This is a genomic window from Ruminococcus champanellensis 18P13 = JCM 17042, from assembly GCF_000210095.1.
In the GTDB taxonomy this organism is placed as follows: Bacteria; Bacillota; Clostridia; order Oscillospirales; family Ruminococcaceae; genus Ruminococcus_F; species Ruminococcus_F champanellensis.
The window spans coordinates 404,297-461,967 of sequence record NC_021039.1 but is presented as its reverse complement, the minus strand read 5'-3'; the positions used below and the strand labels follow the sequence as shown (position 1 = coordinate 461,967).

Genomic DNA, 57,671 nt, shown 5'->3' with positions numbered 1-57,671 from the left:
GCACATTGCAGGGAACGGGGGATCAGGAAGCCCATCGCCCCATCAAACATGACGCACATCAATGCCTCTAATACCAGTTCCATTTTACAGACCCGCTTTCTTCCTGGGCAACGTCCGCCGCATGAGCTTTGTGCGGCATTGCCCTTGACTTTCTGAATTGTATTTATTATAATACAGGAAGACATATATGTAAAATGTATGTTAGATATGATCGTGATATCATTCAGATATAAAAAGGAGCTGCACAGATGTACATCAGCTATGACTACTACCGGGTATTCTACTACGTTGCCCGATACGGAAACGTTTCACAGGCGGCAAGGCTGCTGCTGAACAACCAACCCAATTTGACGAGAACCATAAAAAAGCTGGAGGCTGAGCTGGGGTGCCCTCTGTTTTCCCGTTCCCGAAAGGGAATGAAGCTGACGCCGGAGGGGGAGCATCTGTTCGAGCATATCCGCATAGCCATGGAGCATATCAGCGCCGGAGAAGCGGAGATCACTGAGCAGCGCAGCCTGCAAAGCGGCACGGTCTACATTGCGGCAAGCGAGGTGGCGCTGCGGTGCATGCTGCTGCCGGTGCTGAAAAAATACCGGCTGCTGTACCCTGGCATTCACATCCGCATCAGCAACCATTCCACGCCCCAGGCGATCAGCGCCCTGAAGGAGGGTACTGCGGACATTGCCGTGGTCACCACCCCCACCGTGCAGGCGGCTTCTCTGACGGAGACTCTTGTAAAGCCCATCACCGAGGTTGCCGTCTGCTCCCCGTACTTTACCGCTCTGACGGGCAGACAGGTCAGTCTGGCGGATCTGGTGCATTTCCCCCTGATCTCCCTGGGGAAGGATACCAAGTCCTTTGCGTTTTTCTCCGGGCTTTTCACGGAGCATGGACTACCCTATCAGCCGGATATTGAAGCCTTCACCGCCGATCAGATCCTCCCCATGGTACAGGCGGATCTGGGCGTGGGCTTTGTGCCGGAGGAATTTTTACAGGACAGCAGCGGCGTCTGCAAGATCGATCTGAAGGAATCGATCCCCAAACGGCACATTGCCCTCATCAAGCGAAAGGAGCAGCCTCTGAGCGTGGCAGCCAGGGAGCTTGTCCATATGATCCTGGAGCAGTCAGAATCAGATGCCCTTGCAGTCTGAGACAGGTTTGTGCTATAATGAACCCAAACAAAAAAGGGGCAGCCTGTGGGCTTGCAGGACTGCTCCGGAACATGGAGTGTTATGATATGAAGAAAGTCTGCGCATTGCTGCTGGGCGTGCTGGTGTTTGCCGGATGCTCCGGCTGCGGACAGACCGCCTCCTCTCAGGCGGAATCCGCTGCCCCTGCCCGGCAGCCCACAAAATTCGACCAGTATGTTTCCAACACGGTAATCGCCACCGGCAACAACAAATGCATCGATGAGGCAGATGGCGTCACCTACCGGGGATACTTTCCTCTGGAGGCATACGGCACCTTTGACTACAGCTTTTACTTCTCCAACACGGTGGATTCCACCTGGGACGACGGCAGGCTGGGCTATGGCGGTCAGCCCGGCGGCGCCTACAGCATTGCCGGAGCGGCAGTGTATGACGGCGGACAGATCCAGCCGGACGGCAGTGCTCTGATGACCGGAGAAGTGCTGCTGGCGGAGATCACCTTTGACGGCAGCAAGTCCAGACAGGTAGCGCCCGGAGAGACATTCTGGAGCGACCCGGTGTCCCTCACCCTGCCGGAGGATCACTATCTGATCTGGGAGTGGACCATTACCGGCAAGGAAATCCCCTGTATCTGCATGTCCGGTCTGACCCCCGCCTTCTACAGCACCGGCGGACAGTTCATTTACGCCAACGAGGTGCCCATGCCGGTGCTGATCGGCTGTGACCGGAAGGTGGGCACCAAAATTGCCGCCTTCGGGGATTCCATCACCCAGGGCTGTCAGACCACTGCCAACGGCCGGAAATTCTGGGCGGCACAGATTGCCGCCACCCTGGGAGAAGACTACGCCCTATGGAACCTGGGGCTTGGCTATGCCCGGGCAAGCGATGCCGCACGGGGCGGCGACTGGCTGGAGCGTGCCAAGGCGTATGAGATGGTGCTGGTGGCATTCGGCACCAACGACATCATCAGCGGCAGGTACGGGGGCACGGGAGCGGATTCCCCGGAGCAGATCGAAGCCTCTGTCCGCAGCATCGTATCCGCCCTGCGGGAGGCAGGCTGCCGGGTGGTGCTGTTCAATGCGCCGCCCTTTGATCTGAAGCCGGAAGCAGAAGCCATCCGCACCGCATACAATGCCGCCGTGCCGAAGATCGCAGAGGAGCTGGGGGCAGAATACTTTGACTTTGCCGCATGCCTGGCGGATCCGGCGGATCCTGCCAAAGCCCTTTACGGCGGACACCCCAATGATACGGGCTGTGCCAAGGCGGCGGACGCATTCCTGAACCAGTACCGGACGCTGATCGACAGCACCATACAAAAGCCGTGAACCAAGCGCAAAGCCCGTCTGCACCAAAGGGTACAGACGGGCTCTTTTTATGCGCCGCCGATTTCCAGCCACACATATTCCGAGTGCGCCTCCGTGCGGATGGGATAGCCCCAGCCACAGATACCGGAGGTGACCACCGCATACATGCCGTTCTGCTCCCGGCAGCCGTAGTTCATCTCATTGAACTGCACCAGCCGATCCAGCAGGCCGATGGGGAAAATCTGCCCGGCGTGGGTATGACCGGACACGGTCAGATCCACCCCGGCAGCCGCATTTTTGGCAAGCCCCAGGGGCTGATGATCCTCCACCAGCCAGAAGGTGTCCGGATCCGCATGGGTTTTCTCCAGAAGCTCCCGGATCTCCGTCCGGTTCTCCGGCCAGAAGCCCGGATCCGATCTGCCGATGAGGGTAATGTCCCCGTTGATGACCGCCGTATCCTCCGACAGCACCCGGATTCCCTGACCGGTCAGGGTTTCATACAGTTCCTGGGAGGTATAAGCCGGATCGCTGCTGTAGTTGTTCTGATCGTGGTTGCCGTAGACGTAATAAATACCGTACCGGGTCCGGATGCCTCCCAGCAGGGCGCATGCCTCCTGCATACCCGTCCGGCTGGTGTTCTCGTCCACGATGTCCCCGTCCAGCAGGACAAAATCCGGATTCTGGGCGGAGATCCGGTCACACTGCTCCGCCAGCTTTTCCCCGGTGATGCCGTTGCCGTAGTGAAGATCTGCGATCAGCACTGCCCGGTAGGGCTGGGACAGTTGCTTGTCAGTGGGGATCTGATACGTTGTTTCCACGACGTGGTTCATGTTCCAGTAGCCGTAGCTGAGGACGCATGCCACAAGCGCCAAAGGCACCAGTCCGCAGGCGAGGATCCGGTTGGGTCGCTCCGGGGCGGAGCTGCGGCGGATCCGCCGATACAGATGCGCCAGAAGATCCGTGACAGCGGAAAATACCGTAAAATGCAGCATCAGCAGGCCAAAGGTGGAGAACACCATCAGACTGCATCCGGTGAGCGCCACCATCAGCAGACACCGAACCCACTTTGCCTTTTCCGGCAGGGAGAATGCCCGGAACAGCCGCCCCAGGAAGAAGTGATAATACACGCCGATCAGCCCGGCAAGCAGCAAAATCAGCAGGATCATTGCAGGGATCATAACAGTGCGCCTCCGGGATTATGCTTCATAGTCGATGCAGGCTCTGGAGGCACGCACCTGGCTGATGAATGCGCCAAAATTTTTATGGGTGGGGTGGATCTGGTAGGCGTTCAGCCCTTCCATATCCTCAAAGGTACAGATCAGCGCCAGCTCGCAGTTGTCCGCCGGAGCATCCGGGGCGTTGACCACTGCCCGGAACTCCCGGAGAGTGGGGATCTGCGCCGGGAACTGCTCCAGCATGGAAAGCGCCAGTGCGGCATTTTCTGCGGCGGTGCGGCTCTGTGCCTGGGGTAGCAGCTTGAACATGACAATGTGCTTGATCATCACAATCGCTCCTTTTATTCGGACAGCACTCCGCAAAGCCTGTGGGGTGCTGCCGCAGTATGTATGTAGTATACCACCCTACCGGAAAAAATGCAAGGCGCAGTTCATCTTGCCAGGGACTGTCCGGACAGCCCCTGATACAGCAGCACCAATCCGGCGCTGAGCAGTACGCCCCCGATGATATCCGTCAGCCAGTGCGCCCCGGACAGCAGCCTGCCGATCACCATGAATCCGGTGAAGGCACCCAGCAGCACCAGCAGGCTCCGCCGGAGCATCCGGCTTTGCAATCGTGCATGTAGCTGGAGCATGCCGGTGGGGATCACGCACAGCGCCAGCAGGGTGGTGGAGGAGGGGTAGGATGCCTCCAGGTATCCGTCGATCAGGATCGGGCGGTAGTTGACCGCCAGTGCCTCAAACAGCAGGTACGCCCCCAGCACCAGAATGTAGAACCCGCCCAGAAGCAGAATGTCCGGATCCACCTTCCGAAGGCTCCGGCGGCGGATCAGCTGCACCAGTCCCAGAAGCCCGAAGCCAAGCACAAAGCAGACCGGCACCAGCCCCAGCCAGTCCGTCACCGTATACAGACCCATATGCACCCCGGTCAGCTGATGAAACCAGTGGTTCATTTCCCCAAAGCCCACCCGGGAGCCGTTGGGGCCGATGGGCTGCACGCCGATCCGGCACACCGCCCAGGTCCACAGGGCAAAGGCAGCCAGACTGCCCAGACCTGCCCAAATCGTAATCCTTCTTCTTTTTCCCATGCTTCATCCATCCTTTCCAATGTATCGGCTTTCGCCTGGATTCATTCTAAAGGAAGGCCGGAAAAAAGCCAAGAATCCGCCTGTCACATGGGGGATACGATCCGTGTCACCGGCATTTTATCAGCATGACACCCTTGATGACCAGAAAAAGAAAGGCAAATATTGCCGGATATGGCTGGAGACTTGCCATAAAAATCAAGGTGGCAGCAGCGCTGAGACCCAGGGATACCCGGTGCCGCAGCCGGAGCCACAGGGGATGGGTTCCGGTCTGGAACGCCAGGGTCAGCATGCCCCACAGCACCAGAGCGGCAAGGATGCCCAGGTATGCACCCTTCATATAAGGGGCGACTCCGGTCAGGGACAGCAGGGACACCTGCCGGATTGGTTCCCTGTCCCGCTGCCCGAACAGGGGCAGAAACAGGAGCATGCCGGTGCAGCAATCCAACGCCCCGAACACCAGGCTCCGGGTGCGGCTTTCCTGTTTCTTGCTGTCCTCCTCCACCAGGGTCAGCACCGCCTCGCTGGACAGCAACTGATCCAGGGACACACCGAAAAAACCGGAAATGGCTTTCAGAGAATCAATGCTGGGGTATCCCCTGCCGGATTCCCACTTGGACACCGCCGTCCGGGATACATACAGGGCAGTCGCCAGCTCCTCCTGGGTCATGCCCCGCTGCTTTCGCAGCTCCTGTAATTTTTCGTGAAATTCCATCCTGCACCTACTTTGAAAATACGTCCGTAAAATACCCGGAAGGGGAAACCGGTTCTCCGGCAGCGGTAAGATGCTGGGTATCCCCCATAACCTGACAGCGGAAGTATGCCTCGTCCCCATGCCGCTCCTCCGATGCCAGAATGGTGACCCCGGTGGGCGCCATAAACATCCCATGCCACAGGGGTACCGGAGACAGGTTCAGCAGATGCCCCATCAGGGTCATGGTGATGCCGAAATGGCAGAAGAATACCAGAGTATCCCCATTGGGGCGCACTGCCCGGTAAAAGCCCCCGTCCCGCACATAGCCATGCGCCGCCAGCAGCCCGTCCAGCCCGGCGCATACGGCTGCGTATGCCTGGGGCAGAGGGCTGGATGCATACTGGGGCGCCTCCGTGAACCGGTTCCGGTCGAACATTTGTTCCTCCCTTGTCCATTCGGAGGGGAACAGATCCCAGGGGATCCGGGTACCTCCTGCCGGATCCGGCACCGGAAGGGAGAATTCCTCCAACCAGGGCAGGATCTCCGCCTCCATCCCCAGCTTTTCCAGGCTCCGGGAGGCAGTGTCCCTTGCACGTCCCAGGGGAGAGCAATACACCCTGGTCACATCCCAGCGGGCTACCCGCTCCGCCAGGCAGTCCGCTTCACGCCAGCCCTTTTCCGTCAGAGAATCCCGGACGTAATCCGGATCCCCATGTCTGATAAAGATCAGCCGCATGCTGACCACTCCTTTTCATGTAATGTCCTTAGTGTACCACATTCCCCACCCGGATGCAAGCCGCATGCCCTTGACAATCCTGCGGTTTTGTGATATGATAATCCATGCGATGTTTGGCACAGTCCCCCCGTATTATAGGCAACACCGCACAAAGCACGCCCGGCGGCTTTGCACTGCATCTGCTGCACAATCTTTGTGCGGTATTGCCTATAGAAAAACGCATCCGCTTACGCAGGCGGCATGGAGACGGGCTGTGCTTCCGGAGGCTTCTTATGACCGAATCCAGATTACAGAAGTGCATTGTCACCGTGTACTGCGTGCTGATGATGTTCGTTCTGGGCGCCAGCGACGCCCTGCGGGGCGTGTTCCTGCCGGTGTTCCGGGACAGCTTTTCCCTCTCCCAATCCCAGTCCTCTGCCATCATCATGTGCAGCTACATCGGCAACCTGCTGTTTCTGTGCATCGGCGGCAGGCTGGTTGACCGGATCAGCCGGAAAAAATTCATGTACGGGGTCATGCTCCTGTGGATGGGGGCGCTGACCGCCTATCTGCTCACCGCCAATTACTACGCTCTGCTGGTGTTCATGATCTTCAGCCTTGGGGCGTCCACCATGCTTTCCACCACCGTAAATCTCCTGACTCCCCTGGTGTACGCCGCCCCAGCCTTTTTCGTGAACTTCTTCAACTTCCTCCAGGGTGCCGGCATCAGCACCGCCCAGAACGTGGGAGGGCGGTTCGCCTCCTCCCTGTCTGCCTGGAAGGGAGCGAATCTGATCCTGCTGGCATGCGGCTGTTTGGGACTGGTACTGCTGTGGTTCGTGAAGCTGCCCCAGCCCAAGCCGGATGCAGGCTCCGCAGGAGGATACGGCGCAGTGATCCGGAACCCGGCATGCAAATACCTGTTCCTGCTGTGCGGCTTTTACTGCATCACCGAACACGGGCTGCAAAACTGGCTGGTGACCTACGGCAGCGATTATCTGGGCTATACGGTGCCCCAGGCTGCCCGGTATCTGTCCTTTTTCTTCGGCGGCATCATGGCAGGGCGGCTGCTGTTCGCCCCCCTGGTGCAGAAATGCGGCATTATGCGCAGCATGCGGGTGTTCGTGGCTGCCGCCGGGGTGCTGTACGTTTCCGGCATGCTGCTGGAGCGCCGGGGCATGCTGCTGCTGTGCGGCTCGGGACTGGCGTTCTCCATTCTCTGGCCCACCATCGTGCTGCTGATCGGCAGATACTATGACCCGGGGCTTGCCGGCACCGCCACCGGCTTTATCACTGGTTTCGCCACCCTGTTTGACGTGGCGTTCAACGCCTGCTTCGGCAAGATCATCGACTGGCTGGGCTTCGGCACCGCCATTCAGATTCTGCCGGTTTCCATGTTCCTGCTGTGCCTGAGCTTCTTCCTGCTCCGGATCCGGGTGCCAAAATCCAAGGAGATTTTGTAGAAATTGCACAAATCGAAGTCCCGTATTCATTGGATATGGGGCATTTTATACAAACTTATATAATTTGCGCTTAAAATTATATAATCCGCTTGACAAGTTATGAATTCAGTGCTACAATGATAATCACAGAAAGGAGGTGCAACAGAATATGAGCAAGCATGTATACAGCCTGGTGCTGATGGACGAGGTGGTGGAAGCCATCGACCGGCTGGCATATCAGCAGAACACCAGCCGCTCCAATCTTATCAACCAGATCCTGGCGGAAAAGGTCTGCTGCACCACCCCGCAAATGCGGATGAACGACATTTTCAACACCATTTCCAGCCGGATGACCGGGGATTGCTTTCAGGTACAGCCCCAGCCCTCCGACGCCATGCTGTCCATCCGCTCCGCACTGAAATACAAGTACAAGCCCACCATCCGCTACAGCCTGGAGCTGGTGCATTCCCCGGGGCGGACGCTGGGGGTACTGAAGGTGTCCTTCCGAACCCAGTCCGCACAGTTGCTGTCGGAGCTGACGGTATTTTACAAGCTGTGGGCGGCACTGGAGCATCAGTTTCTGCTGCCGGGCATGCCGGAGGGAATCCACTACCAGATCGAGGCGGGCAGATTTATCCGCACCTTCCAGCTGCCTCCAGATCAGGCGGAGCTTTCCACCGACCAGATCGGCGAGTACATTGCCGGATATATTCGCCTGTTCGATCACATCCTAAAGGTGTATTTCGCCGCCCTGCCCCAGGGACAGGATGCAGCCCTGGAAGCAGCCACGGCGGCATACCGGAAGCTGCTGCCGAAAAAAATCGTGCATATCTAGGGAGTGTTGACACTAAGATACTATGCAGATTTTCGAGCATAAATTTTATGTAGACAAGGCAAAAAACCGCAGGCAGGCTGTCGCCTGTCAAGACTTTTTAACGCAGGATGCGTGAAATTTTGCCGAAAAGATGCGTTGTTAGGCTTCGTGTCAACACGACCTGGGGTAACACCATGCTATGATTACACCCAAGCAGAAAGGAAGATGGCTTTATGAATACAGAGAAACTGACCCAAAAATCCATGGAAGCGATTCGCAGCGCCAACAGTCTGGCGGTGGAATACGGCAATCAGCAGATTGACCAGGCGCATCTGTTCCTGGCACTGCTGTCCCAGCAGGACGGACTGATCCCCCAGATCATTCCCCAGATGGGCACGGATCTGCAAATGCTCCAGACCGAGGCACAGCGCCTGGTGGATCAGCTACCGAAGGTATCCGGCAGCGGCAGAGAGCCGGACAAGGTGTATGTAACACCGGGTACGGACAAGGCGCTGAACGCAGCGGAAAAGGCTGCCCAGCGGATGCAGGATGAATATGTGTCTGTGGAACATTTGTTCTTGGGATTGATCCAGACCGCAGAGGGCAAGCTGGCACAACTGCTGAAAAGCCACGATCTGACGGAGCAGAAGCTGCTGACCGTATTGCAGACCGTCCGGGGCAGCACCAAGGTCACCAGTGACAACCCGGAGGGTACCTATAACGTGCTGAAAAAATACGGGCAGGATCTGGTGGAGCTTGCAAAAAACAACAAGCTGGATCCGGTCATCGGCAGAGACGAGGAGATCCGGAACGTGATCCGGATCCTGTCCAGAAAGACCAAGAACAACCCGGTTCTGATCGGTGAGCCCGGCGTGGGCAAAACCGCCATTGCAGAGGGGCTTGCCCTCCGGATCGTCCGGGGAGATGTGCCCGGTTCTCTGAAGGATCACCGGATCTTCAGTCTGGATATGGGCGCACTGGTGGCAGGTGCCAAGTACCGGGGCGAATTTGAGGAGCGTCTGAAGGCGGTATTGCAGGAGATCCGCAAGACCGAAGGCAAGACCATCCTGTTCATCGATGAGCTGCATCTGATCGTTGGCGCAGGCAAGACCGACGGTGCCATGGACGCAGGCAATATCTTAAAGCCCATGCTTGCCCGGGGCGAGCTGCACTGTATCGGTGCCACCACCCTGAACGAATACCGGCAGTACATTGAGAAGGATGCCGCTCTGGAGCGTCGGTTCCAGCCGGTTATGGTAAATGAGCCAACTGTAGAGGACACCATTTCCATTCTCCGTGGCTTGAAGGAGCGGTACGAGGTATTCCACGGCGTCAAGATCCAGGATCAGGCGCTGATCGCAGCGGCAACCCTGTCCAACCGGTACATTACCGACCGGTTCCTGCCGGATAAGGCCATTGACCTGGTGGACGAGGCATGCGCTATGATCAAAACCGAGATGGAGTCCATGCCCACGGAAATGGACGAGCTGTCCCGGCGGATCATGCAGCACGAAATCGAGGAAACCGCTCTGAAAAAGGAGACGGATAACCTGTCCAAGGAGCACCTGGAACAGATCCAGAAGGAACTGGCGGAGATGCGTTCCAGGTTCGACGAAATGAAGGCAAAGTGGCAGAACGAAAAGAATGCCATTACCAAGGTGCAGAGCCTGCGGGCGGAGGTGGAATCCGTCAAGGGCGAGATTGAGCAGGCGACCCGGAATGCGGATTACAACAAGGCGGCGGAATTGCAGTACTCCAAGCTGCCCCAGCTGCAAAAGGAGCTGGAGGAGGAAGAAAAGATCGCCAACGCCAAGAAGGATGCAAGCCTGCTGCGGGATAAGGTCACGGAGCAGGAGATCGCCCGGATCATCTGTCGGTGGACGGGCATCCCGGTGGCAAAGCTGATGGAGGGCGAACGGCAGAAGCTGCTTGGCATGGAATCCATCCTGCACCAGAGAGTCATCGGTCAGGACGAGGCTGTGGAGAAGGTCAGCGAAGCCATTCTCCGTTCCCGTGCAGGCATCCAGGATCCGGACCGGCCCATTGGTTCCTTCCTGTTCCTTGGCCCCACCGGCGTGGGCAAGACGGAGCTTGCCAAGGCGTTGGCAGAGGCGCTGTTTGACGATGAACGGAACATTGTGCGGATCGATATGAGTGAATATATGGAGAAGTACAGCGTGTCCCGTCTGATCGGTGCGCCTCCCGGATATGTGGGCTATGACGAAGGCGGTCAGCTGACCGAGGCGGTACGCCGGAAGCCCTATTCCGTTGTGCTGTTCGATGAGATCGAAAAGGCGCACCCGGATGTGTTCAACATTCTGCTGCAGGTTCTGGACGACGGACGGATCACGGACAGCCAGGGCAGAACCGTGGACTTCAAGAACACCATCATCATTCTGACCTCCAACCTGGGGTCGGATGCGATCCTGAACGGCATCACCGCCGACAACCAGATCTCCCCGGAGGCACGGGAACAGGTGGAAGCGCTGCTGAAGCGGCAGTTCCGCCCGGAATTTCTGAACCGTCTGGACGAGATCGTGTTCTACAAGCCTCTGGCAAAGGCGGAGATCGGTGCCATTGTGGATCTGATGCTGAAGGATCTGGAGAAGCGTCTGGCAGACAAGCAGATCACCCTGCGTGTCACCGACAAGGCAAAGGATCACATCATCGAATGCGGCTACGATCCGCTGTACGGTGCCCGTCCTCTGAAGCGGTATATTCAGCAGAAGCTGGAGACCCTCATTGCCCGTGCCATTATCGGCGACCAGCTGCGCACCTCCGGCGTGGCAGTGGTGGACTATGACGGCAATCAGCTGACCCTGACCCAGCAGGAGGCGTAATTGCATCAATTCCACACCGCACCAGATCTGTGCGGTGTCACATAAAAAGAGCGCATGCGAACCCCATCGCATGCGCTCTTTGTTTTGGCTTACTGAAGCTCGGAACCGTCCGCAGCCTTCAGAGACCCGGTGCAGATCCTGATCAGGTCGATCAGAGTCCAGATGCCGAGACCGCCACAGGTCAGCAACTTCAGGATGCCCAGACCAGTATAGCCAAGGTAGAAACGGTCAACCCCCAAACTGCCCACCAATACAGAGAGAATGATTGCAGTTGTTTTGCTTTTCATGTGGAAAACCCCTTTCCTATATGATGGATTTATCATAACAGAAAGGCTTGCATTTGTCAACACATCTGACGCAATTTCGACATAGTTTACAAATCAAGCATGAACTTTTTCAACAAAAAAGCAAAATCATTGATGTATGAAACACATCCAAGGAAGAACTTACCCGGTTTCCTTGATGCATGCCCTCGCCTTGGTGACGATGGTCTTGTCGTTTTCATAGGTCAGCACATGACCGGCGTGGACGATATCCACCCAGCGGATCTCGGCAATCTCCTCCTCCTGGGGAACAAAGTTAAAGGTCTTTGCCTTTGCCAGAAAGTACACCACAACCTTCTGGGTGTCCCGTTTGGGGGAGTAAGAAACCGTCTCCCGGAAAGTGGGGTCAATGTTGACCTCAATGCCGGTTTCTTCCCGGATCTCACGCTCCGCCGTCTCCACCTCGGTCTCGTTCCCCTCCACATGGCCCTTGGGGAACGACCAGTGACCGCTGTTGACATGCTTGATCAGCAGGATCTCAATGTTGCCGTGGGACTTGCGGTAAACAATGGCGCCACAGGATTTCTCATGCAGCATATCAGACGTCCTTTCCATGAAAAAATGCCTGCATACAGGATGCAGAAAAAACTGTATTCAGTATAGCATATTTCCGTGAAATTGTCCAGTGCTTTGCAAAAGAAATCGCACCTGCGTTTTCACGCAGATGCGACAGAATTACTCCACAGTGGCGTACAGGTTGGTTTCCCACGCCGGGATATACAGCTGGTGCCGGATGTAGAGCTTATACTTGGGGTTGATCCGCTGGATCAGCAGAGGCAGCTCGAAAATATCCTCGTTCCGGTGGTAGAGGGATACCATCAGCCGGGGCGAATACCGGGCGATGGTGCGGCTTGCGCCCCAGATGGCTTCCCGCTCGGCACCCTCCACGTCCATTTTGATGATGGTGGCACGCTCTCCGTCCAGAATGCTGTCCACGCTGCGTGCCTGGGTCATATTCCCGTCACTGGAGATGGCGGACTGACGTCCTGCCTTGGTAGCAAAGGGCAGCTCCGTGTCCACACACCATGCCACACAGTTGTAGGCGTCAATGGCGGGGGTGTGACCGATGAACTTGGTGAGCTTCTTGAAATTCTTCTTGTCCGGCTCAAAAGCAATGATCCGATTGAACTTCCCCCGTGAAAACTCCAGCAGCTCCCGGATGGAATCCCCGTTGTAGGCACCCAGATCCACGAAGATCTCGTTGGTGGTGGGGCGGATCAGCTCCTTGTAGATCTCCGCCTTGGGGGTGGTGGCAGGGGTCAGATAGTCGATGTTGCCGCTAATCTTGAAATTGAGGATCCCGGCGTACACCCTTCTGGAGGCATCGTCCGCCAGCAGGTCATATACCTGCTGCAGCTCCTCCGCATGCTCCAGGCAGTACTCGTAGGTAAACAGACCGCCCCCGGTCACCGGCACGTCCGGCACGATGAGGGTATGCTCCTGGGACAGGGCAACGATCTTGTCCACCAGGGACTGGAATCCGGCAGCAAAGGCAAGGACGATGACGAAATCCTCCACCGCCTCCTCTACCTCGGACAGCTTATGCACCCGGTACCCCTCGAAGGAATGTCCCCGGACGAATTCATCGCTGGCGAAGATCCCGGCAAGGGGAATGCCGTAGGACTTCATGGCGGTCATGATCTTGATGGCACCGTCCCCCATGCCGTAAATAAAGATGGGCCGCTGTTCTTCCTTGAGCTTGTCCCAGCTGCTGCGGGTTTCCTGAATGAAGGGCAGCACTGCTCCCGTCTGTTGGTTATTCTGCATCGTCATACTCCACTTCATCTTCCATATCATCAGATTCATCCAGGTAATCCCGATGGGTTGCGCCCATCATATCCCGTCCCCGGATGTGGAACCGGTCACGCTGCTGATCCACATATTTATCGATCAGCTGCGCCACCCGGCGGGGGGCTTTGACGGACAGAACCTCCTTCACCGGCGTGTCCGTATCCTTCACATACAGCACGATGGTGCCGCAGCCAAACAGCCGCTGACCAAAGGGCAGCTGCATTTTCTTGTCCACCACCTTGTACAGCTCCAGCTCATCCTCCTCCAGGCTTAAAAAGCCCTTCCGGGTGATGAACTTGGTTTCCGTCAGAAAGTAGCGGGTAAAGGACAGGGGCAGACCGAACAGCGTTCGCTTCTTGTCGCTCCAGACGTACTGGATCTCTTCTTTTGCCATCAGTAAAGCTCCTTTGCTGCGTGGGACATTCTGCTGGGGCAGGGATCAGAGGGTGATCGTCACACTGCCGGAGCCGTCAGCGGTCACGCACTTGTCCGTGCCGGCAACAGCAATTTTGAATGTCTGGGTTGTCTTGGTATATGTGACAGTGATGGTGCTGCCCGCACGCTCTGCGGTCAGATCCATCAGCTTGTTTGCCTCCTTGTCGTAAACGGAGGTCTGTGCGGATGCCCCGTCGGAAAGTTGGTAAATGGTGACAGTAGCATCGGTCAGGTAGTCGTATTCAAAATCAGACTGGAATGCGCCGTAGGTGATGATGGAGTTGGGTCTTGCCAGCACCGGCATCTCCAGATAAGAGCATGTACGGCGGACGTATCTGCCGCCCTGGATCTCCTCTCCGGTGATGATATCCGTCCAGACGCCCTCCGGCAGGTAGAATTCTGCCGTGCCTTCCTCGTTGAGCACCGGTGCACACAGCAGGTTGTCGCCCAGCATGTACTGGCGATCCAGATACAGGCAGGCAGGATCCTCTGCATAGTCGATGACCATGGCACGCATCATGGGCACACCCACCGCAGCGGTCTTGACCGCCTGTGCATACAGATAGGGCATGAGCCGACCCTTCAGCTTGGTAAAGAACCGGAGCACATCCACGGATTCCTCGTCAAAGAGCCAGGGCACCCGATAGGAGGTGGAGCCGTGAAGCCGGCTGTGGGTGGACATGAGTCCAAAGGCGCACCAGCGCTTGTACACATCCGGAGAGGCAGTTGCCTCAAAGCCGCCGATGTCATGACTGAAGAAGCCGAAGCCGGAGGCGCACAGGGACAGACCGCCCCGGATGGTCTCCGCCATGGAGGAATACTCTGCGGAGCAGTCGCCGCCCCAGTGTACCGGGAACTGCTGTCCCCCGGCGGTGGCGCTTCTTGCAAACAGGCATGCCTTGTTTTCCCCGTAGTAATCCTTCAGCACGTTGAACACGGTCTTGTTGTACAGATAGGTGTAGTAGTTGTGCATGGGGATGGGGGCGGAGCCGTCGTAATACACCACGTTGGTGGGGATCCGCTCGCCGAAGTCGGTCTTGATGGCGGTCACGCCCATTTCACACAGGCTCCGGATGCCGGCAGCGAACCAGTCGCATGCGGCAGGGTTGGTAAAGTCCACGATTGCCATGCCCGGCTGCCACATATCCGTCTGGAACACGCTTCCATCCGGGTTCTTGATGAAGTAGCCCTTCTCCACGCCCTCGTCAAACAGGCAGGAGCGCTGTGCAATGTAGGGGTTGATCCACACGCAGATGCCCAGACCCCGATCCTTGAGCCGCTTGAGCATTGCCGGCGGATCCGGGAACTGGGTGGTATCCCACCGGAAGCTTGTCCACTCGTATTCCTTCATCCAGAAGCAGTCAAAGTGGAACATTTGCAGGGGGATATCCCGCTGCGCCATGCCGTCAATAAAGGAGGTGACGGTTTCCTCGTCATAGGTAGTGGTAAAGGAGGTGGACAGCCACAGCCCGAAGGTGTTTGCCGGCGGCAGGGCGGGCTTGCCGGTGAGGGTGGTGTAGTTGGACAGCACCTGCTGCAGATTCTCACCGCCGATGAGGAAATACTCTAAAAATTCCCCGGGCTTGGTGATGGACACCTTGGACACCGTGTCGGACGCAACCTCGTAGCTGATCCGATCCGGGCTGTTGACGAATACGCCGTAGCCCCGGGAGGAAATGTAGAAGGGGATGGATTTATAGCTCTGCTCACTGCAGGTGCCTCCGTCCGCATTCCAGATATCCACGGTCTGCCCGTTCTTCACAAAGGTGGTGAACTTTTCACCAAAGCCGTAGATGCATTCTCCCACGCTGAGGGTCAACTGCTCCCGGATGTAGGTGCTGCGGGGATCCGCCGGATCGCTCCAGAAGGTATCGTCGCACTTGGCGTGGCATCGGTTCTCCGCCCGGAACCGGTTTTCCTGGATGTAGGAGGTGGAGCGCCATGCGCCGCCGGTGAGCCGCTTGCCCTTGTAGGTATAGGAAACGTCCCAGCTCTGTCCCTTGCTGATCCGCAGAACCGTATCCCCGGAGATCAGCTCCGCATAGTCCTGTTCGTTGGTGATCTTCGGGGTGTAGCCCTGATCCGCATGCAGTTCAAACTTGGGCTCATTGTGCAGCGCCCCTTTGAAGTGCTGGATGGATACCCGGATCACGTTTTCCTGGGTGGAGGAATAGGTGATCTCCAGGGTCACGCCCCCCAGGGTCATGGCACGGTTATAAATGGTCTGGGGAGTCACCAGCAACGTAATGGAATGGTCTGTAGTGGTTACCTCGTAAGCCTGTACGGCGTAATCCACCTCGTAGCCTCTCTGGTTGAGCCAGAATCCGTCAGAAAATTTCATAGAAATACTCCGTTTCTCCGCCGTCAGACTGAGAGGATGCACCGGGATCCGCTGCGCTTGGGAGACCGGTGTGAACACACTGGCTGCACGGCGGGGCAGGCAGGGTTCTGATGACAGCACCGCACAGCTCTGCACAGTGCCGCCCTGTTTTTTCTGTCCGGCAGCCGGAAAAGCCCTGCCGTATCGCTTACCATTGTAGCATAATTCCCGGCAGGTGTCAACGGATGGGAGGGGGAAATCTATGACCGAATGTCACATTTACTGCGGAAAAATTCCCGCCGGATGACATAAGCCCCAACACGTCCGAATATATATGCTCCGTAAGCGAAAAAGCAGAAGGAGGTACCCAGATGGAATTGAAGGTGAACAGGGAAGTCATTACGGTGTGTGAGGAGCTGTACAGCGGCGTGCAGGAGCAGAGCACGGAGCTTGATTATATTCTGCCGGATTACTTCCCGGAGATCTTCCGGATCATCCAGGCACGGATGGAGCCCCGGATCGAAAGCTACGCCATCAGCGACGGCGTGCTGACCTACGAGCTGTGCGTGGAGATCTGTGTGCTGTACTGCGCCCAGGACAGCCCGGCGGTACACTGTGTGCGGCAGAAGCTGTGCTACACCCGGACGGTGGAGCTGGGCAGACAGTGCGAGGGCATCGCCGCAGAGCTGATCCCCAAGCCGGACTATGTGAACTGCCGGGCAGTGAACCAGCGGCGCATCGACCTGCGGGGAGTGGTGTCCGTCCGGATCCGTGCCACCTGCGGCAGTCAGCAGGAGGTGATCGGGGACATCTTCGGACTCCACGCCCAGACCCGGAAGGAGCCTGTAACCTACACCGCCCGGCGGCTCCACGGGGTACGCACCTTCACCCTCAGCGAGGTGGCGGAGCTGGGGGAGGCAAAGCCGGCGGCATTGCAGATCCTCCGGACGGATGTGCAGCTGCTGGGAGGAGACGCCCGGATCATCGCCGGAAAGCTGGCGGCAAAGGGGGACGCAGTGGTGCGGCTGCTGTACAGCTGCGAGGGGGGCATGGAATCCATGCAGTTTACCCTGCCCTACAGCCAGATCGTGGATCTGGAGGGCATCGACGACGCCTTTTCCTGCACTGTCCGGCCGGAGCTTGCAGGCTGTGAGATCACCCCGGCGGCGAAAAATGACGGGGAGGCACGGAGCATCCAGTGCGAGCTGCGGATCCGTCTGGTATGCACGGCGGTAAAAACCGCAGTCACGGAGCTGGTCACGGACGTATTCTCCACCCTGCATCCCTGCAGCTATACCGCCGCTCCCGTGCGGCTTTCCGGCTGCGGCGCACCCGTATCCGACAGCGGTGCGGAGCGATGCACCCTGGTCAGCAAGGAGGGGGAGATCCGCCGGGTATATGACGTATGGTGTACCCCCCGGAACATGGGCGCAAGAGTCCTGCCGGAAAGCGGCAGCATCGAGGTCAGCGGCATGCTGGCGTGCAGCGTGCTTGCCCAGAGCGACAGCACCGCCCCGGTGATGCTGGAACAGGAATTCCCCTTTACCCGGATGCTGCCTGCTCCGGAGGACTGTACCGCCGCCCAGGTGCAGGTACAGATCCCTGCCTGCTCCTACACCCTCACCGGCTCGGATACAGTGGTGTTGCAGCCGGAGCTGCGGATCCTGGCGGATACCCAGGTGCTGCGCTCCATGCCCCTGCTGACGGAGGTGCATATCGACCAGGAGGAGCGGATCGCCCCGAAGGACAACTGCGCACTGCTGCTGTATTACGGCACCGCAGGAGAGACAGTGTGGGACATTGCCAAAAAGTACAGCACCTCCATCCAGGCGATTGTGGAGGAGAACGATCTGACCCAGGAGCGGCTGACGGAAAACGGCATGCTCCTCATTCCCTTGGTGGACAGGAGGTAACCGAATGGCACAGGATATTTACGCAGACATTGCGGGCCGCACGGACGGCGACATTTACATCGGAGTGGTGGGGCCGGTGCGCACCGGCAAATCCACCTTTATCAAGCGGTTCATGGAGACCCTGGTGATCCCCAACATCCAGGGGGAATATAAACGGGAGCGGGCGATGGATGAGCTGCCCCAGTCCGCCGCCGGAAAAACCATTATGACCACCGAGCCCAAGTTCATCCCGGAGGATGCGGTGGAGATCACCCCGGAGGAGGGTGCACGGCTCCGGGTACGGCTCATTGACTGCGTGGGGTACATCGTGCCCAGCAGCCTGGGATACATCGAAAACGAGAACCCCCGCATGGTCGCCACCCCCTGGTTCGAGGAGGAGGTACCCTTCAACATGGCGGCGGAGGTGGGCACCCGGAAGGTGATCTCGGAGCATTCCACCATCGGACTGGTGGTCACCACGGACGGCTCCATTTCGGATATCCCCCGCAGCGAGTACGCCGAGTGTGAGCAGCGGGTGATCCGGGAGCTGCAGGAGCTGGGGAAGCCCTTTGTGGTGCTGCTGAACTGTACGGATCCGGAAAGCGAGGACGCCCTGGCGCTGTGCGAGCAGATGCGGCAGGCATACGGAGCGGCGGTGATCCCGGTCAGCTGTCTGGAGCTGACGGAAACGGATATCCGCAGCATCATCACCCAGATCCTCTACGCCTTCCCGGTCAAGGAGATCCGGGTGGAGATGCCCGGCTGGATCACGGAGCTGGCACCGGATCACTGGCTCCGGGAGTCCGTATTCGGCGCCATCCGGACGGCAGCATCGGAGCTGGTCACCGTCCGGGACGCACGGGGGCTGTGCGAGCGCATCAGCTGTCCCCAGATCACCGACGCAAAAGTCCGGGACATTGACCTGGGCTGCGGCTCCGTCACCGTGGGGGTGCGCCTGGAGCCGGGACTGTTCTATCAGATTCTGGGGGAGACAACCGGACTGGACATCGGCTCGGAAAGTGACCTGCTGCCGGTGCTGCTGGAGTTGAGCCGGGTGAAGAAGGCATACGGCAGGCTGGAAAGCGCCCTGGCGGAGGTGGAAGCCACCGGCTACGGCATTGTGATGCCGGATATTACGGAGCTGTCCCTGGAGGAGCCCAAGATCATCCGGCAGGGGGGCAAATACGGGGTGCGCCTGAAGGCATCCGCCCCCTCCCTGCATCTGATGCGGGCGGACATCAATACCACCATCAGCCCCATCGTAGGCTCCGAGGCCCAGAGCAAGGAGCTGGTGGATTATCTGCTGCAGGAATTCGAGGAGAATCCTACAAAGCTGTGGGAATCCAACATTTTCGGCAAGTCCCTCCACGATCTGATGAACGAGGGGCTGCAAAACAAGCTGTACAAAATGCCGGTGGAGGCCCGGATGAAGCTGCAGGAGGCACTGGAGCGGGTCATCAACGAGGGCTGCAACGGTCTGATCTGCTTTATTCTCTGAACGAATACCGGACAGCGCATGCTGTCCGGCTTTTTGTGTATCTGCCGCCTTGACGAACGGGATAAAAAAGTATATACTAGAAGTATCACAAGCTATGCAAGGAGGGCATTATGCAGGAACCACAAACCACATCCCCTTCCGGGCTCGATCCCAGAAATCCCTTTGACAATCCCACGGAAAACCGTGATTATAATCTGGACTATTCGGATATCCTCCCCCCCATCACAGCCCCCGGATATGAACTGCCGGTGCTGCCTGCCAAGCTGGAGCGTGCGAACATCCGCCGGTTCTACAACCTGGGAGGCGGCATCCTGCTGCTGCACCTGGTCGCCACCAATGTGATCGCCACGATCCTGTACACCATCTTCCCCCTGGTGCTGTCCGGGGTGGACCGGCACCTGAACGGCACCCTGCCGGACAATTACGACTCCATCGTCAGCAGCTACATCAGCAATTCCTCCCTGTCCATGGCGCTGAACGCCTTTGTGTTCCTGCTGGGCAATACGGGGCTGTTCCTGCTGGGCTGCCGGTGGGCAAATATCCCCATGGGCTCTTTGTTCCAGACCAAAAAGCTCACCGTGCCCACCATGCTCCGGTATATGGGGCTGGGTCTGTTTTTACAACTGGCATCCGCCCTGCTTGCCACCTTTGTGGACGATCTGCTGGTAAAGGGAGGCTACGGCACCTACACCCCGGATTTCAGCCTGTCCGGCAGCAAATTGCAGCTTGCCGCCATGATCCTCAGCACCTGCCTGGTGGCGCCCATCACCGAGGAGCTGCTGTACCGGGGCTTTTTCCTGAAGGTCATGTCCCGGGTGAGCCAGCGCTTCGGCATCTTCATGAGCGCCCTGTTCTTTTCCCTTGCCCACGAAAACATCGCCCAGGGCATCCTCACCTTCCTGGTGGGCATCCTTCTGGGATACATTGCCACCAAGCACGATTCCATCATCCCCTGTATCGTGGTGCATTTCACCATCAATTCCTACAGCATGCTCACCTCCCTGCTGAACGAATTTGACCAGGAGCTTGCCAACGTATTCTCCGGGCTCACCGCCATTATCATTCTGGTGGGCGGCGCTGTGCTGTTCGTGTACACCCTTATCAAGGAGCGGCTGCCGGACAATACCCCCCGGCAGAGCCTGCGCTGCGGCAGGATCGCCATTGGAGCATGGCCCCTGGTGCTCACCGCCGCCATCCACATCGGCGCAGCCCTGCTGTATATGAACGTAAATTGATACAGCCGAACCGGCTTCAGATTATTTTAAGCAAATGGGGGTATGCTATGAACATACCCCCCTCTAAAGATCATTTCGCCGTGGATGCCACGGCAATTTTTTTTGCCCTGGATTTTTAAGATTATTTTAAGACTTATGTATTATACTTTGTCATGGATTGAAAAATCCCCAATTCCCCCCATTTTATCATTTGCTTTGTTTTCCGGCTATGTGCGCTCTGCGTGCATAGTCCTCTTTCTTTTTTCAGGCATACGCTGCCCGGATCAGAGTCTGTACCAGCTCCGGATACCGCCACTGGCAGGTGTTCCGATCCAGCAGACCCATGCACTCCTCCCTGCCGCTGGTATCATCCCACCACAGGCACCGGATCCCACGGCGTGCAGCCTCCCGGACGTAGTATTCCGCCCAGGCAAGCCGCTGGGCATCATCCGGCTTGCTGACAGCCGCAAATTCCCCCAGCAGCAGGGGAATGCCTCGCTCCGGGAACCGCTTTGCCAGCCGGTCAAACAGATCGGTCAGCTGGGCGTGATCCGCCGGCGTGCCCCACTGGATTCTGGGAGCAGCCCAGTTCACCTCCCGGGCAGGGAAACAGAATTCCGTGGGGATATAGGCGTGAACGGATGCCAGCAGGTAGGGATCCTCCGGCAGCACCAGTGCGCCAATGGCTGCCTGCTTTGGAGAGGCGGCATAGGTGGGCAGCAGAAGCTTCCGGGTCTGGTTGATCCCCCCGGATGCCCGGACAGTCCGGACAAAGGCATCGTTCAGCCGGTTTACTGCCTGGTACCGCTCCGGATTCCCCACCCAGTCGCTGCCGCAATGGGGCTCGTTCATGCCCTCAAAGATCAGCTTGTCCCCGTATGCGCCGAACCGCTCCGCCAGTTGTTTCCACAGGGCAGTGAACACCGGCAGTACCCCCTCTATGTGGGCGGCATCCGGCACCAGCCAGGCATGGGGACTGGGCATGGCGGAGCCATCGTGATGCATGTCAAGGATCACATACACATCCAGCTCCATTGCCCAGCGGAGCACCTGCTCCACCCGCTCCAGCCATGCCTCCTCCAGCTTGTATCCGGGGGCGGCGCCGAAATGCCCCGACCAGGTCACCGGGATCCGGATCACGTCAAAGCCTGCATCCGCCACGGCTTGCAGCACCTGCCGGGTCACGGGAGGATTGAACCAGGCGGTTTCCGCCGCCAGCCCCTTGTCCGGAGCAAAGCTGTCCAGGGTGTTCCCCAGATTCCAGCCGATGTGCATCCGGGCGGCGGCCTGTGCCCCGGTGCAGGGGGGATTCTGTTTGTTCATATACAACACTCCATTCTCTCTGCGGGGTCTGATATTGCCCCATTATAGCACGGATGTGCGAAACCGTCCATGTACAAACTATATGAAATTCCGCTGGAAAATTGTGCGCCTTGCCCGAATTCCTCCGCCATTGCCAGATAAAACTGGAAACGTTGACAATTGTGCCGGAGCGTAGTATAATAAAGGCGAACAATATGACCTATACAGAAGCGAGGTGCCCTATGATCTTTGACCTGTCCAAGCACGCTTCCAGTCCCACGGATCACGACTGGGAGATCTTCCAGAAGCTGTTCCCCTATATGGGCGCATTTTTATATATCCACACCACCCGGGAGGCGTACCTGGACGACAATACCTTCCGGATCCTGCATATCCAGAAGGAGCATGCAAACGGGCTTCTCTCCCACGACCGGTTCACCCAGGTGATGCAGGACATTACCCGAAACCCGGTGGCGCGGCAGAACCAGGTCTACCAGTACAACGTAGGCAGCGAGCAGCTCCAGCTGCGGCTCAGCTTTGTGGAACGGGACGCCCAGAGCTGGATGGGCTTTGTCCAGGACATTACCCACTACAACGATGGGTTCTGTCCCATGTACCAGGATGCAGGGGAATACGATCCTCTGACCCACCTGTACCACCGGAGCGCCTTTATCCGCCGCACGGAGCAGTGCATGCGGGAGTGTCCGGGGGCAGGGTATCTTGCCATCCTCCATGTACACGGCATTGAGCAGATCGCCCAGCAGTACGGCTACAGCCAGAATGACCGGTGCGTCATCGCCATCAGCCAGGCGCTCCGGAGCTTCTCCTCCCCCCAGGTCATCATCGGTATGCGCTCCTACAAGGAATTCATGGTATATGTAGGGGGCAGTGCCGCAGAGCAGGCAGGCACGATCTTTCAGCGCATGCGGGCTGCCATTTCCGGCTGCGTCATCACGGACGATTTCGGCGAGGTGCTGAAAATCGATGCCAGCGACGCCCTGACCATCAGTCTGGGGTACTCGGTGCGCACCGCCGGCAGCCATGATCTGGACGCCCTCATCAACCACGCCAACTTCTCCGTATTCGAGGCTATGAACGAGCGGAAGGACATCTGCGCCTTCAACAAAGCCCGGTATGAGGCGGACAAGACCCAGTTCCGGGAATTGCAGCTGTTCCGGCGGCTGGTCAGCGACAACGCCTTTACCTACCACTTTCAGCCCATCGTCAGCGCCAAGACCGGTGAGATCTTTGCCTTTGAGATTTTGATGCGCGCAGGGGATCTGCCTCTGACCGCCACCCAGATCCTACGGATCGCCGAGCAGAACAAGCGGCTGTATGCGGTGGAGCATGCCACCCTGTTCAACGCCATGCACGCCTTCACCGAGCATCAGGAGGCGCTTTCCGACAAGAAGCTGTTCATCAACGGGATCCCGGATCATTTGCTGACGGAAACGGACTTTGACCTGCTCCATACCACCTACGGGGAGCTTCTGGAAAATATCGTGATCGAGGTCACGGAGCAGAGCGATGTGGACAGCGACCTGGTGGACACGCTGAAGGCACGGTGTACCACCCTGGGGTGCCAGTTCGCCATTGACGACTACGGGGCAGGCTACTCCAACACCTCCGGTCTGCTGCTGATGATGCCGGATTATGTGAAGATCGACCGTGCCCTCATCAGCGGCATCGAGAACGACTCCAAAAAGCAGCGGCTGGTGTCGGATATCATCAGCTTTGCCCACGAAAATGGCATTTCCGTCATTGCGGAATGCGTGGAGACCCGGCAGGAGCTGCGGACGGTGATCCAGTTGGGGGCGGATCTGATCCAGGGGTTCTACACCTCCCGGCCCAAGCCCGTGCTGCTGCGGCAGATTTCCAAAACCGTCCAGAACGAGATCATCAGCTTCAATCTGGAGACCCGCACCTTTGCCAGCCGCAGCTACACCGCCAAAAGCGACGAAAGCGTGGAGCTGATCCGGCTGGCGCTGGAGCATTACACGGATATCCTCATCCGGGAGCAGTGCCTGACCATTGTGGGAGAAGCGGCACATACCTCCAACATGGTGCTGAAGATCGAGGACGGACTGGACTGTACCCTGACCCTGCAGGATGTGAACCTGCGTGGGGTGGACAGTCCCTGCATCCAGTTGGGAGAGATGTGCAGTCTGACCCTGGTGCTGGAGGGTACCAATACGCTGGAGCATATTGGCATCTATGTGCCGGAGGGCTCCTCCATCACCATTGTGGGGGACGGGGATCTGACCATCAACACAGACCGCTCCAACAGCTTCGGCATCGGCAATGACCTGGAGCACGGCTACGGCAATATTACCCTTGCCACCGGGGGAAAGGTAACGCTGAACACCAACGGGGAACAGTGCGTAGGCATCGGGGGCGGTCTGAATGAATCCGGCTCCCGGATCCGGCTGCTGTCCGGAGAGATCAGCATCATCACCTCCGGCATCGCAGGCATCTGCGTAGGCAGCCGGGAGGGGAACGCCCAGGTAGAGGTATCCGACTGTGACCTGGCGCTGACGGCGGATGCGGCAAGTGCCGTGGGCATCGGCTCCTTCCGGGGCAGCGTGGACATCGCAGTCAACGCCCGGGTGGATTTCCGGGGCACCGGCAACAAATCCGTGGGCATCGGCTCCCTGGAAAAGGGCGTCGGCAGTATCGACATCCGGGACGCCTCCGTGAGCATGGCCATCAACGCCCGGTTCTGCTCCGCCATCGGCACCATTGACGGCAGCATCAACACGGTGGTGGACGGTGCCAACATCGCCCTGAACTGTGAAGGCTCGGAAATCGCCGGCATCGGGGATCCCAAGGGGGCAGGCTCCATTCTGCTGAAGGATGCGGAGCTGGATATGACCATGCTGGCAGCCAGCGTCATTGACGTAGGCACCCGTAGCGGCAGCGTATCCACCCAGGGAGGCAGAAAGAGCGTCCGGATCAATCCGTAAGCAAGGGCAACACAAAAAGCGCCCGTTCCCAATTCAGGGAACGGGCGCTTGGTATATCCGGAAGGGATTATGCGATCACACGCACACGGATGACACCGTCAATTGCCTTTACGGTGTCAACAATGCTGTCGGCTACATCGCCGGCAACGTCGATCATGGTGTAAGCGTTGTCCTTCTTGCTGGCGTTGACCATGTTGTCAATGTTCTTGCCTGCATCGCCCAGAGCGGAAGTGATCTGTGCAATGATGGTGGGCACATTCTTGTGCAGCACGCACAGCTTGGTGCCGTTTGCATGCATTTCTGCGTTGGGGAAGTTAACGGAGTTGATGATATTGCCCTGCTCCAGGTATGCGGACAGCTCATCCGCAGCCATCATAGCGCAGTTGTCCTCGCTCTCCGGGGTGGAGGCACCCAGGTGGGGGATCGCAATGATATTCTTTACGCCGATGGTATTGGCGTTGGGGAAGTCGGTCACATAGCAAGCGATCTTGCCGGCTTCCAGTGCTGCGATCATGTCAGCATCGTTGACCAGCTCGCCTCTTGCGAAGTTCAGCACTCTTGCGCCGTCCTTCATCTTGGCAATGGCAGCGGCGTTGATAAAGCCCTTGGTGTCTGCATTGCAGGGAACGTGCAGGGTCAGATAATCTGCCGCAGCCAGTACCTCATCCGCAGACTTGGCAACCTGTACTGCCGGGGACAGACGGAGTGCAGCCCCAACGGACAGGAACGGGTCTGTGCCGATGACCTTCATGCCCAGGTCAATGGCAACGTTTGCAACCAGTGCGCCGATGGCGCCCAGACCGATGATACCCAGGGTCTTGCCCTTGATCTCCGGCCCTGCGAACTGGCTCTTACCTTTCTCCACCAGCTTGCCTACGTTGTCGCCCTCCTCCTTGAGGGAGGGAACCCAAGCCATAGCCTCGGAGATCTTCCGGGAGGACAGCAGCAGTCCTGCGACTACCAGCTCCTTTACAGCGTTTGCGTTTGCGCCGGGCGTGTTGAATACAACAATGCCCTGCTCTGCGCACTTGTCAACGGGAATATTGTTCACGCCGGCACCTGCACGGGCAATGGCAAGCAGATTGCTGCCGAATTCCATATCGTGCATAGCGGCGGAACGAACCATGATTGCATCCGGATTCTCCGGTGCGTCAGCAATGGCATACTTTGCAGCGTCCAGGCGGCAGGTGCCTACCTTGGAAATTTTATTGAGTGTCTGAATCTGAAACATGATAACCCTCCTGTTTCCGTGTATCCTTAGGCGTTTTCAGCCTCGAACTTCTTCATGAATGCAACCAGCTTCTCCACGCCTTCGATGGGCATTGCGTTGTAGATGGAAGCACGCATACCACCCACGCTCCGGTGACCCTTGATGTTGATGAAGCCGTTCTTCTTTGCCTCTGCCACGAACTTTGCGTCCAGGTCGGCATCGCCGGTTACGAAGGGCACGTTCATCAGGGAGCGGTCCTTGCCCTGTACGGTGGGCTTGAAGAGCTTGGAGCTGTCCAGGAAGCTGTACAGAATGGCAGCCTTCTTCTCGTTGTGCTCCTTCATAGCGGTCAGACCGCCCATCTTCTCAATCCATTCCAGCACCAGCTTGAGAATGTAGATGCCGTAGGTGGGAGGTGTATTGTACATGGAGCCGTTGTCTGCATGGGTCTTGTAGTCGAACATGGTGGGAGTGCCTTCCTTGGCATTGCCGATCAGATCCTCACGGATGATGACAACGGTCAGACCGGCAGGGCCCATGTTCTTCTGTGCGCCTGCGTAGATCATGCCGTACTTGCTTACGTCAACCGGCTCGGACAGGATGCAGGAGGACAGGTCAGCCACCAGGGGCACATTGCCGGTATCCGGCAGTTCAGCGAACCGGGTGCCGTAGATGGTGTTGTTCTGGCAGATGTGGAAGTAATCTGCGGTGGGGTTGAACTTGGACTTGTCAAGCTCCGGAATGTAGGAGAAGGTCTTATCCTTGGAGGAAGCGACAATGTTGCAGTTTTCTGCGCCGCAGAGCTTTGCAGCCTCAGAGTATGCCTTGTTTGCCCACTGACCGGTGATGACGAAATCCGCCTTGCCGGTCTTGTTCATCAGATTCAGGGGGATCATCGCAAACTGAGAGGATGCGCCGCCCTGGAGAAACAGTACCTTATAGTTGTCGGGAATGGACATCACCTTGCGCAGTCTTGCCTCGCAGTCATCAATGATTGCCTGGTATTCCTTGGAACGGTGGGACATTTCCATAACGGACTGACCGCTGTCGCCGTATTCCAGCAGCTCATCGGCTGCGCGCTTGAGAACTTCCTCAGGAAGGGTCGCCGGACCTGCGCTGAAATTGTAAACTCTGCTCATTGTAGATAACCTCCGTTGAATTTGATGGGGCCACTGTCCGCCCAGGACGGACGCATGACCGCCCACAGTACATAACATATAATCATTATAGCGCGTTTTATGCCAAAAGTCAATATAATTCTTGCATGATTGTGAATAAAATAACGGCTTGTCCCAGCCGTTTTCTTGGCAAAACCACGAAAAAGGAGGCTTTCCCGCAGAAAGCCTCCTGAAAAATCGCATATTAGGGTATATTCATTTTTATATCCGGCTATCCGGCAAAGACCTGTACCCAGCTCCGGGTGGCGGAATCATACCCTACGCCCAGCATGGAAAAGCCGCCGTTGAGGATATTCGCCCGGTGTCCTTCGGAGCTCATCCAGCCATTCATGACCTCCTGGGGGCTGGTATAGCCCTGGGCAATGTTCTCCCCCGCCGTCATATACGCAAGGTCGCATTCCTCCAGCACGGTAAAGCAGGAGGAGCCATCCGGCCGATTGTGACTGAACACCTGTGCGATCTCCCGGGCACGGATGTCCGCCGCCTTCAGCAGTTCCGTATGCAGTTCCAGGGGCGCAAGCCCATACTCCGCCCGCTCCTGGTTTACAAACTCCAGGATCTGAGAGGCATACGTCGGAACATTCACCGGTGTTTCCGGCTCCGGGCCAGGCTCCGGCTCCGGCTGCGTGACAGATGTCTGCGGCGGCTTTGTCACCGGTACAGGCTCCGGTTCCGGGGCAGCCATGGTCTTGACAGGCTCCCGCCGGGCAGTCCGGGGTGGCTGTGTCTCCGCCGGAGGGGGCGCAGTGGTCTCCTCCTCCGCCGGGGCAGTGGTTTCCGGCGGCAAAGCCGTGGTGGTGATCCTGGCAGTGGTGATCTGAACAGGCGCAGTTGTCTGGAGCGGCGCCTCTGTTGCCGCAGCGGTGGCAGCAGGAGCCCTCGGTGCCCGGTACACCCCGGTATTCTCAGCCCGTGCCTGTGCCACGGACACTGGCGGAGACACCTGTGCAGTCTGTTTCCTGTTGTCCATTGCGCCGCATCCGGCGGCAGTCAGAAGCAGCAGCGCAAGGCCTGCTGCCAGCCCTTTCTGCAAACCCATCATGCTCAACACCCCCATCGACCAGTCGGATTCCATTCATTACTTTTAGTATAGCACCGAACCTGCGCTTTGTCAACATGTACAATGTGTTTTAAATTTGTCCATCTTTTTTGGTAAATATGCTCAAAACGAGATAGGCGCATGAAAATTTGGAAAATTTACAAAAAGGTCTTGCATTTTTTCGCCGGATGTGATATACTTGATTAGAAACTCGGATGCCCACAGAAAGCACAGCTATCCGGCATCCGTACTATGCATAAAAACAAGATCCAATCAGATACAGGAGGAGAAACAAATATGAATATTCTTGAACTGATCGGCGGCATTCTGCTGCTGATTACAGTTGTACTGGCCACCGTTCTCTGCATGATGCAGGATCAGAACCAGGATCAGAACATGACATCCGCCATCACCGGCGCCAGCAACGATTCCTTCTACGGGAAGAATGCCGGCAGAACGAAGGAAGCCATCCTTTCCAGATTCACCTGGGTTCTGCTCATCATCTTCTTTGTAGCCACACTGCTGGTGAACATTCTTCCGGTGTATATCAAGTTCTAAGGCAACACCGCATAAAGGCTGTACAGTAGATGTGTCAACAGATTTTTCGTCAGATTGCACAGAATTGGCGCTGGAATACTGGCATATTGCAAGGGGTTTCTGCGTAATATGACGGAAAATTCGTCAGCAGATGCTGTGCAAAGCCGCCAGGTGGGCTTTGTGCGATGTCACCTTGATTGAGCAGGAAGCTGACGCCCTGTGATCCGGCTGCCGTGTTTGCGGCAGGGCGGGTTGCAGGGCTTTTGTTGTAAAGTGAGGAATCGACTATGAAAAAGCGTGAATTCAAGCAGGAAAAGCAAATCCGCAGCAAGGCGGGCAATGCCAAGGCACGGAGCGGCAAGCATGCAGGAAAGGAAAAGTTCGATGCAGCGTATTATACGGAAAAGATCCGTGCTGCTCTGACCCGGTGCGGAAAAAAGCCTATCGGTGCAAAGGAGCTTGCGGCGAAATGCCGGAGCCAGCGTGGCGCAAGCGACGCCTATGCTGCCGCCCTGGGGGCACTGGTGGCATCCGGAGAGGTGGTGGAGCGGAAGCACACCTATGTGGGTGCAGCGGAAAGCGGCTGCTTCAAGGCAGAGGTCACCCGGCTCAGCCGCACCTTCGGCTTCTGCAAGCGGCTGGAGGATGAAACCGAATTTTTCGTACCGGGTAAGTTTCTGCTGGGGGCAATGCCCGGGGATCAGGTGCTGATGCGCCCCATCCCCTCCCGCACCGGAGAGCCGGAGGGGGAAGTGGTTTCCATTCTGGTGGAAAGCCCTGCCCAGCTCACCGGCATGATCGTGGAGGAGGACAAGCACTGCTATCTGCTGCCGGACACCATGTCCAAAAGCCGGATCTCTATCGCCCACAGCGGCAACTGCGCCTTCGCTCCCGGTGATAAGGTGCTGGCACAGATCTCCCACCGGGGCACCCGGCATGCGGAGCACCGTGCCCGGATCCTGTTCAGCTACGGCTGCGCCCAGCAGGCGGCAAGCTGCGCGGAGGCGGTGATCGCCGTCAGCGGCATCCCCACCGAATTTCCGGAGGAGGTCATCACCCAGGCGGAAAAGCTGGCGCTTGCCGGGGTACAGCCGGCGGATCTGGTGCACCGGATGGATCTGCGGGAGGAGTGCATCTTCACCATCGATTCGGCAGAATCCAAGGATCTGGACGACGCTGTATCCATCCAGCGCCGGGGAGAGGGCTACCGGCTGGGGGTACACATTGCGGACGTATCCCACTATGTGCGGGGAAATACCCCCCTGGATATGGAGGCGCTGCACCGGGGCACCAGTGTGTATTATGCGGACAAGGTGATCCCCATGCTGCCCAAGTGCCTGTCCAACGGCATCTGCTCTTTGAATCCGGGGGAGGATCGGCTCGCCTTTTCCGCCATTATGGATCTGGACAAGGAAGGGCAGCTCCGTGCCTACTCCTTCCACAAGTCCGTGATCCGTTCCCGGGTCAAGGGGGTATATAAGGAAATCAACACCATTCTGGCAGGTACCCAGACTCCGGAAATTGCAGAAAAGTATGCAGAGGTGACGGAATCCCTGCTGCTGATGAACGAGCTGGCGGACAAGCGGCTGGCGGATCGGGATCGGCGGGGAGCGCCCTCCCTGGATGCGCCGGAAAGCAAGCTGATCCTCAACGAGGATGGGGTCTGTGTGGATGTACAGCCCAGAACCAGAGGCCGCAGCGAGCTGCTGATCGAGGAGTTCATGCTCCTTGCCAATGAATCCGCCGCCCGGGTGGCACGGGAAAAGTCCATTCCCTTTGTGTACCGGATACACGAGAACCCCTCTCCGGAAAAGCTGGAACGGCTGGAGGAGGTGCTGAACCGGATGAACATCCCCCACCCGGTGCTGGACGAGGTGCGCCCCTGTCACTTTGCCCAGATTCTGAAGAACGCAAAGGACAGTCCCCTGCTGCCGGCACTGAACAATCTGCTGCTCCGCTCCATGGCAAAGGCAAAGTATGCCCCCACCCCCGTCGGCCATTTCGGTCTTGCCCTGGCGGACTACACCCACTTTACCTCCCCCATCCGCCGGTACCCGGATCTTGCCATCCACCGGATCCTGTCGGACGTGGTGCTGGGGTACAGCAAGGACTGGTTCGACAAGCGGTATGCCGCCTTCGTACAGCATGCCTCCGAGCGCTCCAGCGCCGCAGAGCTCCGTGCCATGACCGCAGAGCGGGACTGCGAGGACTGCTACAAGGCGGAGTATATGCTTGCCCACATCGGGGAGGAATTTGACGCTGTGATCGCCAGTGTGACGGATTTCGGCTTCTATGTGGAGCTGCCCTCCACCGTGCAGGGTCTGGTGCATGTGGGCTCCCTGCCGGAGGGGGAGTATACCTGCGACGGGGCGATTCATCTGACGGAGCAGCGCTCCAATACGGTGTACACCGTGGGACAGGCTGTCCGGGTACGCTGCGACAAGGCGGACGTGAACAGCGGCAACATCGACTTTTCTCTGGTTACAGACTAGCCTTTACAGGCAGGGCATCCCCGGATGCCCTGTTTTTTGTGTTGGGGCTTTTCTTTTTGCCGGAAATTTGGTATAATGAAATCTGTATGAGTATCAGCAACGCGAAAAGGAAGAATGCTATGGATAAATACAAAACCCTTGCCCTGAACACGGTGATCTTCGCAGTCGGCAGCTTCGGCTCCAAGATCCTGCTGTTTTTCCTGACCCGGCTGTATACGGGGAACATCATTTCCGACAATCTGAACACCAAGGAGATGCTGGAGATCACGGCAAATTTCCTGATCCCCGTGTTCACCTTCTCCATTGCGGAGGCTGTGATCCGCTACGGCATCGACCGGGCGTATGACAAGCGGCAGGTATTCTCCAATGCGGTGGTCACAGAGCTTGGAGGGCTGGTGCTGCTATTGCTGTGCACCCCGCTGATCGGACTGTTCTCCTTTACGGATGGATTCCTGGCACTGCTGATCGTCTATATCTGCACCTCCTCCTTCCGGCAGCTTTGCGCCCAGTTCGTCCGGGCAAGGGGACTGCTGAAGCTGTACTCCGTGGATGGGATCCTCACCGCTCTGACCCTGTACCTGTTCAACGTGATCTTCATTTCCGTCCTGGGCATGGGCGTCCGGGGCTTCATGCTGTCGGTGATCTGCTCGGATTTTTGCAGCGGCGTGTTCCTGTGCATCGTGTCCGGCATTCCCCGGTTCTTCTCCTTCCGGTATGTGGACAAGAAGCTGCTGCGCCGGATGCTGGCGTTTTCCGTGCCTCTGATCCCCACCGCCGTGCTGTGGATCTTTACTGGCTTTGCGGATCGGTTCTTTATCGGCATCATGCAGGGGCCGGAGGGGCTGGTTGGCAAAAGCGCCGCCGGGGTATACGGGGCGGCGTCCAAGATCCCCAACCTGATCTCCATGGTTTCCACGATCTTTTTCCAGGCATGGAACATTTCCGCCATTACGGAAAACGACTCCGCCGGCCGGAATCAATTCTACCAGCGGATCTTCGGAGCGTATCAGTCCATTCTCTGCATCGCCGCCGCCTTCCTCATTGCCCTGGTGCAGCCCCTGTCCAACGTGCTCATCAGCAACAAGCTGGATACTGCCTATGAAGCCGCCTTCCGGTATACGCCGGTGCTGGTGGTGTCCGTACTGCTCATGTGCTTCAACCAGTTTTTAAGCAGCATCTACACCGCCACCCAGCATACCCGGAACTCCTTCTGGACCAGTCTGATCGCCGCCGGGGCGAATCTGCCGCTGAACCTGCTGATGATCCCCAAATGGGGGGTGTACGGTGCCATTGCCGCCACCTACATCAGCTATCTGCTGTGCTACATCGTCCGGATCGTGGACGCCCGCCGGTATGTGCCCTTTCGGGTCAATCACCTGCTGTTTGCGGCAAACAATGTGATCCTGCTGGGCATGAGCACCGCCATTATCAAAATGCCCCAGCGCTATGTGCTGTATCTGGTATGCGGCGTGGGGCTGATCCTCGCACTGAACTATGAGGCAATCATTGTCACTGCCAAGAAAATTCTCAAACGTTGATTCGGGAGGACGCTATGATTTACTTGCTGGAGGATGACAACAGCATCCGGGAGCTTGTTACCTATTCGCTGAACAATTCCGGGCTGGAAACCAGGGGCTTTGAAAAGCCCTCGGATTTCTGGCGGGGCATGGAACAGGAGCAGCCGGATCTGGTACTGCTGGATATTATGCTGCCGGAGGAGGACGGGCTTTCGATTCTCAAAAAGCTCCGGAGCAATCCCCCCACCCGGAAGCTGCCCATTCTGATGCTGACCGCCAAGGGCAGCGAATACGACAAGGTCATCGGTCTGGACTGCGGTGCCGACGACTACGTCCCCAAGCCCTTCGGCATGATGGAGCTGATCGCCAGGGTCAAGGCGCTGCTGCGCCGGACGGAGCGAAAGGATCCCCAGCCGGAGCATACCATCCGGGGGCTGTATGTGTGCCCGGCAAAGCACATCGTCACCGTGGACGGGGAACCGGTGTCCCTGACCCTCAAGGAGTTTGAGATGCTGTGCGTATTCCTGGAAAACCGGAACGTGGTGCTGACCCGGGATCAACTGCTCAACAAGGTGTGGGGCTATGCCTTTGACGGGGAGAGCCGGACGGTGGACGTACACATCCGTTCCCTGCGGCAGAAGCTGGGAGAGTATGCGGATGTGATCGAAACCGTCCGGGGCATCGGCTATAAGCTCAGCGAGCCGGAGGGGGCACGATGACCCGGCGGATCTTCCTGTCCATCATGACCGCCGCCGGGGTGGCGCTGCTGGCGGCATTGCTGCTGATTCTGGGGGTGATCCAGTCCGCCTTTACCCAGCGGTACCGGCAGCAGTTCCGGGACGAGGCTGCCTATGCGGCAGCCGGGCTGGAAACAGGGGGCGTGGAGTTTCTCCGCTCCCTGTCCTCTGCCTCCAGCCGGATCACCCTCATCGACCAGGACGGCACCGTGCTGTACGATTCCGCAGGCACGGAGCATGCGGAAAACCACAGTCAGCGGCAGGAGGTGCAGCAGGCACTGGAAAACGGCTCCGGAGAAAGCAGCCGGTATTCCGCCACCCTGTCGGAGCGGACGTATAACTATGCCCTGCGGCTGGAGGATGGAAGGGTGCTGCGGATCTCCGCCGGGGACTTTACCATGATCAGCGTGCTGCGCACATTGGCAAAGCCTCTGATCTTAATTGTGGTCACGGTGGTGCTGCTGTCCCTGTTCCTTGCCTCCAAGCTGACCCGGAGCATCGTGCGGCCCATCAACCAGATGGATCCGGAGCATCCGGACAAAACCAAGATCTACACGGAGCTGACCCCCCTGCTGGATCGGCTGTCCTCCCAAAGCGGACAGATCGATGAGCAGATCCGGGAGCTGCGCCGGAAGCAGCAGGAATTTGCCGCCATCACCGAGAACATGCAGGAGGGCTTTCTGATTCTGGATCGGGACACCAACGTGCTGTCCTACAACACCAGTGCCCTGCGGCTGCTGGGGGCGGACGATGCCGTGCTGGGGCAAAGCGTGCTGAAGCTGAACGCCAGCCGCAGCTTCCGGCATGCGGTGGAACGCTCCATTGCCGGGGAGCATTACGAGCGCACCATGAACCATGACGACTGCCACTACCATCTGATCGCCAACCCGGTGCACCAGGAGGAGGAGATCATCGGTGCGGTGCTGATTATCCTGGACGTGACGGAAAAGGATCAGCGGGAGAACCTGCGCCGGGAATTTACGGCGAACGTATCCCACGAGCTGAAAACGCCCCTGACCTCCATTTCCGGCTTTGCGGAGATCATTCTGAGCGGTCTTGCCAAGCCGGAGGATATCACCCACTTTGCCTCCAATATTTACGCTGAGGCACAGCGGCTCATTACCCTGGTGGGGGATATCATCAAGCTGTCCCAGATGGATGAAAACTCCATTCCCGTGGGGAAGGAGCCGGTGGATCTCCGGGAAATCGCTGATTCCGTCCGTGAGCGGCTTGCCCATGAGGCGGCGAAAAAGCATATTACCCTGGCGGTACACGGCAGCCACGAAACGGTCAGCGGCGTACCCCAGATCCTGGATGAAATGGTGCTGAACCTGTGCGACAACGCCATCAAGTATAACGTAGAGGGAGGCAGGGTGGATATCACCGTCAGCCGGGATCCCCGGGGAGCGGTGTTCCTGTCCGTGGCGGATACGGGCATCGGCATCCCCCAGAGCGACCGGGAACGGGTGTTCGAGCGGTTCTACCGGGTGGACAAGAGCCATTCCAAGGAGATCGGCGGCACGGGGCTGGGGCTGTCCATCGTCAAGCACGGGGCAGCATACCACGGCGCCACCCTTGCGCTGGAAAGCGAGCTGGATAAGGGCACGACCATTACCATGACCTTCTGACAGAACGGGAAAATGCAGGTTTTCCGCCGCAATTCATAAAATTGTCACCTGTTTTTCACAATGGGCTTTTATACTATAGTTGTTCCCGGAAGAGATACGAACAGCAGCGGTACCCCCAAGCCGCAGTGTTTGCTTCGGGCGGAGCGGTTTACCCCGACTGCTTCGCTGCCGGGAGACCCCCAAATGCATTCTGTACGGTTCCCCATCCGCACAGAATCTAAAATCTTCTCCTATATGTTACATGAAAACGCTCCGCTGCGGTTATTATCACAGCGGAGCGTTTTCGGTTGTGAGGAGTTTTTCAGGGGACGCATTGGGGACAAAATGGAATCATGGAAGAGGTTTTTCTACATCTTTAGTATACCACAAGTATGTGTCAATTTCCACACAGTTTTGTGAACTTTTTGTGCAAAGTGCGCATTACCCCACCTTTTTATCAATGAACTGGGGCTTGAATTTGGAGTAGAGGATCTTTTGTTCGCTGTACAGCCCTGCATACCCGGAGGAAATGTACGCCACAGCCACAGCCGCACCGTAGAAGGGAGCGCCCTCCCCGCCGAACAGCTCCACGCTGAGGAACAGGGTGGTCAGAGGGCAGTTGGTCACACCGCAGAACAGGGAGATCATGCCAATGGCGGCGGCAAAGGAGGGATCCAGCCCCAGCAGCCCAGACAGGGCACTGCCGCAGGTGGAGCCCACGAAGAATACGGGGACGATCTCGCCCCCCTTGAAGCCTGCCCCCAGGGTCAGTGCGGTCAGCAGCAGCTTCAACAGGAATACATACCATGCCTGCTGTTGGGTAAAGGCGGCAAGGATGGTTTCCGTGCCTGCGCCGTTGTACATCCGAGTGCCCAGCAGCAGACTGCACAGCACCACCAGTCCGCCGCCTGCTGCTGCCCGCAGGTAGGGATTCTTCAGAAACCGCTGGTAACCCTTTGCCGCCCAGTGGATCCCGGCGCAGAACACAAAGCTCAGCAGACCGCACACCAGCGCCACTGCTGCCGCCTTGCCGAAGGAGAGCCAGCTAAACCCGGGCACCAGCACCTGGGGGGACATGGGACCCATGCCGAAGAACCGGGATACGGCACTGCCGGTGACGGCGGCGGTCATACAGGGCAGCAGGGCGGAGTAGTGCAGCACCCCGATGCTGATGACCTCCATGGCGAAAAAGGCGGCGGATACGGGAGTGCCGAACAGGGCGGCGAAGCAGGCGCTCATGCCGGACATCACCAGAATCCGGCTGTCCGCCTCGTCCAGCTTCAGCACCTTGGAGAAGGTGGCGCCCATGCTGCCGCCGATCTGGAGGGCAGCGCCTTCTCTGCCGCTGGAGCCGCCGCATAAATGGGTCAGCACGGAGGCGGTAAAGATGCAGATCATATTCCGCAGATCCATTTTCCCGTGCTCCCGGACTGCCAGCAGCACCAGATTGGTACCCTTGTCCGTGTAGATGCCAAACAGGTGGTACAATCCCACGATCAGCACCCCTGCCACAGGCAGCAGATACAGCAGCCAGCTATGTACCTGCCGCAGTGCGGTCACGGAATCCACCGCCCAGGAGAAGCCGGTGCCCACCAGACCGACCACGCCGCCCATGGCAAGCCCCAACAGCCCCCATTTACAGAAGCACCGGGCGGAAAACAGACTGTGACTCAGCCAGGTGCGGTTTTGTGTTTCCATTGTTTGATACGACCTTTCACTTTGATGACAGCGCCCGGTGCAGCAGATAGCCCAGCCCGAACAGAAGCCCCGGCAGGAAGCCGCCCGCATGGCACCAGCCGGACACCCCCGGAGAAAACAGGCTTTCCGCCGCCCCTACCAATGCCAGGGGGATCAGATACTCGTACAGAAAGCGCCCCATCATTGCCCGGTCTGCGATGCCGACGGAAAGCAAAAACCCCATGACTCCGTACAAAGCGCCGCTTGCCCCGATGCAGGTACCTACCCCGTCAAATGCCAGAAAGGCAAAGCCGCCGCCCAGCATCCCCAGCAGATAGACCATGCAGAACCGGAGCCTGCCGTACTGGTTTTCCAGCCTTGTGCCCAATATCAGCAAAGACAGCAGATTTCCTGCCAGGTGCATCCATCTCCGGTGGGTAAAGCCGTAGGTCACGAACCGCCAGTATTCCCCGGCACGGATGGATCCGACACGAAGCCCCAGGGCAGCAGGCAGCTTGGGGTACTGCTGTACTGCAAGGAACACGCCGAGGCACACCAGGGCGATGCCCCAGGAGATCCAGGGACGGGAGGGGGATTCCTGTAAGGAGGGGGACGGCTCTGCATGAGCCGGACCGGGCGTCAGCACCCACATGCCCGCCCCCAGCACCAGCAGCAATGCCCCTGTCAGCATCAGCAGAAACCCGAATACGCCCTCCGGCTGCCAGCGTAACAGCCCGTACATCAGCAGTCCGCCCAGACCAACCATACCCAGGCCGATCAGTTGTTTTCTCTGCAAAGCCACTCCTCCTTTTGCACATATAAACTTAGTATAGCATACTTTTGCTCCCACCGCAAGAAACCAGCGGAAAATTCACCGGAAGGGTTGAAAAAAGCACTGGCATCGTGTATAATAGAAAAGTATATGGAAATTCGGGTGCAGTATGCGCCCATAACAAAGAAGGAGGATCATCATGTCATCCAAACCATCCAAGGCAAAGCGCAAGCAGATGGCTGCCAAGCAGCATGCGCCCCAGGCAGAGCCAAAGGCGGAAGCCCAGGCACAGGCTGCGCCCCAGCCGGAGCAGACCCAGGGGGACAAGCCCATGAAGGCTGCTCCCAAGACCCAGGTCAAGCTGCCCCCTCTGGGCAAGATCGGGTTCTTTGAGCGGCTCCAGTGCTGGTGCGCCCGGAATTATATCTACATCCTGGCGTTCTTCATTCCCGTAGCACTGACCTATCTGGCATATGCCCTGTTCGGCATGTATCCCTTTGGCCCGGAATCGGTTCTGTGCCTGGATCTGAACGGACAGTATGTGTACTACTTTGAAGCCATCCGGGATGCGTTCTGGGGGGACGGCAGTATTTTCTACAACTGGTCCCGGAACCTGTCCGGTGAGTTCTTCGGCATCATCGGCTACTATCTGGCAAGTCCCTTTACTCTGATCGTCATTCTCCTGCCCCGCACCATGATCCTGGGCAGTCTGCTCATCATGCAGCTTTGCAAGCTGGGCACCGCAGCGGTCACCTTCTGCTACTTCCTGCAAAAATCCCGGAAGCTCAAGCCCCTGCACGCCCTGCTGTTCTCCATGATGTACGCCATGATGGCGTATGCCATCACCCAGTTGATCGACCCCATGTGGCTGGACGGTCTGGTGTTCCTGCCCCTGATCTGCCTGGGCGTGGAGTATCTGATCGACGACGGCAGAAAGATCAACTACATCATCCCCCTGGCGCTGATGTGCTTCGCAAACTTCTACATCGGCTTCATGATCTGCATCTTCACCGCCCTGTACTTCGCCTACTACCTGTTTGCCGGCTCCGACAAGCTCAAGCATTTCCGCATGAAGAGCAAGGATCTGAAGGCATACGGCTACAGCATCCTGCGGATGTTCCTGTGCACGGTGGTGGCTCTGATGATAGCGGCGGTACTGGTTCTGCCGGTATACAACGCACTGGCGCTTGGTAAATTCAATTTTACCGCCAACCCGGATTACTCCTTCAAGCTCCAGTTCACCCCCATTGACTTCTTTGCCCAGATCGCCTCTGTGGCACAGTACAATTCCGTCAACGTCCAGGGTATGCCGGAGATCTACTGCGGTCTGATCACCGCCCTGCTGCTGCCCCTGTTCTTCCTGAACAGCAAGATCCCCCTGCGCAAGAAGATCGGCATGGGTCTGCTGGCAGCGGCACTGTTCACCAGCATGTACATCCGTCCGGTGGATATGATGTGGCACGGCGGTCAGATGCCCAACTGGCTGCCCTTCCGGTACTCCTTCATTTTCTCCTTCGTGATCCTCACCATGGCTGCCATGGCGTTCAAGGAGCTGAAGGAAACCAAGCCCGCCGCCATTTACGGCAGCTTCTTTGTGTGGTTCATGTTCCTGATGCTGGTGCTGTACGAGAAGAACAAGCATGGGGAATTTGATTATCTGGATACCAAGGGCGCCATCTGGGTATCCGTAGGTCTGTTTGGGGCTTACACCATCCTGCTGTTCATCCAGCAGAAAAAGAACAGCAAAAAGGTGCTGCCCATCCTCATAATGCTGCTGATCGGCGGCGAGCTGACTTACAATGCCCTGGATACCATGAAATCCACCGACAAGGAAGTGGCATACTCCGAGCGCCGCACCTATATTTCCTACATTCAGAGCGGCAGGGAGATCACCGACCGGCTCTACGACTACGACAAATCCTTCTACCGGGCAGACAAGACCTACCACCGGATGGTGAACGATGACCTGGCGTTCGGGCTGCGGGGCATCACCCACTCCAGCTCCGTTATGAACACCCGGATCATCAAGTTCATCGAGGCAATGGGCTACACCTGCCACAGCTACTACACCAAGTACAACGGGTCCACTCCCATTTCCGACAGTCTGCTGGGCATCAAGTATGTGCTGGATCAGTCCGACAACGTGAACGAAGGCTACCATGAGGTATTCAGCCAGATGTGCAAGAAGCAGGATCAGAAGGAACAGCTGGTGACGGTTTACGAAAACCCCAACGCCATGTCCATCGGCTACATGGTCAGCAACACCGCCCGCCGGATCACCGGTCTTGGCAACGACAACCCCTTCAACAGCCAGAACGTGATGATGAGCACCATTTGCGGCAGCACCACCTTCGATCCCACCACCGGTGCCATCACCGGAAACACCGAATACTTCTACCCCATTCCCCAGGAGGGGGAGCCGATCCTCAACAATCTGACCGCCCGTCCCTACGGTGTGCAGACCTGCTACGATGTCAGCGGCGAGGGGGATCACACCATCGACATGAAGTTCAAGGCGCTGTCCGATGATCCCATCTACTTCTTCTTCAAGACCGAGAATCAGCGGCAGGTGAACCTGTGGTACAGTCCCTTCTGGAACAAGGAGGGCGAGTTCCTGGACGGGGAATTCCTCACCTATTACTTTGAAGGGGACGATTACCGGATCGTCAGTCTTGGCTCTCTGCCGGCAGGACAGGAGTTCACCATCCGGATGACCGTCACCAAGGAATACACCATCTTCCAGAACGCATTCTTCTACCACTTCAACCAGGCAAAGTTTGAGGAGGACATTGCAAAGCTCAAGCAGCAGCAGTGGGAGATCACCGACCACAGCGAGCGCTGGTTCAAGGGTACCATCACCGCCCAGGAGGGTCAGGTGATGATGACCTCCATCCCCTACGAGGAGGGCTGGACTGTAAAGGTGGACGGCAAGAAGGTGGAACCCATCGTGCTGTTCAACGCCATGATCGGCGTACAGCTTTCCCCCGGTACCCACGAGGTGGAAATGAGCTTCCTGCCCAACGGCTTTACCCAGGGTCTTATGCTGATGCTCCTTGGCATCGCCGCATGCGTAGGGCTGGGGCTGTACGACCACAAGCACAACAAGGCGCTGCTGGCAGCGGTTGCAGCCCGTCGGCAGGCACAGGCGGAATACATCACCAAGCGCCGTGCAAAGCGCAGGACAAAGTAATGTAAGGCATCAAAAAACGGATCCGGAATATTCCGGATCCGTTTTCTGTTACCGCTTTTTCCGATGGGGCTTCCAGTCGTGCCACAGCTGCCGCAGGGGATTGCGCACCTGCACCGCCCGGAGCGCGGCGTATGCCTGCTTCCAGGGCTGACGGGCATCCGGCAGTCTGCACAGGGTATCCTGGAGCCGGGACAGGGGAATCCCTGCCTGGGTATGCAGCACCGCCCGGGGATTGGAGAACACCACCAGTCCCTGCACCGGGATCCGTTCCAGCCCCGCCTTCCGCAGATGATGCCGCACATTGTCCACATGGGTCTTGTTTTGCAGCTGGGGATTGTATAGCTGGTGGGTCTTGCTGCCCATCACCTGCCGCAGTTGACTGCCGTTGCCGGAGATCTCGCCGCCCACATGCTTGGTTTCCACCACCAGCACCCCGAAGCTGCCGAACAGCAGGTGGTCGATCTCGCAGGTGCCCGCATACAGGGGCAGGTACACGTTGCTGCACACCTTTCCCCCATGCTTCCGGGCAAACCGGCGTAGCTGTGCTGCCACCATCCGTTCTCCCACCCTGCCCCGGTGCTTGGCGCACCGGTTGCCCATCCAGAGCAGCAGGAACAAGCCCACAAGCCCTGCGGCGATCCACGCCGCCATCTGTAATCCGGGCATATGCCCACTCCTTTCCGTATCCTTTGCTGCTTCCTATTATACGCTTTGGACATACCCCTTGTCAAACCCCGGTTTCACCGGCATTTCATGGAATGACCCATTGACAAGCAATCCGGGCTATAGTATAATAAAATATAAGTGTAGGCTAGCGCATAGAACCCGCAGACGCCTATGAATGCGAGTCCGGCGGACAGGCTGTCCCTGTGCGTGCCGCCGGTACAGAAAGGCGGAATCCCATGAATCAGCAGAACGAAAATATGATGAATCTGAAGCCCCTGTGTGACAAGCTGATCGCCGGCTCCCGGATCGATCCCCAGCTGTACGAGAAATTCCATGTGAAGCGTGGTCTGCGCCGCAGCGACGGCACCGGCGTCATTGCCGGGATCACCAAGATCTGCAACGTACACGGCTATGTGGTCAACGAAGGGGAGATCGACCCCATTCCCGGCGAGCTGATCTACCGGGGCTATCAGATCAATGACCTGGTGTCCCATGCGGAGCAGGAGGGGCGCTTCGGCTTTGAGGAAACCGTATACCTGCTACTGCTGGGGGATCTGCCCAACCGGCAGGAGCTGGACGCCTTTACCCGGCATCTGTCCGCCTGCCGGCCCCTGCCGGAGAATTTCGTGGTGGACATGATCCTCAAGGCGCCCTCCAACAACATCATGAACAAGATGGCACGTTCCGTGCTGGCGCTGTATTCCTACGATGCGGAGTGCGAGACCAAGAGCATTGAAAACGAGCTGCGCACCGCCATCAGTCTGGTGGCAAAGCTGCCGGTGATCATGGCATCCGCATACCAGGTCAAGCGCAGCCACTTTGACGGAGAGAGCATGATCATGCATCCCCTGCGGCCGGAGGAAAACACCGCCCAGACCGTACTGTCCCTGCTGCGGAACGACCGGCAGTATACGGATGCGGAAGCCCATCTGCTGGATACGCTCATGACCCTGCATGCAGAGCACGGCGGCAACAACTCCACCTTTACCTGCCGGGTGCTGACCTCCTCCGGCACGGACGCCTACTCCGCCTATGCGGCAGCCATCGGGGCACTGAAGGGTCCCCGGCACGGCGGTGCCAACATCAAGGTGATGCAGATGCTGGATTCCTTCAAGGAAAACGTGAAGAACTGGGAGGACGAGGGGCAGGTGGCTGACCATATGCGGAAGATCCTGCGGAAGGAAGCCGGGGACGGCTCCGGTCTGATCTACGGCATGGGGCATGCGGTATACACCCTGTCCGACCCCAGAGAGGTGATCCTCAAGCGCAAGGCAATGGAGCTTGCCCACGGCAAGGACATCGAGGCAGAGTTCCGGCTGCTGGACACCATCGAGCGGCTGACCCCGGAGATCTTCCGTGATTTCAAGACCAGTGACAAGGCCATCTGCGCCAACGTGGACATGTACTCCGGATTGGTATACAAAATGTTGGGGATCCCGGCAGATCTGTACACGCCCATGTTTGCCATTTCCCGGATCGCCGGATGGGCAGCCCATCGGATGGAGGAGACCATCACCGGCAAGCGGATCATCCGCCCCGCATACAAGGCCATCGCCAAGGAGCGTGCCTATGTGCCGCTGGACGATCGGGACTGAACCGGAGGAAGCCCATGAAAGCACGGCTGCTTGCAGCCTGCACGGCGGCGGTGACGCTGCTGTCCGGCTGCACCTTCAGCACCAGCATTGACGGACTGCTGTCCCCCCCGAAGCTCAGCGTGGAGCAGGAGCAGATCTATGAAGCACTTCGCCGGGCGGCAGGCAGCAACATCAGTCTGAAATATCCCAAGACCGGGGACTACCTGTCCGCTTTTATCGTCAGCGATATTGACGGAGACGGAGAGGATGAGGCTCTGGTATTTTACGAAAAAAACCTGCTGCAAAGCGAGGAGAACGCCCTGCGGCTCAATGTGCTGGATCAGATCAACGGCAGTTGGCGATCGGTGTATGATCTGGCGGCAGGGGGTGCCGAGGTGGAAAAGGTCATGATCTCCCGGCTGGGCAGCAACAGCCGCACCAACATCATCGTGGGCTACAGCATGGTGAACCGGGGGGAACGGGTGCTCAGCGTATACGACTACCGGGACGGGGCGCTGACGGAGACTCTGAACAGCAGCTACTCCCTGGCGGATGTATGCGACCTGGATCAGAACGGGGAAAACGAGCTGCTGATCGTCTGCGGGCAGACTGTGTCCCAGTCCGCCCGTGCCGTCACCTATGTGCTTGCCCGGGACGGCAGCTATTACGAATCCCGGACAGCACTGAACGAGGGCTTTACGGACTTTGCAAATCTTCTGTACGGAAATACGGCGGATGGGATCCCCTGTGTGTGGCTGGACGGCATGACCGGCTCCTCCACCATTCAGACCCAGGCGCTGACCATGCAGGAGGGGGTGCTCACCCTGGTATACACCGATGGGGACTCCGGCATCCGTACCAGCCGGCAAAGCGGGTATCTGACCTGTGACCTGGACGGGGACGGCATTGCGGAGATCCCGGTAAACACCCTGTTCCCCGGATATACGGACGCCACGGAAAGCGAGCAGATCCGGATGACAAGCTGGTACGAGTGCCGGGGCGGCAGCCTGATGCGCAAATGCTCCGGCTATTACAGTCCGGATCAGCAATTCTCCTTCGTCCTGCCCCGGCGGTGGGAGCGGAAGGTAACGGTCAAGCAGGATGCTCTGGCGGAGGAACTGGTGTTTTACAAGCTGGGCAGGAGCCTGGAGGACAGTACCCTGCCTCTGCTGCGGCTGTGCATCACCGACAGCGCCGACACCCTTCAGGATCGGCTGGACAACGGCTATGTCCTGCTTTGCTCCAAAAACGGACTCCGGTACCTGGCGCAGGTACCGGAAACGACGGATCCCCTGGGACTTACCGTCAGTGAAGCAATCCTGCTGTTTCACGCCTGATCACAATGCAGAAAGGAAGGAACCGGAACTTGAAACGAATTCTTGTATGCGAGGACGAGGATGTGATCCGTGATTTCGTGGTCATCAACCTCAAACGTGCCGGCTACGATGTAACCGACGTAAACTGCGGCGAAGAAGCCTTGAAAACCTTTGACGCAGAGCATGGAAACTTCGATATTGTGCTGCTGGACATTATGATGCCCGGCATCGACGGATTCACCGTCTGCAAGAAGCTGCGGGAGCGCAGCTCCACCCTGGGGATCATTATGCTCACCGCCAAGGCGCAGGAAATGGACAAGGTCAGCGGTCTGATGATCGGGGCGGACGATTACATCACCAAGCCCTTTTCCCCCTCGGAGCTGACCGCCCGGGTGGACGCCATTTACCGGCGGGTGTGCATGAGCTTCATCAAGAACGAGAACAACCCGGTGATCGAATCCGGCCCCTTCCTGCTGAACCTCAAGAGCCGCACCGTGTCCAAAAACGGCAAGCCGGTGGATCTGACCCAGGTGGAATACCAGATCCTGGAGTATTTTATGAACAACAAGAACACCGCCCTGGATCGCTCCAGCATTCTCAGTCACATCTGGGGAGACAGCTACTTCGGAGACGACAAGATCGTGGACGTGAACATCCGGCGGATCCGCATGAAGATCGAGGATGAGCCCTCCAACCCCCAGTACATCATCACCATCTGGGGCTACGGCTACAAGTGGAATGACGCCTGAGGGCGCTGCCGGGGGAATGTAACATGGCAAGGCAAACCATCACCAAGCGGTGGATCCTGAACAATCTGTGCGTGGTGCTGCTGGTGCTGCTGACGGTGGAGCTGGGGTTCATTTACGCCATCCAGAATTACTACTACGGCGGCGCACAGCAGTACCTGCTGTCGAAAATGAATGCGGTATCCGGCGTTCTGAGCCGGTATGCGGAGGACAGCCCCGCCAGCTTTTCCGCAGAGATCCGGAATACCCTGGAGAACTTCAGCGACAAGGACAAGATCGAGCTGATGGCCATTGACGTCCGGGGGCATGTGGTTCTGACCTCCTCCGGCTTCTCCCCGGACGAACGGGTCAGCATGCCGGACTATGATATGGCGATGGAGGGGGATCGGAACGCCTACAGCTACACGGTAGGCAGGCTCCGCAGCGGGGAGCATGTGATGGCGGTGACCTATCCCATTGAGGATCTGTCCGACGAGTACACCGCTGTGCGGATGGTCATCTCCCTGACGGAGATCGACGCCAACATCCTCACCTTTTCCGTTGCCATGACCCTGCTGTGCATCGGGGTGTTCCTGCTGCTTGCTCTGTCCGGCATGTACTTTATCCGCTCCATCGTGTTCCCCATCCGGCAGATCAGCGCCACGGCGGAAAAATTCGCAAAGGGGGATTTCTCCGTGCGGATCGCCGCCTCCGGCAAGGACGAGATCGGGGATCTCTGCACCGCCATCAACCATATGGCGGACGAGCTTTCCGCCACGGAGACCATGAAAAACGAGTTCATTTCCTCCGTATCCCACGAGCTGCGGACGCCGCTGACCGCCATCAAGGGCTGGGCGGAGACCCTGAACGCCGGAGGGGATATGGAAACCATGCACAAGGGCATTCGGGTCATCACCAACGAAACCGAGCGGCTTTCCCGGATGGTGGAGGAGCTTCTGGACTTTTCCCGGATGCAGAGCGGCCATTTCACCATGCAGATGGACAAAATGGACGTGCTGGCGGAGCTGGGAGAGGCGGTGCTCATCTACACGGAGCGTGCAAGACGGGAGCATATCGAAATTCTCTACAATGAGCCGGAGTTTCTGCCCATCGTATACGGGGACAAGAACCGGATCCGGCAGGTGTTTATCAATATCATCGACAACGCCATCAAATACTCCAACCCGGGGGGCAAGGTACAGATCACCGCCACCCAGAAGGACGAGGGGAAAACGGTGTGCATTGTGGTGGAGGATCAGGGGGTAGGCATCAAAGCCTCGGATCTTCCCAAGATCAAAACCAAATTCTACAAAGCCAACCACAGCCGCCGGGGATCCGGCATCGGGCTTGGAGTGGCGGACGAGATCATCCGGCAGCATGGGGGCAGGCTGGAGATCGCCAGTGCGGAGGGCGTGGGCACCACGGTGACCATTGACATTCCCGCCGCCGGGCATGGGAAAGCGTAAAAGGAGCAGCTATGGCAGAGGAAACAAAGGCGCAGAAGGCGCTGCACAAAAGCAAGATCGGCGGACAGGCGCTGATCGAAGGCGTGATGATGAAGGGCCCCCTGAAGGGAGCCATGGCGTGCCGCCTGCCGGACGGCACCATTGACGTAGAAATCTGGGAGGAGAAAAACGGAAAGAATCCCCCCTGGTACCGGCGTGTGCCCCTGGTGCGGGGCTGCGTCAACTTTGTGCTGTCCATGAAGGACGGATACCGGTGTCTGATGAAATCCGCCGAAAAGCAGGTGGAGGACGATGACGAGGAGGAGGAGCTGAACCGGTTTGAGCAATGGCTGACGGATCACCTGGGAGAGAAATTCATGAAGGCTCTGATGGTGGTCAGCGCATTGATCAGCACGGTGTTCGCCTTCCTGCTGTTTCTGTACCTGCCCAAGTGGGTGGTGGGTCTGATCGATCCTCTGACCGGCAACCACATTGTCCGGAGCATTGCGGAGGGCATTGTGAAAATTGCGGTATTTGTAGGATATATGGCGGTGACCTCCTGCATGAAGGACATCCGGCGTACATACGAATACCACGGAGCGGAGCATAAGACCATTGCCTGCTATGAGGCGCATCTGCCTCTGACAGTGGAGCATGTGAAAAAAATGACCCGGTTCCACCCCCGCTGCGGCACCAGCTTTATCTTTATCGTGCTGATCGTGGGGATCTTTGCGGCATGCTTCATTCCCGCCCGGTTCGTGGTGTGGCAGCGTGTGCTGTGCAGCCTGGGGATGCTGCCCCTGGTGGTGGGTATTTCCTATGAGTTCATCCGGCTTGCCGGCAGATACACCAATCCCTTTACCAGGATCCTGTCCGCACCGGGGCTGCAATTGCAGCGGATCACCACCCGGGAGCCGGATGACAAACAGATTGAAGTTGCCATCGCCGCCATCACCCCCTGCATCCCCCAGGATCTGGCGGACGATCAGTGGTAAGCCGCCGGGAAGCCCGGTTGGCACTCCGGCAGCAGCTCCGGAAGGGGGGGCTGGAAAGCCCGGACTTTGAGTCGGCGTGCCTGCTGGAGCATGTGCTGGGGGCATCCTGTCGGCTCATGACCCGGCAGCAGTTGGAGGAGCCTTTGACCGGGGAACAGGCTGCCGCTTTGCATGCTCTGACCCGGCGGCGGCTGGCAGGCGAGCCCTTGCAGTATCTGCTGGGGGAGTGGGAATTTTACGGGCTGCCCTTCCGGGTGGGTCCCGGCGTGCTGATCCCCCGGCAGGACACGGAGACCCTGGTGGAATGTGCGCTCCGGGCGGCAGAGGGCATGTCCGCCCCGAAGATCCTGGATCTTTGCGCCGGCAGCGGCTGCATCGGCATTGCCCTTGCCCACTGTCTGCCCCATGGCCGGGTCACAGCGGTGGAGCAGTCGGCGGATGCCCTCCGGTACCTGCAGGAGAATGCGGCGCTGAATCGTACGCCCCTGCATATCGTGAAGGGGGACGTGCTGGATCCGGCACTGGCAGAAAGCATCCGGGGAGTGGACGTGATCGTCAGCAATCCCCCCTATCTGACAGAGGCGGATCTTGCCGCCCTGCAAAAAGAGGTACAGTTTGAACCCAGAGCCGCCCTGGACGGGGGGCAGGACGGACTGCTGTTTTACCGGGAGCTCCCGGCACTGTGGCAGGAGAGCCTGAACCCGGGTGGCAGGCTGCTGTTTGAAATCGGCATGGGGCAGGAGGCGGCAGTCAGCAGCTTTCTGACCCATGCAGGGTATGAAAATATTGAGAGTTTCCCCGATCTTGCAGGGATCAGCCGTGTGGTAAGCGGCATGCGTCCTGCCGGGGCACGGAGGTAATACAATGGCAAAGGCAGAACTGAAAAAGAAGTCCGTGGCGGCGCCTGTGAAGCTCACCACCGCCGAGGAAAAGAAAAAGGCACTGGCAAGCGCCATCGCCCACATCGAGAAAATGTACGGCGCCGGGGCGGTCATGAAGCTGGGGCAGACCAAGGCGCTGAATGTGGACGCCATCCCCACCGGCTCCATGACCCTGGATCTGGCACTGGGCATCGGGGGAGTCCCCCGGGGCAGAATCGTGGAGCTGTACGGGCCGGAAAGCTCCGGTAAGACCACGGTGGCGCTGCACATCATTGCAGAGGCGCAGAAGCTGGGGGGCGAGGTAGCCTTCATCGACGTGGAGCACGCCCTGGATCCGGTGTATGCGGAAAAGCTGGGGGTCAACATCAACAACCTGCTGGTATCCCAGCCGGACAGCGGCGAGCAGGCACTGGAGATCGCAGAGGCACTGGTACGCTCCGGTGCCATTGACGTGATCGTACTGGACTCGGTGGCTGCCATGACCACCAAGGCGGAGATCGACGGGGATATGGGAGACAACCATGTGGGACAGCTTGCCCGGCTCATGTCCCAGGCCATGCGGAAGCTCACCTCCGTCATTGCAAAATCCAACTGCGTCGCCATTTTCATCAACCAGATCCGGGAGAAGATCGGCGTTATGTACGGCAATCCGGAAACCACCCCCGGCGGACGGGCACTGAAGTTCTACGCCTCCGTGCGGATGGAGGTGCGCAAGGCGGAAGCTATCAAGAACGGCTCCCAGATCATCGGCAACCGAACCCGGGTGAAGATCGTCAAGAACAAGGTGGCGCCCCCCTTCAAGGAATGCGAGTTCGACATTATGTTCGGACAGGGCATCTCCCGGGTGGGAGAGGTGCTGGATCTGGCGGTGGATCTGGATATCGTGAAGAAGGGCGGTTCCTGGTTCTCTTATAAGGATCAGAAGCTGGGACAGGGCCGTGACAAAGTGAAGGAGATCCTCGCCAATGATCCGGAGCTGATGAAGGAGATCGAGGCACAGATCCTGGAACAGAAGGATAAGCTGCTGCTGGTATCCAAAAAGTCCAAGAAGTCTGCTGACCTGAAAAAGGCGGCGGATGAGGCGCTGGCGGATACGGAGGATATTGTGGAGGATGCACCGGAGGAAGCGCCGGCAGATGCGGCAGAATCCTACGGGGCGGACATCAGTCCCCTGGTGAACGCAGAGGATGACTTTGAAGAATTCACGCCGGCTGAATAAGCAATATGAAAATTACCGATATTACGCCTTATAAGGGCAGCGTGCTGCAAATCGATCTGGAGGGTGCAGACCCCCTGTTCATCCACCGGGACATTGCGGCGGATTTTCACCTGGCGCCGGGGCTGGAGCTGCCGGAGGGGGCGGTGGAACAGATCCATATCGCCTCCCAGCGGCGGCGTGCCTATGAACGTGCCCTGTATCTGCTGGATGTGCGGGCATACGGCTTTGCGGAGCTGTTTGAAAAGCTGGAGCAGAACTATGAGGAGGACGTTTGCTACCATGTCCTCCGGCGGCTGGTCAGGCTGGGGATGATCAACGACCGGCGGTATGCCGCCTCCCTGGCGGAAAAGTATGTAACGATAAAGCACTACGGGCTGTACCGGGCGAAGCAGGAAATGCGCCGGAAGGGGCTGGACGATGAACTGATCGACGAAGCCCTGGCGGATTACGAGGAGGAAACCGATGCCCAACTGGCAGCCCTGCTGGAGCGAAAATATGCCGCAGACCTTCAGGATCCCACGGATCAGAAGCGGATCAACCGGGTGAAGGCGGCACTGGTGCGGCGGGGGTATGGCTATGACGCCATCCGCTGCGCTTTGGAAGACTATTTTTCGGAATAATCACGGCAATCCCCAGGGTGTGGATTGCCCGAGCAAAGGAGACAACAAGCATGTCCATTAAAGTGGGAATGGTATCCCTTGGCTGTGCCAAGAATCTGGTGGATTCGGAGCGTATGCTCCATCTGATCCGGCAGCGGGGCTATGAACTGGTCACCGAGCCGGGGGATGCGGACGTGGTGGTGGTAAACACCTGCGGCTTTATCCAGTCCGCCAAGGAGGAAGCAATCGACACGATCCTGGAGCTGTGCCAGCTAAAGGCGGAGGGCTCCATCCGGAAGATCATTATGACCGGATGTCTGGCAGAGCGCTACCGGCAGGAGGCAGCGGACGAATTCCCGGAGGTGGACGCTGTAATAGGCATCGGGGATCAGGGGCAGATCATTGACGTGATCGACCATGTGCTTGCCAACGAGCGGATGGTGCATTTCTGCTCCAAGCTGGATGTGCCCATGTCCGGCAGACGGGTGCTGTCCACCCTGCCCTTCTTTGCGTATCTGAAAATCGCAGAGGGCTGCAACAACTGCTGTACCTACTGCGCCATCCCCATGATCCGGGGCGGCTTCCGCTCCGTGCCCATGGAGGATGTGCTGGAGGAGGCCAGGTGGCTGACGGAGCATGGGGTCACGGAGCTGACCGTCATTGCCCAGGATACCACCCGGTACGGGGAGGATCTGTACGGGGAAAGCCGCCTGCCGGAGCTGCTGGAGCAGCTATGCCGGATCCAGGGCATCCGCTGGATCCGGGTGCTGTACTGCTATCCGGAGCGGATCACTGATAAGCTGCTGGAGGTCATGGCACGGGAGGAAAAGCTGGTCAAGTATCTGGATATCCCCATCCAGCACTGCAACGGGGACATTCTCCGGCGCATGAACCGGCAGGGGGATGCAGGCACCCTGGCAGCCCTGCTGAACAAGATCCGGCAGATGATCCCGGATATCACCCTGCGAACCACGCTGATTACCGGCTTCCCCGGAGAAACGGAAGCCCAGTTCACGGAGCTTGCAGAATTTATCCAGGCGCAGCGGTTCGATCGGCTGGGCTGCTTTGCCTACTCCCAGGAGGAGGGCACCAGGGCGGCGGAATTTCCGGATCAGGTGCCGGAGGATGTGCGGCAGCACCGGGCGGACATTCTCATGGAGCAGCAGCAGCTGATCGTGGAGGAAAAGAACAACGCCAGACTGGGGCAGGTATGCACCGCCGTCATCGAGGGCTACGACCGGTGGGCGGAATGCTGGTTCGGACGCACGGCGGCGGATGCGCCGGACATTGACGGCAAGGTCTTTATCCGCAGCGAGACCCCGCTGCATATCGGGGACTACGTTACCGTCCGGCTGGACGAGGTGCTGGATTACGATTTTGTGGGAGAGGTGGTCACGGATGAATCTGCCCAATAAGCTGACCCTGATGCGGGTACTGCTGATTCCGGTATTCCTGGTGTTTTTCCTGATCCCCGGCATCCCCTGTCACTACCTGCTGGCAATGATCGTGTTCATTGCCGCCTCCATCACGGACGCTCTGGACGGGCATCTTGCCCGGAAGCACAATCTGGTCACCAATTTCGGCAAATTCCTGGATCCCCTGGCGGACAAGGTGCTGGTGATGACCGCCCTGGCATGCTTCGTGGACAATCAGATGATCGGGGTGATCCCCTTTCTCATTATCATGATGCGGGAGTTTATGGTATCCGGGCTGCGGCTGGTTGCCGCCAACAGCGGCACGGTGATCGCCGCCGGCTTCTGGGGCAAGCTGAAAACCGCCTTCACCATGGTGACCATCATCGCCATTCTGGTGTATCTGAGCTTTTCCGGAGACTTCAACAGCTTCTCCCTTGCCTGTGCGGACACCATTGACCGGGTGTGCGGCTGGATCCTCACCGGTCTGGTATGGATCAGCGCCGGTCTGACGGTGATCTCCGGATGGATCTACCTGCGGGGCTACTGGAAGTTCATCGACCCGGAGGCGTAAGGGAACGGCTGCACGGGGGTTGACAAAATCCCCGGATTTGCGTATAATAAAATAGAAAGGCGTAACAGCAAGAGTAGCCTGCGGTGGGTTGCAGCAGAGAGTGCCCGGATGCTGAAAAGGGCATGCAACAGCCATTGGTGAAGTGCGGCTGCCAGCCGGAGGTGGGAACAGCTTGCGCCCAGTATCGCCTCCCGTATTCCTGCGTTAAAGGGCTTGAGTCAGAAATCAGAGTGGAACCGCGACTTTTCGCCTCTGGATGCTTCGGCATCCGGGGGCGTTTTTGATGATAGGAGGCTGCCAATTGTTCAAACGACTGCGGGAGGATATTGCGCTGATCAAGGAACGGGATCCGGCGGCACGGAGTGCCTTTGAGATCATCCTGACCTATTCCGGGCTCCATGCGGTACACAGCTACCGCCGTGCCCACTGGTTCTACCAGCACAAGTGCTTTACCATCGCCCGGATCATTTCCCAGATGAGCCGCTTCTTTACCGGCATTGAGATCCATCCGGGGGCGAAGATCGGCAAGGGGCTGTTCATCGACCACGGCATGGGGGTGGTGATCGGGGAGACCACGGAAATCGGGGACAACTGCCTGATCTACCAGGGGGTCACCCTGGGAGGCACCGGCAAGGACAAGGGCAAGCGGCACCCTACCCTGGGCAACAACGTGATCGTTGGCTCCGGGGCAAAGGTGCTGGGCTCCTTTTATGTGGGGGACAACGCCAAGATCGCTGCCGGGGCGGTGGTGCTGGAGGAAGTCCCGCCGGACTGTACCGCCGTGGGCGTGCCTGCACGGGTGGTGCGCCGGAACGGGCAGCGTGTGTGTCCGGATCTTGACCAGATCCACATCCCGGATCCGGTGGCACAGGAGCTTTGCCGGCTCACCGTGCGGATCGAAAAGCTGGAAGAAATGCTGTCGGTACAGCCGGACAGCCAGGAAAAGGAGAATGAGGAATATGTACCTGTACAACACCATGAGTCGTAAAAAGGAGGAGCTTCTCCCCCAACAGGGCAAGCAGGTGAACATCTACGCCTGCGGCCCCACCGTATACAACTTTATCCACATCGGCAACGCCAGACCCATCTGTGCCTTTGACGTGCTGCGCCGGTATCTGACCTGGCGGGGCTATACGGTCAAGTATGTGCAGAATTTCACCGACGTGGACGACAAGATCATCAAGCGTGCCAACGAGGAGGGCAGTTCCGCCGCACAGGTGGCGGAGAAGTATATCGCCGAGTACAAGACCGATGCCCACGGGCTGAACGTGATGGACGCAGACGTACACCCCCAGGTCACCACCTGCATGCAGGACATCATTGACTTTGTAAAGGCACTGGTGGACTCCGGTCATGCCTATGAGGCGGACGGAGATGTATACTTCCGCACTGCCAGCTTCCCGGAATACGGCAAGCTGTCCAAGAATTCCATGGAGGATTTACAGGCAGGCGCCCGGATCGGGGTGGATGAACGGAAGGAAAGCGCTCTGGATTTCGCCGTATGGAAGGCGGCAAAGCCCGGGGAGCCCTACTGGGACTCCCCCTGGGGCAAGGGTCGCCCCGGCTGGCACATTGAGTGCTCCGCCATGAGCCGGAAGTATCTGGGGGATACCCTGGATATCCACTGCGGCGGACAGGATCTGATCTTCCCCCACCACGAAAACGAGATCGCACAGAGCGAATCCGTCACCGGCAAGCCCCTTGCCAACCTGTGGATGCACAACGGCTATATCAACGTGGACAACAAGAAAATGTCCAAGTCCCTGGGAAATTTCTTCACCGCCCGGGAGGTCGCAGAGAAGTACGGCTATGAAGTGGTTCGCTACATGATGGTGCAGGCCCACTACCGCAGCCCCATCAACTACTGCGTGGAGCTGCTGGACGCATGCAAGGCATCCCTGGAGCGGCTGTACACCTGCCGGGATACCCTGGATCGTGCCATTGCCAATGCGCCTGCCGGAGCAGCGGATCCGGATTCCCTGGCACTGTTTGACCAGAGAAAGCAGGCGTTCATCACCGCCATGGACGATGACCTGAACACGGCGGACGGGGTGTCCGTATTGTTTGACCTGGTGCGGGATCTGAACACCCGGAGCAATGACCCTGCCACCACGAAGGATACCCTCACTGCCGGCGCCAGGCTGTTCGATGAGCTGACCGGGGTGCTGGGGCTGCTGTACAACCGGAAGCAGGGGAATGAGATTCCGGCACAGGTGCAGGAGCTGGTGGATGCCCGGACAGTTGCACGGAAGGCAAAGGATTTTGCCGAGGCTGACCGGCTCCGGGACGAGATCGCCGCCCTGGGGTATGCGGTCAAGGAAACACGCCAGGGCGTGGAAATCACCAAGCTGTAAGGGAAAGGGACGTTTATGAAAAGAGCAACCACCGGCAGGATCCTGAAAATCGGCCTGCTGATCTCCCTGATCTCCGCCACGGTGTGTACCAGCCTGTACGCCTGTATGTCCATGAACGGCTACACCTCTACGGTGGATCTGTCAAAGGTGGATCTGGTACAGCTGGAGGAGCCGGAGCCGGAGGATCCGGTGGCGGTGATCCGCACCAGCATGGGGGATATCTCCGTGCGGCTGTTCCCGGAGGAAGCACCCAATGCGGTGAAAAACTTTGAGGAGCTTGCCAACGCCGGATTCTACGATGACACCTATGTGTTCCAGCTGGAACCCAAGGTATATTTCGCCGCCGGCAGCAAGACCCCGGACGGAGAGCTGGGGGACGCCTACCAGGAGGAGCATGAATCCATCGAACGGGAGATCTCCGACAATCTGTGGCCCTTCCGGGGGGCACTGTGCGCATTGACCACCAAATCCGACACGGGCTTCTGGAAGATGTTCCTGGACAAGGTGAAATACTACAACGGCAGTCGGTTCATTCTGGTGGACTCCATTGAATTTACCGACGACCTCATCAAGGAGATGTACGGGGACAATCCGGACAACAAGGTGGCGAGAGCCTTTGAGCAGCTAGGGGGCGTGCCCAACTACTCCCAGCAGATGACCGTTTTTGGTCAGACCTATGCAGGCTTTGATGTGCTGGACGCCATTACGGAAGCAGCCACCACCGGGGAGGAGAACCACAAGACCCCGGCAGAGGAGATCCGGATCCGGACGGTGGAGATCACCACCTATGAAAAAGCGCCTGCCCCGGTCACCACCGGCACGGACGCACCGGGCAGTACCACTGCCACAACAACTACAACCGCCGCAGAATAACAGAACCGCCCGACTCCGGATACCGGAATCGGGCGGTTTTTTGCGTGGTGCGATGGGGATGCTGTCTCAATACACCGGGTGCATGACCTTGTCCCGGTACTCCGCCCGCTTGGCGTCGTTGAGCACATCCAGGGTCTTGACCAGATAATCCGTGGCACGGTACACATGCTGAAACCGGGGCCGAAAGTAATACTTCAGATCCACAAATTCACCGTCCAGCCGGATGTCCACCCCACAGATCTCCCTGTCCGGATACTTTTCTCTGCCGTAAGCAATGTATGCGTCAATTTCCGGCTCGGACAGATCCCCGTTGATGACATGTACTTCAATCATGACCGTACCCTCCTTTTCTTGATGGTATTATTATAGCACATTGGACGAAAAGATGCAAGGTGTTTGTGTAAATTTTATAAATTCTTCATGATTTTCGTTGGTTTCTTGTGGATTCCTCCAGACAGCCCTGCTTCTCTTATCCGCAGAAGATCCGGATGGCTTCCCGGGCAAAGCTTGCGGTGCCCTTGCCCCCCGCCTTGTCAATGTTCCCGGTGAATGCGCCGCCTGCCCCGTACATCTCCCCCAGGGAGCCCAGGATCTCCCGTGTACAGGTATAGTAATGCTCCGAAATATACCCCTGCAAACGCTGTACCAGAGCCTGGGGGGCTTCGGCGCCCGGATCCTGATCCCGGCATGTCCCAAATTCCCGGAAAATATCCATCAATCCCTGTGCAAGTCCCTGCTCCGTTTCCTTGGAGCGACCCTTGCTTTTTTCGGAGAATTCCTGGTAAGCCGCCGTATCCTGCCACTGTTCCTTTGCCTGTTTTGCATAAGCATCCAGCTTCGCTGTGTCAAACGCTGTAAAATCCATATTCCTACCTCCAGTCGATTGTAATCCACGGGCGAAGGTGATCAAATGATCCAGGTGCTCCCGCTTCAGGGTCAGCAGCCGGATCTGCTGCTGCAATGCCAGCTCCCGGTCAAAATCCGGGCTTTGCAGGATCCTTCGGATCTCCTTCAGAGAGAACTCCAGTTCCCGGAACAGCAGAATTTGCTGCAAATGCTCCAGCGCCCCTTCGTCATACAACCGATAGCCGGCTTCGGAGTATGCGGTGGGGGGCAGCAGTCCGATCCTGTCGTAATATTGCAGGGTACGGATGCTGACACCGGTGCGCTGACTAACCTGGTGAACCGTCATCATAAAACCACCTCCATTGCTAGTATAAACTATAACGCTGCGTCAGAGTCAAGCCCTTTTTCAAATTTTTCGATATGCTTTGTGCCGTGCCGCCCTATGCCGCATCCGGAGTCGCTTCTGCCTGCCGCTTCGCCATGCGGCACCAGCTATAGAACCCGTACAGATCGTTCACCAGGAACATGACAAAGCACACCACCACTGACAGGTAGGATGGATCCTGCCGGGCGGCAAGAGTCCACAGCACGATCAGTACGGCATCATTTGCCCCATAAGCCAGAGCGAACCAGGGGCTGCGCCGGAAGGTCAGGTACACCGCCAGAAAGCTGGTGGTGACGGAGATCGTGCTGGGCAGCAGGTTGGCGGTGTGGAAATACCGGAGAATGAAGTAGAACAGCAGCGTCACCGCCCCGGTCAGCAGAAGCATGCAGAGCACCTCGTTCCGGGTGATCTGATTCACCTGCACCTGTGACCGATTCCCCTGGTAAGGATGCCGCAGCCAGGAGATCAGGGCGAACACCGCCATGGAGGCGCTCATGCCCAGGTAGGTAATCATTTCCCCGTAGTAGGCAAAGGAGTAGGAGATGGCGCCGTACAGCAGGCTGAACAGGATAATGAGCGCCTGCCCTGCCGGATTGCCCTTTGCGTTGAAGATCAGGGAGGTGACCCCGATCAGGGAGGCGGCAAGGGTCATCCAGCTTTCCCGGTCGAATGCCAGGAACGCCAGCAGAATGCCGCACACGGAGCCGCCCCACAGGAGCCACTCCCCCTTGGAGAAATACGCTGCGATGGATTGCTTCATAGACTTCCCTCCAAAAAAATAAGCACCCCGGCACATCTTCCAAGACCTAACGATGTGCGGGAATGCTGTACTACCCGGTGGCAGTTTGTATATGCTATCTTCACTGTGCTCATTATAACAGAAACCAACTGAAAAA

At 58.1% G+C, this 57,671-nt stretch carries 49 protein-coding genes (1 of these 49 cut by a window edge); 28 read left to right on the top strand and 21 right to left on the bottom strand.

Translation table 11 applies throughout. The features are described 5' to 3' along the window. Nucleotides 1-83, bottom strand: the 5' portion of a protein-coding gene (locus tag RUM_RS02010) for a hypothetical protein (protein WP_015557556.1). 193 nt of this gene lie to the left of the window's left edge; 83 of the gene's 276 nt are visible here — the first part of the coding sequence; its start codon is at nt 81-83; the stop codon falls past the left edge of the window. A gap of 165 nt (nt 84-248) precedes the next feature. Here RUM_RS02010 and RUM_RS02005 point away from each other — a divergent pair, with 165 nt between their 5' ends. Both RUM_RS02005 and RUM_RS02000 read left to right on the top strand, forming a co-directional pair. Continuing rightward, nucleotides 249-1,151, top strand: coding sequence for a LysR family transcriptional regulator (locus RUM_RS02005; RefSeq protein ID WP_015557555.1), 903 nt, complete (start codon nt 249-251; stop codon nt 1,149-1,151). Nucleotides 1,152-1,237: 86 nt separating this feature from the next. Further along, nucleotides 1,238-2,473 (top strand): SGNH/GDSL hydrolase family protein, encoded by a 1,236-nt coding sequence (locus RUM_RS02000; RefSeq protein ID WP_015557554.1) that lies wholly within the window; start codon nt 1,238-1,240, stop codon nt 2,471-2,473. Between the two features lie 47 nt (nt 2,474-2,520). Here RUM_RS02000 and RUM_RS01995 read toward each other — a convergent pair whose 3' ends face one another. The 5 genes from RUM_RS01995 to RUM_RS01975 all read right to left on the bottom strand — a co-directional run bounded on the left by RUM_RS01995 (nt 2,521) and on the right by RUM_RS01975 (nt 6,142). Further along, on the bottom strand, nt 2,521-3,630 hold the full coding sequence (locus RUM_RS01995; protein WP_015557553.1) for a metallophosphoesterase: 1,110 nt from the start codon (nt 3,628-3,630) through the stop codon (nt 2,521-2,523). Between the two features lie 18 nt (nt 3,631-3,648). Continuing rightward, the gene (locus tag RUM_RS01990; RefSeq protein ID WP_015557552.1) at nt 3,649-3,954 is read right to left on the bottom strand and encodes a Dabb family protein; all 306 of its coding nucleotides are present in this window, start codon (nt 3,952-3,954) and stop codon (nt 3,649-3,651) included. A 104-nt stretch (nt 3,955-4,058) separates the two neighbouring features. After that, entirely contained in the window at nt 4,059-4,715 is a 657-nt protein-coding gene (locus RUM_RS01985) for a phosphatase PAP2 family protein (RefSeq protein WP_015557551.1), read from the bottom strand. Between the two features lie 106 nt (nt 4,716-4,821). After that, on the bottom strand, nt 4,822-5,427 hold the full coding sequence (locus RUM_RS01980) for a helix-turn-helix domain-containing protein (RefSeq protein WP_015557550.1): 606 nt from the start codon (nt 5,425-5,427) through the stop codon (nt 4,822-4,824). A 7-nt stretch (nt 5,428-5,434) separates the two neighbouring features. Continuing rightward, nucleotides 5,435-6,142, bottom strand: coding sequence for a histidine phosphatase family protein (locus RUM_RS01975; RefSeq protein ID WP_015557549.1), 708 nt, complete (start codon nt 6,140-6,142; stop codon nt 5,435-5,437). A 272-nt stretch (nt 6,143-6,414) separates the two neighbouring features. Here RUM_RS01975 and RUM_RS01970 point away from each other — a divergent pair, with 272 nt between their 5' ends. The 3 genes from RUM_RS01970 to clpB all read left to right on the top strand — a co-directional run bounded on the left by RUM_RS01970 (nt 6,415) and on the right by clpB (nt 11,217). Continuing rightward, a complete protein-coding gene (locus tag RUM_RS01970; RefSeq protein WP_015557548.1) occupies nt 6,415-7,584 on the top strand; it encodes an MFS transporter in 1,170 nt (389 codons plus the stop codon). A 148-nt stretch (nt 7,585-7,732) separates the two neighbouring features. Beyond that, the gene (locus RUM_RS01965; RefSeq protein ID WP_015557547.1) at nt 7,733-8,398 is read left to right on the top strand and encodes a hypothetical protein; all 666 of its coding nucleotides are present in this window, start codon (nt 7,733-7,735) and stop codon (nt 8,396-8,398) included. 212 nt (nt 8,399-8,610) lie between these two features. Continuing rightward, the gene (clpB, locus tag RUM_RS01960; RefSeq protein WP_015557546.1) at nt 8,611-11,217 is read left to right on the top strand and encodes an ATP-dependent chaperone ClpB; all 2,607 of its coding nucleotides are present in this window, start codon (nt 8,611-8,613) and stop codon (nt 11,215-11,217) included. Between the two features lie 89 nt (nt 11,218-11,306). Here clpB and RUM_RS01955 read toward each other — a convergent pair whose 3' ends face one another. From RUM_RS01955 to yicI, 5 genes are all read right to left on the bottom strand, one after another. Next, nucleotides 11,307-11,504 carry a TM2 domain-containing protein gene (locus RUM_RS01955; protein ID WP_015557545.1) on the bottom strand — a complete coding sequence of 66 codons (198 nt, stop codon included), beginning with the start codon at nt 11,502-11,504 and terminating at the stop codon, nt 11,307-11,309. Nucleotides 11,505-11,663: 159 nt separating this feature from the next. Further along, nucleotides 11,664-12,077, bottom strand: coding sequence for a bis(5'-nucleosyl)-tetraphosphatase (locus RUM_RS01950; RefSeq protein ID WP_015557544.1), 414 nt, complete (start codon nt 12,075-12,077; stop codon nt 11,664-11,666). A 138-nt stretch (nt 12,078-12,215) separates the two neighbouring features. Then, the gene (locus RUM_RS01945) at nt 12,216-13,307 is read right to left on the bottom strand and encodes an FkbM family methyltransferase (protein ID WP_015557543.1); all 1,092 of its coding nucleotides are present in this window, start codon (nt 13,305-13,307) and stop codon (nt 12,216-12,218) included. Further along, nucleotides 13,297-13,725, bottom strand: a complete 429-nt coding sequence (locus RUM_RS01940; RefSeq protein ID WP_015557542.1) for a PH domain-containing protein — start codon at nt 13,723-13,725, stop codon at nt 13,297-13,299. The genes RUM_RS01945 and RUM_RS01940 overlap by 11 nt, the downstream gene beginning before the upstream one ends. 45 nt (nt 13,726-13,770) lie before the next feature. After that, nucleotides 13,771-16,107, bottom strand: a complete 2,337-nt coding sequence (gene yicI, locus RUM_RS01935; protein ID WP_015557541.1) for an alpha-xylosidase — start codon at nt 16,105-16,107, stop codon at nt 13,771-13,773. Nucleotides 16,108-16,457: 350 nt separating this feature from the next. Here yicI and RUM_RS01930 point away from each other — a divergent pair, with 350 nt between their 5' ends. The 3 genes from RUM_RS01930 (at nt 16,458) to RUM_RS01920 (ending at nt 20,711) form a co-directional block, all read left to right on the top strand. Beyond that, nucleotides 16,458-17,999 (top strand): DUF3794 and LysM peptidoglycan-binding domain-containing protein, encoded by a 1,542-nt coding sequence (locus tag RUM_RS01930; protein ID WP_015557540.1) that lies wholly within the window; start codon nt 16,458-16,460, stop codon nt 17,997-17,999. Between the two features lie 4 nt (nt 18,000-18,003). After that, on the top strand, nt 18,004-19,476 hold the full coding sequence (gene spoIVA, locus RUM_RS01925; RefSeq protein WP_015557539.1) for a stage IV sporulation protein A: 1,473 nt from the start codon (nt 18,004-18,006) through the stop codon (nt 19,474-19,476). 110 nt (nt 19,477-19,586) lie between these two features. Further along, the gene (locus tag RUM_RS01920) at nt 19,587-20,711 is read left to right on the top strand and encodes a CPBP family intramembrane glutamic endopeptidase (RefSeq protein WP_015557538.1); all 1,125 of its coding nucleotides are present in this window, start codon (nt 19,587-19,589) and stop codon (nt 20,709-20,711) included. Between the two features lie 243 nt (nt 20,712-20,954). Here RUM_RS01920 and RUM_RS01915 read toward each other — a convergent pair whose 3' ends face one another. Then, nucleotides 20,955-22,013 carry a glycoside hydrolase family 5 protein gene (locus tag RUM_RS01915; RefSeq protein ID WP_015557537.1) on the bottom strand — a complete coding sequence of 353 codons (1,059 nt, stop codon included), beginning with the start codon at nt 22,011-22,013 and terminating at the stop codon, nt 20,955-20,957. A 194-nt stretch (nt 22,014-22,207) separates the two neighbouring features. On the opposite strand from RUM_RS01915, the gene RUM_RS01910 reads away from it, so the two are divergent. Beyond that, nucleotides 22,208-24,955, top strand: a complete 2,748-nt coding sequence (locus RUM_RS01910) for an EAL domain-containing protein (RefSeq protein ID WP_081459948.1) — start codon at nt 22,208-22,210, stop codon at nt 24,953-24,955. A gap of 67 nt (nt 24,956-25,022) precedes the next feature. Here RUM_RS01910 and RUM_RS01905 read toward each other — a convergent pair whose 3' ends face one another. From RUM_RS01905 to RUM_RS11865, 3 genes are all read right to left on the bottom strand, one after another. Then, nucleotides 25,023-26,186, bottom strand: coding sequence for a phosphoglycerate dehydrogenase (locus tag RUM_RS01905; protein ID WP_015557535.1), 1,164 nt, complete (start codon nt 26,184-26,186; stop codon nt 25,023-25,025). Nucleotides 26,187-26,212: 26 nt separating this feature from the next. Next, complete coding sequence (gene serC, locus RUM_RS01900; protein ID WP_015557534.1) at nt 26,213-27,304, bottom strand: 3-phosphoserine/phosphohydroxythreonine transaminase; 1,092 nt, start codon at nt 27,302-27,304, stop codon at nt 26,213-26,215. A gap of 250 nt (nt 27,305-27,554) precedes the next feature. Beyond that, a complete protein-coding gene (locus RUM_RS11865; RefSeq protein ID WP_015557533.1) occupies nt 27,555-28,385 on the bottom strand; it encodes a CAP domain-containing protein in 831 nt (276 codons plus the stop codon). 294 nt (nt 28,386-28,679) lie between these two features. Here RUM_RS11865 and secG point away from each other — a divergent pair, with 294 nt between their 5' ends. The 5 genes from secG to RUM_RS01870 all read left to right on the top strand — a co-directional run bounded on the left by secG (nt 28,680) and on the right by RUM_RS01870 (nt 35,293). Continuing rightward, nucleotides 28,680-28,940 carry a preprotein translocase subunit SecG gene (gene secG, locus RUM_RS01890; protein ID WP_015557532.1) on the top strand — a complete coding sequence of 87 codons (261 nt, stop codon included), beginning with the start codon at nt 28,680-28,682 and terminating at the stop codon, nt 28,938-28,940. A 266-nt stretch (nt 28,941-29,206) separates the two neighbouring features. Next, nucleotides 29,207-31,411 carry a ribonuclease R gene (gene rnr, locus RUM_RS01885; protein WP_015557531.1) on the top strand — a complete coding sequence of 735 codons (2,205 nt, stop codon included), beginning with the start codon at nt 29,207-29,209 and terminating at the stop codon, nt 31,409-31,411. A 119-nt stretch (nt 31,412-31,530) separates the two neighbouring features. Beyond that, the gene (locus tag RUM_RS01880) at nt 31,531-32,949 is read left to right on the top strand and encodes a lipopolysaccharide biosynthesis protein (RefSeq protein WP_015557530.1); all 1,419 of its coding nucleotides are present in this window, start codon (nt 31,531-31,533) and stop codon (nt 32,947-32,949) included. Nucleotides 32,950-32,963: 14 nt separating this feature from the next. Then, complete coding sequence (locus RUM_RS01875; RefSeq protein ID WP_015557529.1) at nt 32,964-33,647, top strand: response regulator transcription factor; 684 nt, start codon at nt 32,964-32,966, stop codon at nt 33,645-33,647. Further along, a complete protein-coding gene (locus RUM_RS01870; protein WP_015557528.1) occupies nt 33,644-35,293 on the top strand; it encodes a sensor histidine kinase in 1,650 nt (549 codons plus the stop codon). The genes RUM_RS01875 and RUM_RS01870 overlap by 4 nt, the downstream gene beginning before the upstream one ends. A 420-nt stretch (nt 35,294-35,713) precedes the next feature. On the opposite strand, the gene RUM_RS01865 is transcribed toward RUM_RS01870, so the two are convergent. Both RUM_RS01865 and RUM_RS11860 read right to left on the bottom strand, forming a co-directional pair. Further along, the gene (locus RUM_RS01865) at nt 35,714-36,970 is read right to left on the bottom strand and encodes a chloride channel protein (RefSeq protein ID WP_015557527.1); all 1,257 of its coding nucleotides are present in this window, start codon (nt 36,968-36,970) and stop codon (nt 35,714-35,716) included. 16 nt (nt 36,971-36,986) lie between these two features. Beyond that, nucleotides 36,987-37,745, bottom strand: a complete 759-nt coding sequence (locus tag RUM_RS11860; protein ID WP_049775488.1) for a rhomboid family intramembrane serine protease — start codon at nt 37,743-37,745, stop codon at nt 36,987-36,989. Between the two features lie 175 nt (nt 37,746-37,920). Here RUM_RS11860 and RUM_RS01855 point away from each other — a divergent pair, with 175 nt between their 5' ends. After that, entirely contained in the window at nt 37,921-40,911 is a 2,991-nt protein-coding gene (locus RUM_RS01855) for a YfhO family protein (protein ID WP_015557526.1), read from the top strand. A 48-nt stretch (nt 40,912-40,959) separates the two neighbouring features. On the opposite strand, the gene RUM_RS01850 is transcribed toward RUM_RS01855, so the two are convergent. Beyond that, a complete protein-coding gene (locus RUM_RS01850) occupies nt 40,960-41,577 on the bottom strand; it encodes a nuclease-related domain-containing protein (protein ID WP_015557525.1) in 618 nt (205 codons plus the stop codon). 236 nt (nt 41,578-41,813) lie between these two features. On the opposite strand from RUM_RS01850, the gene RUM_RS01845 reads away from it, so the two are divergent. From RUM_RS01845 to RUM_RS01785, 13 genes are all read left to right on the top strand, one after another. After that, a complete protein-coding gene (locus RUM_RS01845; protein ID WP_015557524.1) occupies nt 41,814-43,172 on the top strand; it encodes a citrate synthase in 1,359 nt (452 codons plus the stop codon). 14 nt (nt 43,173-43,186) lie between these two features. Next, nucleotides 43,187-44,488 carry a hypothetical protein gene (locus RUM_RS01840; RefSeq protein ID WP_015557523.1) on the top strand — a complete coding sequence of 434 codons (1,302 nt, stop codon included), beginning with the start codon at nt 43,187-43,189 and terminating at the stop codon, nt 44,486-44,488. Between the two features lie 29 nt (nt 44,489-44,517). Beyond that, entirely contained in the window at nt 44,518-45,216 is a 699-nt protein-coding gene (locus tag RUM_RS01835) for a response regulator transcription factor (protein WP_022357440.1), read from the top strand. A 23-nt stretch (nt 45,217-45,239) separates the two neighbouring features. Next, nucleotides 45,240-46,658, top strand: coding sequence for a sensor histidine kinase (locus RUM_RS01830; protein ID WP_015557522.1), 1,419 nt, complete (start codon nt 45,240-45,242; stop codon nt 46,656-46,658). Nucleotides 46,659-46,669: 11 nt separating this feature from the next. Next, nucleotides 46,670-47,632, top strand: a complete 963-nt coding sequence (locus tag RUM_RS01825) for a DUF1385 domain-containing protein (protein ID WP_015557521.1) — start codon at nt 46,670-46,672, stop codon at nt 47,630-47,632. After that, nucleotides 47,626-48,492: a peptide chain release factor N(5)-glutamine methyltransferase gene (gene prmC / locus RUM_RS01820; RefSeq protein ID WP_054685634.1), complete on the top strand. Its 867-nt coding sequence runs from the start codon at nt 47,626-47,628 to the stop codon at nt 48,490-48,492. The genes RUM_RS01825 and prmC overlap by 7 nt, the downstream gene beginning before the upstream one ends. A 4-nt stretch (nt 48,493-48,496) precedes the next feature. Then, on the top strand, nt 48,497-49,732 hold the full coding sequence (gene recA / locus RUM_RS01815; RefSeq protein ID WP_015557520.1) for a recombinase RecA: 1,236 nt from the start codon (nt 48,497-48,499) through the stop codon (nt 49,730-49,732). A gap of 5 nt (nt 49,733-49,737) precedes the next feature. Continuing rightward, nucleotides 49,738-50,352: a regulatory protein RecX gene (locus tag RUM_RS01810; RefSeq protein WP_015557519.1), complete on the top strand. Its 615-nt coding sequence runs from the start codon at nt 49,738-49,740 to the stop codon at nt 50,350-50,352. 50 nt (nt 50,353-50,402) lie between these two features. Next, a complete protein-coding gene (gene rimO, locus RUM_RS01805; RefSeq protein ID WP_015557518.1) occupies nt 50,403-51,746 on the top strand; it encodes a 30S ribosomal protein S12 methylthiotransferase RimO in 1,344 nt (447 codons plus the stop codon). After that, nucleotides 51,730-52,317, top strand: coding sequence for a CDP-diacylglycerol--glycerol-3-phosphate 3-phosphatidyltransferase (gene pgsA, locus RUM_RS01800; protein WP_015557517.1), 588 nt, complete (start codon nt 51,730-51,732; stop codon nt 52,315-52,317). The genes rimO and pgsA overlap by 17 nt, the downstream gene beginning before the upstream one ends. Before the next feature lie 301 nt (nt 52,318-52,618). Next, nucleotides 52,619-53,305, top strand: coding sequence for a serine O-acetyltransferase EpsC (epsC, locus tag RUM_RS01795; protein ID WP_041326211.1), 687 nt, complete (start codon nt 52,619-52,621; stop codon nt 53,303-53,305). Continuing rightward, entirely contained in the window at nt 53,277-54,671 is a 1,395-nt protein-coding gene (cysS, locus tag RUM_RS01790; protein ID WP_015557516.1) for a cysteine--tRNA ligase, read from the top strand. The genes epsC and cysS overlap by 29 nt, the downstream gene beginning before the upstream one ends. Nucleotides 54,672-54,686: 15 nt before the next feature. Continuing rightward, a complete protein-coding gene (locus RUM_RS01785) occupies nt 54,687-55,544 on the top strand; it encodes a peptidylprolyl isomerase (protein WP_015557515.1) in 858 nt (285 codons plus the stop codon). A gap of 66 nt (nt 55,545-55,610) precedes the next feature. Here RUM_RS01785 and RUM_RS01780 read toward each other — a convergent pair whose 3' ends face one another. The 3 genes from RUM_RS01780 to pnuC form a co-directional block, all read right to left on the bottom strand. After that, nucleotides 55,611-55,877, bottom strand: a complete 267-nt coding sequence (locus RUM_RS01780; protein WP_015557514.1) for a hypothetical protein — start codon at nt 55,875-55,877, stop codon at nt 55,611-55,613. A gap of 136 nt (nt 55,878-56,013) precedes the next feature. After that, a complete protein-coding gene (locus RUM_RS01775) occupies nt 56,014-56,739 on the bottom strand; it encodes a MerR family transcriptional regulator (protein ID WP_015557513.1) in 726 nt (241 codons plus the stop codon). Between the two features lie 91 nt (nt 56,740-56,830). Further along, the gene (pnuC, locus tag RUM_RS01770) at nt 56,831-57,535 is read right to left on the bottom strand and encodes a nicotinamide riboside transporter PnuC (protein ID WP_015557512.1); all 705 of its coding nucleotides are present in this window, start codon (nt 57,533-57,535) and stop codon (nt 56,831-56,833) included. Nucleotides 57,536-57,671: the final 136 nt, after the last annotated feature.

Excerpts from the sequence above, each read along its gene's own strand:
- pgsA (WP_015557517.1), top strand. The coding sequence starts at position 51,730 with ATGAATCTGCCCAATAAGCTGACCCTGATGCGGGTACTGCTGATTCCG.
- RUM_RS01850 (WP_015557525.1), bottom strand. The coding sequence starts at position 41,577 with ATGCCCGGATTACAGATGGCGGCGTGGATCGCCGCAGGGCTTGTGGGC.
- RUM_RS01775 (WP_015557513.1), bottom strand. The coding sequence starts at position 56,739 with ATGATGACGGTTCACCAGGTTAGTCAGCGCACCGGTGTCAGCATCCGT.
- RUM_RS01985 (WP_015557551.1), bottom strand. The coding sequence starts at position 4,715 with ATGGGAAAAAGAAGAAGGATTACGATTTGGGCAGGTCTGGGCAGTCTG.
- RUM_RS01910 (WP_081459948.1), top strand. The coding sequence starts at position 22,208 with ATGACCTATACAGAAGCGAGGTGCCCTATGATCTTTGACCTGTCCAAG.
- RUM_RS01930 (WP_015557540.1), top strand. The coding sequence starts at position 16,458 with ATGGAATTGAAGGTGAACAGGGAAGTCATTACGGTGTGTGAGGAGCTG.
- RUM_RS01840 (WP_015557523.1), top strand. The coding sequence starts at position 43,187 with ATGAAAGCACGGCTGCTTGCAGCCTGCACGGCGGCGGTGACGCTGCTG.
- rnr (WP_015557531.1), top strand. The coding sequence starts at position 29,207 with ATGAAAAAGCGTGAATTCAAGCAGGAAAAGCAAATCCGCAGCAAGGCG.
- RUM_RS11865 (WP_015557533.1), bottom strand. The coding sequence starts at position 28,385 with ATGATGGGTTTGCAGAAAGGGCTGGCAGCAGGCCTTGCGCTGCTGCTT.
- RUM_RS01915 (WP_015557537.1), bottom strand. The coding sequence starts at position 22,013 with ATGAACAAACAGAATCCCCCCTGCACCGGGGCACAGGCCGCCGCCCGG.
- RUM_RS01880 (WP_015557530.1), top strand. The coding sequence starts at position 31,531 with ATGGATAAATACAAAACCCTTGCCCTGAACACGGTGATCTTCGCAGTC.
- recA (WP_015557520.1), top strand. The coding sequence starts at position 48,497 with ATGGCAAAGGCAGAACTGAAAAAGAAGTCCGTGGCGGCGCCTGTGAAG.
- clpB (WP_015557546.1), top strand. The coding sequence starts at position 8,611 with ATGAATACAGAGAAACTGACCCAAAAATCCATGGAAGCGATTCGCAGC.
- RUM_RS01875 (WP_015557529.1), top strand. The coding sequence starts at position 32,964 with ATGATTTACTTGCTGGAGGATGACAACAGCATCCGGGAGCTTGTTACC.
- secG (WP_015557532.1), top strand. The coding sequence starts at position 28,680 with ATGAATATTCTTGAACTGATCGGCGGCATTCTGCTGCTGATTACAGTT.
- RUM_RS01810 (WP_015557519.1), top strand. The coding sequence starts at position 49,738 with ATGAAAATTACCGATATTACGCCTTATAAGGGCAGCGTGCTGCAAATC.
- RUM_RS01975 (WP_015557549.1), bottom strand. The coding sequence starts at position 6,142 with ATGCGGCTGATCTTTATCAGACATGGGGATCCGGATTACGTCCGGGAT.
- RUM_RS02000 (WP_015557554.1), top strand. The coding sequence starts at position 1,238 with ATGAAGAAAGTCTGCGCATTGCTGCTGGGCGTGCTGGTGTTTGCCGGA.
- RUM_RS01940 (WP_015557542.1), bottom strand. The coding sequence starts at position 13,725 with ATGGCAAAAGAAGAGATCCAGTACGTCTGGAGCGACAAGAAGCGAACG.
- RUM_RS01950 (WP_015557544.1), bottom strand. The coding sequence starts at position 12,077 with ATGCTGCATGAGAAATCCTGTGGCGCCATTGTTTACCGCAAGTCCCAC.
- pnuC (WP_015557512.1), bottom strand. The coding sequence starts at position 57,535 with ATGAAGCAATCCATCGCAGCGTATTTCTCCAAGGGGGAGTGGCTCCTG.
- RUM_RS01845 (WP_015557524.1), top strand. The coding sequence starts at position 41,814 with ATGAATCAGCAGAACGAAAATATGATGAATCTGAAGCCCCTGTGTGAC.
- RUM_RS01945 (WP_015557543.1), bottom strand. The coding sequence starts at position 13,307 with ATGCAGAATAACCAACAGACGGGAGCAGTGCTGCCCTTCATTCAGGAA.
- rimO (WP_015557518.1), top strand. The coding sequence starts at position 50,403 with ATGTCCATTAAAGTGGGAATGGTATCCCTTGGCTGTGCCAAGAATCTG.
- serC (WP_015557534.1), bottom strand. The coding sequence starts at position 27,304 with ATGAGCAGAGTTTACAATTTCAGCGCAGGTCCGGCGACCCTTCCTGAG.
- RUM_RS01980 (WP_015557550.1), bottom strand. The coding sequence starts at position 5,427 with ATGGAATTTCACGAAAAATTACAGGAGCTGCGAAAGCAGCGGGGCATG.
- RUM_RS02005 (WP_015557555.1), top strand. The coding sequence starts at position 249 with ATGTACATCAGCTATGACTACTACCGGGTATTCTACTACGTTGCCCGA.
- RUM_RS01905 (WP_015557535.1), bottom strand. The coding sequence starts at position 26,186 with ATGTTTCAGATTCAGACACTCAATAAAATTTCCAAGGTAGGCACCTGC.
- RUM_RS01825 (WP_015557521.1), top strand. The coding sequence starts at position 46,670 with ATGGCAGAGGAAACAAAGGCGCAGAAGGCGCTGCACAAAAGCAAGATC.
- RUM_RS01995 (WP_015557553.1), bottom strand. The coding sequence starts at position 3,630 with ATGATCCCTGCAATGATCCTGCTGATTTTGCTGCTTGCCGGGCTGATC.
- RUM_RS01965 (WP_015557547.1), top strand. The coding sequence starts at position 7,733 with ATGAGCAAGCATGTATACAGCCTGGTGCTGATGGACGAGGTGGTGGAA.
- RUM_RS01865 (WP_015557527.1), bottom strand. The coding sequence starts at position 36,970 with ATGGAAACACAAAACCGCACCTGGCTGAGTCACAGTCTGTTTTCCGCC.
- RUM_RS01990 (WP_015557552.1), bottom strand. The coding sequence starts at position 3,954 with ATGATCAAGCACATTGTCATGTTCAAGCTGCTACCCCAGGCACAGAGC.
- RUM_RS01785 (WP_015557515.1), top strand. The coding sequence starts at position 54,687 with ATGAAAAGAGCAACCACCGGCAGGATCCTGAAAATCGGCCTGCTGATC.
- cysS (WP_015557516.1), top strand. The coding sequence starts at position 53,277 with ATGTACCTGTACAACACCATGAGTCGTAAAAAGGAGGAGCTTCTCCCC.
- RUM_RS01970 (WP_015557548.1), top strand. The coding sequence starts at position 6,415 with ATGACCGAATCCAGATTACAGAAGTGCATTGTCACCGTGTACTGCGTG.
- RUM_RS01830 (WP_015557522.1), top strand. The coding sequence starts at position 45,240 with ATGGCAAGGCAAACCATCACCAAGCGGTGGATCCTGAACAATCTGTGC.
- RUM_RS01955 (WP_015557545.1), bottom strand. The coding sequence starts at position 11,504 with ATGAAAAGCAAAACAACTGCAATCATTCTCTCTGTATTGGTGGGCAGT.
- RUM_RS01870 (WP_015557528.1), top strand. The coding sequence starts at position 33,644 with ATGACCCGGCGGATCTTCCTGTCCATCATGACCGCCGCCGGGGTGGCG.
- RUM_RS01920 (WP_015557538.1), top strand. The coding sequence starts at position 19,587 with ATGCAGGAACCACAAACCACATCCCCTTCCGGGCTCGATCCCAGAAAT.
- yicI (WP_015557541.1), bottom strand. The coding sequence starts at position 16,107 with ATGAAATTTTCTGACGGATTCTGGCTCAACCAGAGAGGCTACGAGGTG.
- spoIVA (WP_015557539.1), top strand. The coding sequence starts at position 18,004 with ATGGCACAGGATATTTACGCAGACATTGCGGGCCGCACGGACGGCGAC.
- RUM_RS01780 (WP_015557514.1), bottom strand. The coding sequence starts at position 55,877 with ATGATTGAAGTACATGTCATCAACGGGGATCTGTCCGAGCCGGAAATT.
- RUM_RS01855 (WP_015557526.1), top strand. The coding sequence starts at position 37,921 with ATGTCATCCAAACCATCCAAGGCAAAGCGCAAGCAGATGGCTGCCAAG.